The sequence below is a fragment of the Pseudarthrobacter sp. CCNWLW217 genome (assembly GCF_037203985.1).
In the GTDB taxonomy this organism is placed as follows: Bacteria; Actinomycetota; Actinomycetes; order Actinomycetales; family Micrococcaceae; genus Arthrobacter.
Map to the genome: position 1 here is coordinate 456,774 of NZ_JBBCBT010000001.1, position 56,889 is coordinate 513,662.

The 56,889-nt window shown below is 65.3% G+C and carries 52 protein-coding genes (2 of these 52 running past the window's edge); 26 read left to right on the forward strand and 26 right to left on the reverse strand.

Annotation, left to right across the window (positions count from 1 at the left end; all coding sequences use genetic code 11):
• Positions 1-209, reverse strand: the beginning of a protein-coding gene (locus V9L18_RS02140) for a transferase (protein ID WP_337345522.1). The gene continues 256 nt to the left of window position 1, outside the view; only the first 209 of its 465 coding nucleotides appear in the window; its start codon is at positions 207-209; its stop codon lies beyond the left edge, outside the window.
• Positions 193-735 (reverse strand): MepB family protein, encoded by a 543-nt coding sequence (locus V9L18_RS02145; protein ID WP_337345523.1) that lies wholly within the window; start codon positions 733-735, stop codon positions 193-195. Before V9L18_RS02145 ends, V9L18_RS02140 begins: the two co-directional genes overlap by 17 nt.
• A gap of 175 nt (positions 736-910) precedes the next feature.
• Here V9L18_RS02145 and V9L18_RS02150 point away from each other — a divergent pair, with 175 nt between their 5' ends.
• On the forward strand, positions 911-1,663 hold the full coding sequence (locus V9L18_RS02150) for a GAF and ANTAR domain-containing protein (RefSeq protein ID WP_337345524.1): 753 nt from the start codon (positions 911-913) through the stop codon (positions 1,661-1,663).
• A gap of 106 nt (positions 1,664-1,769) precedes the next feature.
• Positions 1,770-1,898, forward strand: a complete 129-nt coding sequence (locus tag V9L18_RS02155) for a hypothetical protein (protein ID WP_337345525.1) — start codon at positions 1,770-1,772, stop codon at positions 1,896-1,898.
• Between the two features lie 44 nt (positions 1,899-1,942).
• On the opposite strand, the gene V9L18_RS02160 is transcribed toward V9L18_RS02155, so the two are convergent.
• The 5 genes from V9L18_RS02160 to V9L18_RS02180 form a co-directional block, all read right to left on the reverse strand.
• Positions 1,943-2,158 carry a transcriptional regulator gene (locus V9L18_RS02160; RefSeq protein WP_104174334.1) on the reverse strand — a complete coding sequence of 72 codons (216 nt, stop codon included), beginning with the start codon at positions 2,156-2,158 and terminating at the stop codon, positions 1,943-1,945.
• A 60-nt stretch (positions 2,159-2,218) separates the two neighbouring features.
• Positions 2,219-3,217 (reverse strand): carbohydrate kinase family protein, encoded by a 999-nt coding sequence (locus V9L18_RS02165; RefSeq protein ID WP_337345526.1) that lies wholly within the window; start codon positions 3,215-3,217, stop codon positions 2,219-2,221.
• Positions 3,218-3,325: 108 nt separating this feature from the next.
• Positions 3,326-4,120: an ATP-binding cassette domain-containing protein gene (locus V9L18_RS02170; protein ID WP_337345527.1), complete on the reverse strand. Its 795-nt coding sequence runs from the start codon at positions 4,118-4,120 to the stop codon at positions 3,326-3,328.
• Positions 4,117-5,166 (reverse strand): ABC transporter permease, encoded by a 1,050-nt coding sequence (locus tag V9L18_RS02175; protein ID WP_337345528.1) that lies wholly within the window; start codon positions 5,164-5,166, stop codon positions 4,117-4,119. Before V9L18_RS02175 ends, V9L18_RS02170 begins: the two co-directional genes overlap by 4 nt.
• Before the next feature lie 27 nt (positions 5,167-5,193).
• Positions 5,194-6,306: a substrate-binding domain-containing protein gene (locus V9L18_RS02180; RefSeq protein WP_337345529.1), complete on the reverse strand. Its 1,113-nt coding sequence runs from the start codon at positions 6,304-6,306 to the stop codon at positions 5,194-5,196.
• Positions 6,307-6,470: 164 nt separating this feature from the next.
• Here V9L18_RS02180 and V9L18_RS02185 point away from each other — a divergent pair, with 164 nt between their 5' ends.
• Together V9L18_RS02185 and V9L18_RS02190 are read left to right on the forward strand one after the other, a co-directional pair.
• Positions 6,471-7,472, forward strand: a complete 1,002-nt coding sequence (locus V9L18_RS02185) for a LacI family DNA-binding transcriptional regulator (protein ID WP_337345621.1) — start codon at positions 6,471-6,473, stop codon at positions 7,470-7,472.
• A gap of 59 nt (positions 7,473-7,531) precedes the next feature.
• The gene (locus tag V9L18_RS02190) at positions 7,532-7,825 is read left to right on the forward strand and encodes a putative quinol monooxygenase (RefSeq protein ID WP_337345530.1); all 294 of its coding nucleotides are present in this window, start codon (positions 7,532-7,534) and stop codon (positions 7,823-7,825) included.
• 121 nt (positions 7,826-7,946) lie between these two features.
• Here V9L18_RS02190 and V9L18_RS02195 read toward each other — a convergent pair whose 3' ends face one another.
• A complete protein-coding gene (locus V9L18_RS02195) occupies positions 7,947-10,595 on the reverse strand; it encodes a GH32 C-terminal domain-containing protein (RefSeq protein WP_337345531.1) in 2,649 nt (882 codons plus the stop codon).
• 232 nt (positions 10,596-10,827) lie between these two features.
• On the opposite strand from V9L18_RS02195, the gene malQ reads away from it, so the two are divergent.
• Both malQ and V9L18_RS02205 read left to right on the forward strand, forming a co-directional pair.
• Positions 10,828-13,086: a 4-alpha-glucanotransferase gene (gene malQ, locus V9L18_RS02200; RefSeq protein WP_337345532.1), complete on the forward strand. Its 2,259-nt coding sequence runs from the start codon at positions 10,828-10,830 to the stop codon at positions 13,084-13,086.
• Positions 13,083-13,991, forward strand: coding sequence for an SDR family oxidoreductase (locus tag V9L18_RS02205; RefSeq protein WP_337345533.1), 909 nt, complete (start codon positions 13,083-13,085; stop codon positions 13,989-13,991). Before malQ ends, V9L18_RS02205 begins: the two co-directional genes overlap by 4 nt.
• Before the next feature lie 30 nt (positions 13,992-14,021).
• Here V9L18_RS02205 and V9L18_RS02210 read toward each other — a convergent pair whose 3' ends face one another.
• Together V9L18_RS02210 and V9L18_RS02215 are read right to left on the reverse strand one after the other, a co-directional pair.
• Positions 14,022-17,012 (reverse strand): alpha-amylase family glycosyl hydrolase, encoded by a 2,991-nt coding sequence (locus V9L18_RS02210; protein ID WP_337345622.1) that lies wholly within the window; start codon positions 17,010-17,012, stop codon positions 14,022-14,024.
• Positions 17,013-17,297: 285 nt separating this feature from the next.
• Positions 17,298-18,344 (reverse strand): lactonase family protein, encoded by a 1,047-nt coding sequence (locus tag V9L18_RS02215; protein ID WP_337345534.1) that lies wholly within the window; start codon positions 18,342-18,344, stop codon positions 17,298-17,300.
• 195 nt (positions 18,345-18,539) lie between these two features.
• Here V9L18_RS02215 and V9L18_RS02220 point away from each other — a divergent pair, with 195 nt between their 5' ends.
• The gene (locus tag V9L18_RS02220; RefSeq protein WP_337345535.1) at positions 18,540-19,388 is read left to right on the forward strand and encodes a putative protein N(5)-glutamine methyltransferase; all 849 of its coding nucleotides are present in this window, start codon (positions 18,540-18,542) and stop codon (positions 19,386-19,388) included.
• A 561-nt stretch (positions 19,389-19,949) separates the two neighbouring features.
• Positions 19,950-20,597 carry a DM13 domain-containing protein gene (locus V9L18_RS02225; RefSeq protein ID WP_337345536.1) on the forward strand — a complete coding sequence of 216 codons (648 nt, stop codon included), beginning with the start codon at positions 19,950-19,952 and terminating at the stop codon, positions 20,595-20,597.
• A gap of 152 nt (positions 20,598-20,749) precedes the next feature.
• Here V9L18_RS02225 and V9L18_RS02230 read toward each other — a convergent pair whose 3' ends face one another.
• From V9L18_RS02230 to V9L18_RS02255, 6 genes are all read right to left on the reverse strand, one after another.
• Entirely contained in the window at positions 20,750-21,229 is a 480-nt protein-coding gene (locus tag V9L18_RS02230; RefSeq protein ID WP_337345537.1) for a hypothetical protein, read from the reverse strand.
• 110 nt (positions 21,230-21,339) lie between these two features.
• A complete protein-coding gene (locus tag V9L18_RS02235; RefSeq protein WP_337345538.1) occupies positions 21,340-21,606 on the reverse strand; it encodes a GlsB/YeaQ/YmgE family stress response membrane protein in 267 nt (88 codons plus the stop codon).
• A 133-nt stretch (positions 21,607-21,739) separates the two neighbouring features.
• Positions 21,740-22,573 (reverse strand): aldo/keto reductase, encoded by an 834-nt coding sequence (locus V9L18_RS02240; protein WP_337345539.1) that lies wholly within the window; start codon positions 22,571-22,573, stop codon positions 21,740-21,742.
• 173 nt (positions 22,574-22,746) lie between these two features.
• Positions 22,747-23,778, reverse strand: coding sequence for an NAD-dependent epimerase/dehydratase family protein (locus tag V9L18_RS02245; RefSeq protein ID WP_337345540.1), 1,032 nt, complete (start codon positions 23,776-23,778; stop codon positions 22,747-22,749).
• The gene (locus V9L18_RS02250; RefSeq protein ID WP_337345541.1) at positions 23,772-24,743 is read right to left on the reverse strand and encodes an aldo/keto reductase; all 972 of its coding nucleotides are present in this window, start codon (positions 24,741-24,743) and stop codon (positions 23,772-23,774) included. The genes V9L18_RS02245 and V9L18_RS02250 overlap by 7 nt, the downstream gene beginning before the upstream one ends.
• 26 nt (positions 24,744-24,769) lie before the next feature.
• Positions 24,770-25,591 (reverse strand): aldo/keto reductase, encoded by an 822-nt coding sequence (locus V9L18_RS02255; protein WP_337345542.1) that lies wholly within the window; start codon positions 25,589-25,591, stop codon positions 24,770-24,772.
• Between the two features lie 183 nt (positions 25,592-25,774).
• Between V9L18_RS02255 and V9L18_RS02260 the strand changes: the two genes are divergently transcribed.
• Positions 25,775-26,704, forward strand: coding sequence for a helix-turn-helix domain-containing protein (locus V9L18_RS02260; RefSeq protein WP_337345543.1), 930 nt, complete (start codon positions 25,775-25,777; stop codon positions 26,702-26,704).
• A 139-nt stretch (positions 26,705-26,843) separates the two neighbouring features.
• Positions 26,844-27,062, forward strand: coding sequence for a hypothetical protein (locus V9L18_RS02265; RefSeq protein WP_337345544.1), 219 nt, complete (start codon positions 26,844-26,846; stop codon positions 27,060-27,062).
• Positions 27,063-27,147: 85 nt separating this feature from the next.
• Here the strand turns inward: V9L18_RS02265 and V9L18_RS02270 are convergent, their stop codons facing one another.
• From V9L18_RS02270 to V9L18_RS02295, 6 genes are all read right to left on the reverse strand, one after another.
• Positions 27,148-27,360, reverse strand: coding sequence for a dodecin (locus V9L18_RS02270; protein ID WP_066287620.1), 213 nt, complete (start codon positions 27,358-27,360; stop codon positions 27,148-27,150).
• Between the two features lie 83 nt (positions 27,361-27,443).
• Entirely contained in the window at positions 27,444-28,946 is a 1,503-nt protein-coding gene (locus tag V9L18_RS02275; RefSeq protein WP_337345545.1) for a pectate lyase family protein, read from the reverse strand.
• A complete protein-coding gene (locus V9L18_RS02280) occupies positions 28,918-30,939 on the reverse strand; it encodes a pectinesterase family protein (RefSeq protein ID WP_337345546.1) in 2,022 nt (673 codons plus the stop codon). Before V9L18_RS02280 ends, V9L18_RS02275 begins: the two co-directional genes overlap by 29 nt.
• Positions 30,940-31,034: 95 nt before the next feature.
• Positions 31,035-31,931 carry a carbohydrate ABC transporter permease gene (locus tag V9L18_RS02285; protein ID WP_337345547.1) on the reverse strand — a complete coding sequence of 299 codons (897 nt, stop codon included), beginning with the start codon at positions 31,929-31,931 and terminating at the stop codon, positions 31,035-31,037.
• Between the two features lie 10 nt (positions 31,932-31,941).
• Complete coding sequence (locus V9L18_RS02290; protein ID WP_337345548.1) at positions 31,942-32,895, reverse strand: carbohydrate ABC transporter permease; 954 nt, start codon at positions 32,893-32,895, stop codon at positions 31,942-31,944.
• 47 nt (positions 32,896-32,942) lie between these two features.
• On the reverse strand, positions 32,943-34,250 hold the full coding sequence (locus tag V9L18_RS02295; RefSeq protein ID WP_337345549.1) for an ABC transporter substrate-binding protein: 1,308 nt from the start codon (positions 34,248-34,250) through the stop codon (positions 32,943-32,945).
• A gap of 307 nt (positions 34,251-34,557) precedes the next feature.
• Between V9L18_RS02295 and V9L18_RS02300 the strand changes: the two genes are divergently transcribed.
• From V9L18_RS02300 to V9L18_RS02310, 3 genes are read left to right on the forward strand one after another with little or no spacing between them, the layout of a single operon-like run.
• On the forward strand, positions 34,558-35,475 hold the full coding sequence (locus V9L18_RS02300; protein ID WP_337345550.1) for a DUF6807 family protein: 918 nt from the start codon (positions 34,558-34,560) through the stop codon (positions 35,473-35,475).
• Positions 35,472-37,052 (forward strand): glycoside hydrolase family 43 protein, encoded by a 1,581-nt coding sequence (locus V9L18_RS02305; protein ID WP_337345551.1) that lies wholly within the window; start codon positions 35,472-35,474, stop codon positions 37,050-37,052. Before V9L18_RS02300 ends, V9L18_RS02305 begins: the two co-directional genes overlap by 4 nt.
• 17 nt (positions 37,053-37,069) lie before the next feature.
• Positions 37,070-38,089, forward strand: coding sequence for a LacI family DNA-binding transcriptional regulator (locus tag V9L18_RS02310; protein WP_337345552.1), 1,020 nt, complete (start codon positions 37,070-37,072; stop codon positions 38,087-38,089).
• Between the two features lie 24 nt (positions 38,090-38,113).
• Here V9L18_RS02310 and V9L18_RS02315 read toward each other — a convergent pair whose 3' ends face one another.
• The gene (locus V9L18_RS02315; RefSeq protein WP_337345553.1) at positions 38,114-38,824 is read right to left on the reverse strand and encodes a FadR/GntR family transcriptional regulator; all 711 of its coding nucleotides are present in this window, start codon (positions 38,822-38,824) and stop codon (positions 38,114-38,116) included.
• A gap of 149 nt (positions 38,825-38,973) precedes the next feature.
• Here V9L18_RS02315 and V9L18_RS02320 point away from each other — a divergent pair, with 149 nt between their 5' ends.
• The 7 genes from V9L18_RS02320 to V9L18_RS02350 all read left to right on the forward strand — a co-directional run bounded on the left by V9L18_RS02320 (position 38,974) and on the right by V9L18_RS02350 (position 46,192).
• Positions 38,974-40,458: a four-carbon acid sugar kinase family protein gene (locus V9L18_RS02320; RefSeq protein WP_337345554.1), complete on the forward strand. Its 1,485-nt coding sequence runs from the start codon at positions 38,974-38,976 to the stop codon at positions 40,456-40,458.
• Positions 40,459-40,514: 56 nt separating this feature from the next.
• Positions 40,515-41,414, forward strand: coding sequence for an NAD(P)-dependent oxidoreductase (locus V9L18_RS02325; protein WP_337345555.1), 900 nt, complete (start codon positions 40,515-40,517; stop codon positions 41,412-41,414).
• Between the two features lie 158 nt (positions 41,415-41,572).
• Complete coding sequence (locus tag V9L18_RS02330) at positions 41,573-43,039, forward strand: GntP family transporter (protein ID WP_337345556.1); 1,467 nt, start codon at positions 41,573-41,575, stop codon at positions 43,037-43,039.
• Positions 43,039-43,890 carry a class II fructose-bisphosphate aldolase gene (locus V9L18_RS02335; protein WP_337345557.1) on the forward strand — a complete coding sequence of 284 codons (852 nt, stop codon included), beginning with the start codon at positions 43,039-43,041 and terminating at the stop codon, positions 43,888-43,890. Before V9L18_RS02330 ends, V9L18_RS02335 begins: the two co-directional genes overlap by 1 nt.
• 58 nt (positions 43,891-43,948) lie before the next feature.
• Positions 43,949-44,353: a DUF1304 domain-containing protein gene (locus V9L18_RS02340; protein WP_337345558.1), complete on the forward strand. Its 405-nt coding sequence runs from the start codon at positions 43,949-43,951 to the stop codon at positions 44,351-44,353.
• An 88-nt stretch (positions 44,354-44,441) separates the two neighbouring features.
• Positions 44,442-45,863, forward strand: coding sequence for an acyltransferase family protein (locus V9L18_RS02345; RefSeq protein ID WP_443197914.1), 1,422 nt, complete (start codon positions 44,442-44,444; stop codon positions 45,861-45,863).
• Positions 45,860-46,192 carry a GNAT family N-acetyltransferase gene (locus tag V9L18_RS02350; RefSeq protein WP_337345559.1) on the forward strand — a complete coding sequence of 111 codons (333 nt, stop codon included), beginning with the start codon at positions 45,860-45,862 and terminating at the stop codon, positions 46,190-46,192. The genes V9L18_RS02345 and V9L18_RS02350 overlap by 4 nt, the downstream gene beginning before the upstream one ends.
• A 58-nt stretch (positions 46,193-46,250) precedes the next feature.
• Here the strand turns inward: V9L18_RS02350 and V9L18_RS02355 are convergent, their stop codons facing one another.
• Positions 46,251-47,003 carry a GAF and ANTAR domain-containing protein gene (locus V9L18_RS02355; protein ID WP_337345560.1) on the reverse strand — a complete coding sequence of 251 codons (753 nt, stop codon included), beginning with the start codon at positions 47,001-47,003 and terminating at the stop codon, positions 46,251-46,253.
• 175 nt (positions 47,004-47,178) lie between these two features.
• Between V9L18_RS02355 and V9L18_RS02360 the strand changes: the two genes are divergently transcribed.
• The 6 genes from V9L18_RS02360 to V9L18_RS02385 all read left to right on the forward strand — a co-directional run bounded on the left by V9L18_RS02360 (position 47,179) and on the right by V9L18_RS02385 (position 54,336).
• A complete protein-coding gene (locus V9L18_RS02360) occupies positions 47,179-47,718 on the forward strand; it encodes a hypothetical protein (RefSeq protein WP_337345561.1) in 540 nt (179 codons plus the stop codon).
• 227 nt (positions 47,719-47,945) lie between these two features.
• Entirely contained in the window at positions 47,946-49,571 is a 1,626-nt protein-coding gene (locus V9L18_RS02365) for a pyridoxal phosphate-dependent decarboxylase family protein (RefSeq protein WP_337345624.1), read from the forward strand.
• The gene (locus tag V9L18_RS02370) at positions 49,568-50,950 is read left to right on the forward strand and encodes a lysine N(6)-hydroxylase/L-ornithine N(5)-oxygenase family protein (protein ID WP_337345562.1); all 1,383 of its coding nucleotides are present in this window, start codon (positions 49,568-49,570) and stop codon (positions 50,948-50,950) included. Before V9L18_RS02365 ends, V9L18_RS02370 begins: the two co-directional genes overlap by 4 nt.
• On the forward strand, positions 50,947-51,525 hold the full coding sequence (locus V9L18_RS02375; protein WP_337345563.1) for a GNAT family N-acetyltransferase: 579 nt from the start codon (positions 50,947-50,949) through the stop codon (positions 51,523-51,525). Before V9L18_RS02370 ends, V9L18_RS02375 begins: the two co-directional genes overlap by 4 nt.
• 89 nt (positions 51,526-51,614) lie before the next feature.
• Positions 51,615-53,453: an IucA/IucC family protein gene (locus V9L18_RS02380; RefSeq protein ID WP_337345625.1), complete on the forward strand. Its 1,839-nt coding sequence runs from the start codon at positions 51,615-51,617 to the stop codon at positions 53,451-53,453.
• Between the two features lie 115 nt (positions 53,454-53,568).
• Positions 53,569-54,336 carry an SDR family NAD(P)-dependent oxidoreductase gene (locus tag V9L18_RS02385; RefSeq protein ID WP_337345564.1) on the forward strand — a complete coding sequence of 256 codons (768 nt, stop codon included), beginning with the start codon at positions 53,569-53,571 and terminating at the stop codon, positions 54,334-54,336.
• Here the strand turns inward: V9L18_RS02385 and V9L18_RS02390 are convergent.
• Together V9L18_RS02390 and V9L18_RS02395 are read right to left on the reverse strand one after the other, a co-directional pair.
• A complete protein-coding gene (locus tag V9L18_RS02390) occupies positions 54,304-55,392 on the reverse strand; it encodes an FUSC family protein (protein ID WP_337345565.1) in 1,089 nt (362 codons plus the stop codon). The genes V9L18_RS02385 and V9L18_RS02390 overlap by 33 nt on opposite strands.
• Positions 55,393-55,583: 191 nt before the next feature.
• Positions 55,584-56,889, reverse strand: the 3' portion of a protein-coding gene (locus V9L18_RS02395) for an MFS transporter (protein WP_337345566.1). The gene runs 290 nt beyond the window's last position; 1,306 of the gene's 1,596 nt are visible here — the last part of the coding sequence; its start codon lies beyond the right edge, outside the window; it ends in the stop codon at positions 55,584-55,586.

Below are 56,889 nucleotides of genomic sequence, written 5' to 3' on the forward strand. Positions count from 1 at the left end.
ACCTGTGCCTGGCGGTCGATCCAGCTGCCGTGGCCCACCCGGGAGCCTGACCCGATCCGGGCTCCTGGCTCGACGTAGGTCATGGACCCCAGGCGCGCACTTTCAGCGACGTACGCCCCTGGGCCAACAAAGCCCCCTCCGTTGGCGTGCCGCCGGTACCGGATGACCCTCCCGGCGTCGTCCTCAACTGATTCAATCTGCCTGCTCATGCCGTCCTTCTCCAAGGCTCGGGGACATTCTCCCGTGCATAGAGTTAACGGTGGGGAAACCCGGTGGATTCCCGCCGAAGTAGAACTCAAGCTGCCAGCGCTGGGTGGCCTGCGCCGTCCGGTTCGTGGGGGCCGACCCTGGCGGGTACACGCGCATGGCCCGCTTTCCGCCCACGAAGTCCGTGGACACCACGCCGCGGGCGAGCAGCGCGTCCAGGGGAAAGGCGAAATGCCCGAAACCGTCTTCGCCGCTGACGCCGACCACAAACAGGTCAACTCCGTCGGAGGCGTCGAAAGGCCGGATGGGACCGCCGCCGTCGGGGGCCGTCCGCTGCCAGAGCGTGACAAACTGGCCTGCCTTCTTCGGGGTTGTCCTGGCAGCACGGAAGGCTGCCAGGAGTCCGTCGACGTGGAACGTGTGCGCCTCATAGTCGCGGCCTTCGATGTCAGCCTGTGGCTCCGAGACGGCAAATCCAAGGGTTCGATAGTGGGAAATGATGGCCAGCAGATGCGGAGACAGAGGCATCCCCGGAGCATACCTTCAGTGCGTCGATGCAGGTGAAAGGCTTGTGGGGTCTGGCAGGACCATGCCGTCAGCTATTCCGCACTACAGGCGCCGGGAGTAAGCTTCAATGACCGGAGGCGGTAGCCGGCCTGCAGCGTTGAGGCTGGCTTGGCTTGCATTGTGTTCAGGGGGGACATTGGTAGCCGCAAAGGTCTCAAACAACGAAGTTTTCACTGATGTTGCTCTGCACCTCCAGGACCTGGTTCTGGGAAATCCGTGCGTGGAGCAGGTGCTGGGGGACTTGGCCGCGTATGCGGCCGGCCGGCTCAGCATTCGGGGCGAGGAAGTATCCTGCGGGATTTGGCTGGTGCGGAGCAGGAAATCCAGCACTGCTGCCGGCAGCGATCCGCCCGCGCGCCACATGGTGCGGGCGGAGGGCAGCTGCGGGCAGGGTCCGGGAGTCTCGGCCAGCGACCACAAGGAAGCAGTACACGTTCCGGACCTGCGGCTGGAGGAGCGCTGGCCCCAGTACACCCGGGCGGTGGCAGGGCAGGGCATCCTGTCGGCCCTGTCCGTGCCCCTGACGCTGGAGAGTCCCAGCCGGGGTGTGCTGAATCTCTACAGCCGCTTGCCCAAGGCATTCGACGGACCATGTATCGACAGGGCTGAAGCCTTCGCCGAACAGGCGTCGAAGGGCCTGAGACTGGTGCTGAGGCTTGCGCGGCTGCAGGACACCCGTGACGAGCTGAAGGCCGCGATGGAGTCCAGGACGGTCATCGATCTTGCCACTGGAGCCATCATGGCCAAGCACAAATGCAGCCAACACGCAGCATTCAAGGTCCTCCTGCGAGCCTCGAACACCCGCAACATCAAGCTCCACGATGTGGCATCCCAGGTGGTAGCGACGCTCTCAGGAAACCCCGGAGCCGTCACCCATTTCAACGAATAGCTGCGTTCCCTGCACCAGCCCAACGGGTGCGCGGGACATCGGTGCCCGTCGGAGACGGACAGGCGTCTCCGCGATGCTGTTCCTGCCGGTTGCTGCGGTGATTTTCGTGAGCCGCCCGCCGGATCCCTTCGCCGTGCTGGGGGCAGCACAGTGGTGCGGGATTGGGCTCATTGTCATAGCCAACGCCGGCGCGCTCCTGTTCCCCGGCCGCAGCTCATCCAGCCGCTTCGACTAGTTCCAGCCGGTGAAAACACAGAACCCTGAACAGATGGTCCGCGTCTACTGTTTCCCGTATTTCCGGTGGACCGCCTGCTTGCTCACGCCCAGGCACAGCGCGATTGCTTCCCAGGACAGTCCTGCCTGCCGAGCCTTGCGGACCAGGGATGCCTCGGTCCTTCCCACTTCCTTCTGCAGCTCGGCGACCGCATACAGCGCTTCCGCAGGACCTTTTCCGTCCATTGACGCAACGAGTGTCTTCATTCGCTCCACCTCCATTCGTCAACTTTAGTTGACGAATGGAGGTACGTCAACATATGTTGACGTGCCGTTTGGGGCTTATCGGCTCTGGGCTACGAGATTCTCCGGGCCGCCCGGCACGGGCGCGGCCAGGTCGGACTCCGGAAGGTCCGCGGCCAGCTCGGCGGCTGTGGGCGGATTTGCGCCCGGTCGGCGCACTGTGATGGCTGCCGCCTTCGAGGCCGTCTGCCCGATGGCGGTCAGGACGTCCCGTCCCAGGCCCTCGGTCCGGCGGAAGAGGAGCCCGTAGATCAGCGCCGCCATGTATGAGTCGCCGGCGCCGATGGTGTCAGCCACTTTAGACCGGATGGCGGGGATGAAGAGCTGGGTGGCAGGGGTCGCCAACAGGGAACCTTCCCCGCCGCGTGTCACCACTGCCAGCCCGGCACCCAACGTGAGGATCCGTCCGGCGGCGGCCTCGAGGCTGACTCCCGGGTAAAGCCAGGCGGCGTCCTCGTCGCTGAGCTTGACCACGTCTGTCAGGGGAACCAGGTCTTCGAAGATGTTCCGGGCTTCTGCCTGGCTGCCAAGCAGGGCGGGGCGGATGTTTGGATCGTAGGTGACCAGGCACTCGCGGTGTGACTGTTCCAGAAGTGCCCTCACCGCCGTCGCGCCCGGTGCCAGGAACGTGGCGATGGATCCGGTGTGGAGCACTTTGGGCAGGTGGGCGGGGGCAATGCGCGGCAGGTCCCAGCTGATGTCGAAGTCGTACTCGGCTGAGCCGTCCGCGGCAATGGTTGCCGTGGCGGACCCCGTGCGCGTGGCGTTGTATGAGCCCCGGAGGAGTTCGACGCCGGCGCGCTGCAGGTGTGCCGCGATCGCCTCGCCGCGGGCATCCTGGCCCAGTGACGTCAGCAAGGCCGTGGAAACTCCGAGGCGCCCCAGGCCATAGGCCACGTTCATCGGCGAGCCGCCCGGATGTTCGATGGGGCCAGTGGGGGAGGCGACTACGTCAACGAGTGCTTCGCCGATGACAATGACGTCAGGGGCCGCCGCGGGGTGAGTTGTTGACGTGGGGCTGGGGGAGGTGCTGTGCACGGGGAGCCTTTCATGGGGCCGTCCGCGGGCCTGGTGCAGGCCCGCGGACGGAGGTGGAGATCCATCGGGTTGGGGATGGGATGGGGTGATGAAGGGATTAGTGCTGGATCACGCGGTGGCCGCACCGGTCATGATGGCCACCGCATCGGTCATGGTGTGGGACTGCGGGGTGATGGTGGCCGCGCATTTGCCCAGCCGCTGGATGTGGATCCGGTCCGCCACGTCGAACACGTGCGGCATGTTGTGGCTGATCAGGATGACGGGCAGCCCCCGGTCCCGGAGGTCCCTGACCAGTTGCAGGACCTGGTTGGACTCCCGGACGCCGAGCGCCGCCGTCGGCTCGTCCAGCACAACCACCTTGGAACCGAACGCTGCGGCCCGTGCCACCGCCACGGCCTGGCGCTGGCCGCCGGAGAGGTTCTCCACGGGGACCGTGACGTCCTGCAGCGTGGAGATGCCCAGCCGGGTCAGCTCCTCCTTCGCCTTGCGGCGCATGCCCTTGGTGTCCAGGACGCGGAAGATGCTGCCGAGCGGACCAGCCACGCGTTCCTCCCGGCCCAGGAACAGGTTGGAGGCAACATCGAGCGCCGGTGAGACGGCGAGGTTCTGGTAGACGGTTTCGATCCCGTGGGCGCGGGCGTCCTGCGGGCGCTTAAAGTGGACCGGCTGGCCGGACACCATCAGCTCTCCCGAATCGGGAATCTCGGCCCCGGTGAGGCATTTGATCAGGGTGGACTTGCCGGCGCCGTTATCGCCGATGATCGCCAGGACCTCGCCCGGGTAGAGGTCCAGGCTGACGCCGTCGAGGCCTACCACCCGGCCGAAGGTCTTGACGAGGTTCCTGGCCTGCAGGATGGGCTGGCGGACCTCGGTGCCGGCGGATTCCAGCTGGGACGCGGTCATGACTTCACCTTTCGGATCCACTGGTCGATGGACACAGCGAGGATGATAAGAACGCCCACGGCGAGGGTCTGGTACAGCACGTCCAGGCCCGCAAGGGAGAGTCCATTGCGGAACACGCCGACGATCAGCGCGCCCAGGAGGGTTCCCCACACTGAACCGCGCCCGCCGAAGAGGCTGGTTCCACCGATCACGACGGCGGTGATGGAGTCGAGGTTCAGGTCGACGCCGGCGTTGGGGCTGGCTGCGTTGGTGCGGCCGATCTGGATCCAGGCGCCGATGGCCAGCACTGCCCCGGCGGCAAGGTAGACGCTCATGAGGACTTTGTTCACCGCGATGCCGGCCAGGCGGGCGGCTTCTTTGTCATCGCCGACGGCGTAGACGTGCCGGCCCCAGGCGGTTTTGCCCAGGATGAACGCGATGGCGATGTAGAGAAGCAACATCACGACGACGCCGGTGGAGATCCGCACAGGGCCCACCGGGAAGGTGCTTCCTGTCCAGGTCAGCAGGTCCGGCATTGCGGAGCCGCGAACCGTCGCTCCGTTGGAGTAGAGCAGCGTCAGCGCGATGAAGATGTTAAGCGTGCCCAGCGTGACGATGAACGGAGGGAGGCGGAACCTGGTGACCAGGAACCCGTTCAGGGCGCCGGCTGCGAGTCCGACGACCAGGCCTGTGAGCAGAGCAACGGGTGCCGGCAGTCCGTTGTTGACAGCGAGTTGGGCCACGACCATGGAAGAGAGGATCATGACGGCTCCGACGGACAGGTCGATGCCGGCAGTGAGGATGATGAGCGTCTGGGCGATGGCGAGGGTGCCAACGACGGAGACCTGCTGGGTAATCAGGGACAGGTTCTCAACCCGCAGGAACCTGTCATTGAGCAGTCCGAACACAACGACGGCGATGAGCAGGACGAGGGCGGGGCTGACGGCGGGGTAGCGGTGCAGGATGTTGCGTATCCGGCTGAGCGGCGTCCTCCGATCGAGGAATTCTTCTGCCAGGTCCGTCTGCTTCCCTGCGGCGGGCGGACCGGCGGTCTGTTGCTGGGTCACGGTTTCTCCTGAGATCGTTCTGCCCTCTTACTTGCCCCAGCAGATGTCGCTGGCCTCGGTCGTGGTGATGCTCTTGACGCCGTCTGCGGGCTTGTCCGTAACCAGCTCAACGCCGGTGTTGAAGAAGTCCAGGCCCTCGGAGTTGGCAGGCTTCTTGCCGGTCTTGGCCAGTTCGACGATGGCTTTGACGCCCATTTCGGCCATCTTGACCGGGTACTGCTGTGCGGTGGCGCCGATGACGCCGGACTTCACGTTGTCCACCCCGGCGCAGCCGCCGTCTACGGAGACAATCAGGACGTCCTTCTCCTTGCCGGCTGACTTCAGGGCTTCATATGCGCCCGCTGCTGCAGGCTCATTGATGGTGTAGACAACGTTGATGTTGGGGTTCTTGGACAGGAGGGTCTCCATGCCGGTACGGCCGCCGTCTTCGGCACCTTGGGATGCCTGGCTGCCAACGATCTCGTATTCGCCGCCCTTGCCGCCGGTGTACTTGCCGGTCTTGGCCTCGTCACCGTTCTTCTTGGCGTCCGCCGTGTCGATGCCGAGTCCGGTCAGGAAGCCCTGGTCGCGGTTGTAGTCAACGGAAACTACCTTGTCGTCGAACAGGTCCAGGAGGGCGATGGTGGCTTTCTTGCCGGCAAGCTGGGTTGCGGTCCACTTGCCGATCAGCTCTCCGGCAGCAAAGTTGTCGGTGGCAAAGGTGATGTCCGCGGCGTCGGCGGGGTCCGGCGGGGTATCCAGGGCGATGACAAAGAGTCCGGCGTCCTTGGCCTTCTTCAGGGCGTCCACCACGGACGGGCCGTTGGGGGTGATCAGGATTCCCTTGTCGCCTTTGGAGATAGCGTTTTCGATGGCCTGGATCTGGGTGTCTTCGTCGCCGTCGGCCTTGCCGGCGGCGAGCTTCAGGTCAACGCCGTCTGCCTCCGCTGCCTTCTTGGCGCCTTCCTGCATGGAAACGAAGAACGGGTTGGACGTGGTCTTGACGATCAGCGACACGCCCACCTTTTCGCCGGAGTCGGTGCCAGAGGTGGCTGGGGAATTTCCGCCGCAGGCGGTGAGGCTCAGGGTGCCGAGGGTCAGGACCGCTCCCGCGGCAACCAGGCGGCGGGCGATGGTGCGCGGTGTCTTGGAAGTCAACATTGAATCTCCTGGGTTCGTGGCACATCCCGTGCCTGACAACGATGTCAGGCATCATGTAATCAGCGTCACACGGTAGAGTCAAGGTAAATTCGATGATGAAGGACGAAATCATGACAACGATGTCGAATCGTTATTCGGCAGACCCAGCCAAGAACCGGCCCACGATGCGCCATGTGGCCGCGCTGGCCGGAGTGGGCATCAAGACCGTCTCGCGGGTGATGAACGATGAGCCTGGAGTCTCCGAGGCCACCCGGCAGCGCGTTCTTGGCGCTTCGCAGCAGCTGAACTACCAGTTGGACTTGGCGGCGGGCAGCCTGCGGCGCGCCGGACGCCAGACGCTCTCCATGGGGCTGCTGCTGCCCAGCGTGGCCAACCCGTTCAGCAGCGAGATCCACCGCGCCATGGAAGACACGCTGGCGGCTCGTGGCATCGCCGTGTTCGCGGCCAGCCTGGACGATGACCCTGAGCGGGAGAAGTCGCTAGTGGCGGCCTTCCTCGGCCGGCGCGTCGATGGCCTTGTACTGACCCCCATTGCCCGCAGCCAGGCCTATGCCATCCCGGAACACTCCAGGGACCTGCCCTTGGTCTTCATTGACCGCGAGCCCGTAGGCATCGAGGCTGACGCCGTGGTGACGGACAACGCCGTCGGCGCGGCGCGGGCGGCTGCGCACCTTATGGCCCACGGCCACACGAAGCTGGCCTACCTGGGCGACCGTCCGGACATTCAGACCGCCCGGGAACGCCGGCGTGGCTTCATCGAGGAACTGGGCCGGGCGGGGTTGCCCACCGCCGCTATGCCAGTCCGGGAAGGACTCCACAACGAGGAAACAGCCAGGCAGGCGGCCTTGGAGATCCTCACCGCCCAGAACCCTCCCACGGCGATCTTCTCCAGCCAGAACCTCGTGACGTTCGGCGTCATGCGCGCCCTGAAGGAACTTGGCGCCAGCCGCCGCGTGGCATTGGTGGGCTTTGACGACTTCGCCCTAGCGGACATGATGGAGCCAGGCATCACCGTCATTGCGCAGCACCCGGAGCGGATCGGCAAGCTTGCCGCCCAGCGGTTGCTGGCACGCATCGACGGCGACGAGCAGCCGCCCCAGACCTATGTTGTACCGTCCGAACTCATCCAGCGCGGCTCCGGCGAACTCCCGCCGCCCGCCGGCTGAACCGACCAGGCCCAAGCATCAGCAGATCCAGATAATCCAGAAATCCAGAGGGGACAACCATGACAAAGACGCTCTACGCCGAATTCACCGTCAAGCCCGGCAGCGAAGACCGGGTGGCGGAGATGATGCGCCAGCTGACTGCGGAAGTACGGCGGGAACCGGGGAACCAGCTGTTCCTGCCGTATACCCGGGAAACAAATCCGCGTGAGTACTTCGTGTTCGAGGTCTACGAGGACGACGCCGCCTTCCAGGAACACATCAGCGCAGATTACGGTGCTCGGTTCAATGGCGAGCTCGCGGACCTGATCGAAGAGGACGGCTCCGTACTGACTTGGCTCCAGCCGGTCCACTGACCACCCGCGCCACTTAATTCCCGCGCTATAGACGCCAAAACCCGGGCTTGTCCGCAACTCCGAACCGTTATGGCAAGGAACTGCGAACAAGCCCGGGACTGGAGAGCCGGGCGGGCGCAGGCTACTGCTGGCGGTCCTTAACCGGCTTCGCCACAGTGCTGAACATCGACTGCGCCAGCGGCGTCACGGTGACCGATTTCAATTGCGCCGTGCCGCCGTCGGCAAAGAGCGCCACTTGGTTGGCGCCCGCCACAGGGAACACCTGGTCCGTGATGGTCCGCTGCCCGCCCTGGGTGAAGACCTCCACCGAAGACCTGTCGAGGTACACCCGGAGTGTCACGGTGCCGTCAGCGTCCAGGGTTACGGGCGCAGAGTCCACCGACGTGAACAGTGGGTGGAAGCCGGTGTCTCCCGAATTCTGCCGGTCCACGTACACCTCGCCGGTGGTCCGGTCGTAGCCGATCACCGTAGCGGCGTTGCCGTTCCCCAGCACGGTGATTCCGGCACGGGACGCTGTGCCCGGTGCGAGGGTAACGTCGATCCTCTGGACCTGGCCCCAGGCGGCCGCGGGAAGCGTGGTGGTGCCAGGCGTGATGTCCCGGGCCCGCTTCTCGGCGTAGCTTGGCTTGGTGGCAAGGTCATCCACCTGCTTGACGGCCTTCTGGGTGAGGCGTGGCCCGTCCGCAGTCTGGGTCAGCGCCACTTCCCTGGGCAGTGACATGGCGCTGCGCCATGGTGACGTAGGGATGGCCTGCGCGTAATCCCAGTTGTTCATCCAGCCCAGCATGATGCGCTTGTCCTGGGGCATGTTGGCGAAGGAAACCGACGCGTAATAGTCCCGGCCGTAGTCCAGCCAGTCGTACGTCTGGATCCGAGGGGTGGCTGCCTGCTCCGACGCCACGAACTCATCTGCCAGGATGTGGCCCCAGCCAAACCGGTTGTTGTCCACCACCCTGATGCTGGCCTGCCGGCCCTTGAATTCGGCGACGTTCCACGAGGCCCAATCCAGGACCTCGCTGTTCGCGCCTGTGGCTGTCCGGACCACCTGGCCGTCCACCACCAGGTTTACGGTGGTCTCGTCGGACCGCGGCACTGCGGCCTGGTCCGTGAGCATCACGTGGTCCAACGTCAGGTGGCCCCAGCCGCCCGTGGCCTGGTCCACGACCCGCAGTTGGGCCTCCTGTCCGGCGAACTCCGCAACATCCCAGCCCTTCCAGTTCAGGGCGCCGGAATCATCCCCGGCCAGGCTGCGCACCACGTTGCCGCCCACCAGCAGCTGGACCTCCAGTTGCTGGCCAGAGCCCGCGGCTCGGTGCCCGCCGCCCACCAGCATGCTCATGAAGTTCCGGGAGAGCGTGAACGACGGCGACGTCATGGTTCCCTGCCTGTCGTCACCGGGTGCGCCGCCAGTCTCAAACGTGTTGATCCGCTTGGCGCCTATAAAGAAGTCGCCGCCGGACGTGGCGGGTTGGAAAGTCGGTGCCAGGTCGCCCGTACCGGACCACCCGGCGTCGGCCATTGATGTTCCGTCCGGAACCTCGAAGCCGTCGAACAGCAGGTCGCCGGCCGGCGGGGTGTTGTCCAGCTTGTCCGAGACGCGGGGGTGCTGGCCGCCGCCCACGAGGAAATTCAGGTAATCGCTGGCGACGGTGAACTGAGGCGATTCGGCGGTGCCGAGGGGCCAGTCGCCGTCGTTGAAGGAGTTGATCAGCCCCGCCCCGGCAAAGCCGCTCACCGTGTTTTGTCCCGGCAGCGAGCCGGCCGCGGGAGCATCTCCGAACGGGCCGTTCTTCCAGTTGCCGGGCTCATTGGCTACCGTCCAGCCATCGTAGGTGCCGTTGTTGAACCCTGCCAGCGGAGTCCCGGCGGGCAGCGTGTCGCTGCCCTTGGTGGTCTCGGAAGTGAAGGTGGTGCCGTCGAAATTACCCACAAAGTACTGCCCGGCCGATCCGCCAGCCACGCCTCCGGGATTGATGTTGACCACCATGACCCATTTGATGTTGGAGGGGTCGCCGTCCACGGCCAGGGGGAAGAGGTCCGGGCATTCCCAGAGCCCGCCCGTGGCGTTCGCAGGCCCGAACTCGCTCAGGAGTGTCCAGTCCTTGAGGTTGCCGGATTTGTACAGCAGGACCTTGTGCTCCATGGCTTCGACGGCGGCCATTACCCAGTAGCCGCCGCCATCTGGCGTGCTGTACCAAAAGACTTTGGGATCGCGGAAGTTTGCCGAGTTGCGGTTCAGCACCGGGTTGGCGTCGTACTTGGTCCACGTCTGCCCGTCGTCAACGCTGTAGGCCAGCGACTGCGCCTGTAGGCCTGCATGGGGCGAGCCCGGCTTGTAGGCGCTGGTATACACGGCCACCAGCGGCGGGTTCTCCGCGGTTCCGAACCCCGAGGTGTTGTCCTTATCCACCACGACGCTCCCGGAGAAGATGTCCTGCTGGTCATCGGTGGCGATGGCCAGCGGCTGTTCCTTCCAGTGCGTCAGGTCGGTGGAGGTGGCATGCCCCCAGGACATGTTGCCCCACGTATTTCCCGACGGGTTGTGCTGGTAGTACAGGTGGTAGACGCCCTTGTGGAAGACCATTCCGTTGGGATCGTTCATCCAGTTCTGTTGCGGTGTGTAGTGGTAAGCGGGCCTGTGCTGCTCGCCGCCGAGGGGCGTTTCTGAGCCCCAGGCCGGAACCGATCCGGCGAGTGCTGCGGCGAGGCTGAGGCCTGCCAGGGTAAGTGTCGAACAGGTACGAACCGTCCGGGATTTATTGATCTGCATGGATAGGGGCTGCCCTTCATCGCGCGTGCCTAGTTGATAGACAACGTTGTCAGTGTCAGGAACGGTAGGGGATGTCCACCAGACAAGTCAACGGTTCGAAGCGGCGTTGGAGCACTCGGCGGCAGCCCCTGCAATAATCGGAACCAACAGTTTTGCGCGGGGGCTGTTCGGCTCCCGTGTGGCAGGAATCAATGTAAGTTCGGGCCCATTACACCAGGCGAGGCGGACATCCATGAAGGCTCCAGACCAGCAGTACGCGCAATTCTCCGGAACGCCGGGTCCCCCCGGCGGCGGTGAGGCGGCTGGTCCCGGGCCGGTGGATCAGCACCTCTTGCAGCGGCTCGCGGACGCACACGGCGTAGGGACGTCGTTCCACGGCTGGGACGGACTGCCGCACAGCGTCGCGCCCGAGACCCTGATCAAGGTCCTGGCGGCGCTGGGGGTGCCGGCGCATTCAGACGAACTGATTGAGGCAGCACTGGCCGAGGCGGAACTGGCGCCATGGCGCCGGATGCTGCCGCCCGCCGTCGTGGTTCAACAGGGTGAAGCCGCGCAGGTTGCCGTCCACGTCCGGGACGGAGCCACTGCCCGCCTGCACGTGGAGTTGGAGACTGGAACGGGCGAGCCAGTGGACGCCGTCCAACTGGACATCTGGGTGCCTCCGCGGGAGGTGGACGGTGTGCCCACGGGGCGCGCAACGTTCGCAGTGCCGGAAGGGCTGCCGCTGGGCTGGCACACGCTGCATGCAGAGTCCGACGGCGTTACGGCCCAGGGTGCGCTGGTGGTGGTTCCGGCGCGGCTCACCACAGCCGAGCCCTTGCTTGAGCGGCGTGGCTGGGGCCTGGCGACTCAGCTGTATTCAGTGCGCTCCAAACGATCTTGGGGGATCGGCGACTTCGCGGATTTGGCCGATCTGGCGACGCTCAGCGGTGCTCGCGGAGCGGACTATGTGCTGGTCAATCCGTTGCATGCCGCAGAGCCGGTCCCGCCGGTCCAGCCTTCGCCGTACTCTCCGTCCACGCGCCGGTTCTTCAATCCGCTCTACATCCGGGTGGAGGATATCCCCGAGCTTGCCTACCTGAAACCGCGAAAGCGCGCCACGGTGGACCGGCTTCAGGAGCAGGTCCACGGCCTGAACAGGGACGCTGAGCGCCTTGATCGAAACGCCGTGTACGCTGCCAAGCTCCAAGCGCTGGAGCTGCTTTACCATGCCCGGCGCGCACCAGCGCGGCAGGCGGCGTTCGAGGAATTCTGCCGGATCTCTGGCCAGGGCCTGGACGACTTCGCGCTCTGGTCCGCCATCCGGGAGGACCTGGCACCGGACGACCCCCTCTGGACCGACCCGGACTGCGCGCTGGGATCCCCGGAAGCCGAGGCGCTGAGGGAAAAGCTGGCCGACCGGATCGGCTTCCATCGCTGGCTGCAATGGATCTGCGATGAACAGCTGGAGAACGCGCAACAGGCGGCTCGCCGGGCCGGGATGCGGCTGGGCGTGGTCCACGACCTTGCCGTCGGCGTCGACCTGAGCAGCGCAGACGCCTGGACGCTGCGCGGTGTCCTGGCGCCCGGGATCAGCGTGGGTGCGCCGCCGGACATGTACAACCAGCTGGGGCAGGACTGGAACCAGCCGCCGTGGCATCCCGGACGGCTGGCGGAGGCCGGCTACGCACCCTTCCGGGACATGCTTACTACGGTGCTCCGGCACGCGGGCGGCATCCGTGTGGACCACGTGCTGGGCCTTTTCCGGCTGTGGTGGGTCCCGGCCGGCAACTCGCCGCGTGACGGCGCCTACGTCACGTACGACCACAACGCACTGATCGGCATCCTCGCCCTGGAAGCCCAGCGCGCCGGGGCCGTGGTGATCGGCGAGGACCTCGGGACGTTTGAGCCGTGGGTGCGTGACTACCTTGCAGCCCGCGGCATCCTTGGCACGTCCATCCTGTGGTTTGAGAACGACGGCGACTCCCCCCTGCCGCCCGAAAGGTACCGCACGCAGGCCCTCGCCAGCGTCAACACCCACGACCTGCCGCCCACTGCCGGCTACCTGGCCGGCCACCATGTGGCGCTGCGGAGCAGGCTGGGCCTGCTCGAACGCTCCGAGGCTGAGGAACTGGCCGACCACACGGCCACGCTGGAAAAGATGATGGGCCTGCTGCGTGAACGCGGACTGCTGCCGGAAGGTACTGAAAGCGCAGGGGGCGGCACCGGCGAAGCGGGCAGCGGAGTGGGCGGCCACGGCTCCGAGGAGCGCACCATCGAGGCGCTGCACCGCCTGCTGGCCCAGTCGCCGTCGGTCCTGCTCGGCGTTGCCCTCGTGGACGCAGTAGGGGAGCGGCGGGTGCAGAACCAGCCCGGAACCACCGAAGCCCTGTACCCGAACTGGCAGGTCCCGCTGGGCGGTCCGGACGGAAAACCGGTGTTCATCGACGACCTTCCCGCCAACCCGCGGTTCAACGCCTTGCTGGCTGCTGTCTCGGAGGCCCTCTCATGACTGGTGGACCAGTCCTTGTAGTGGGTGGTACCGGCATGCTGGGGAGCCAGGTTGTCTCGGAGTTGCTCAAACGCGGCAAGCCGGTGCGGGCGCTGGTGCGTCCCGGATCGGACGCCTCCCGGCTCGAAGCCGCCGGAGTGAAGATCGCCCGGGGCGACATGCTGGACGCGTGGTCGCTGCTGCGGGCGATGGAGGGCGCCCACGCTGTGATCACCTCGGCCGCGGGCTACACCCGGCACCGCAAGGGCGACACCCCCAAAACCGACACCGTGGGCAACACCAACCTGGTGGAGGCCGCCAGCCGCACGGGCGTCCGGCGCTTCGTGCTCACCAGCATCCTCACTTGCGACCAGACCCCGCAGGTTCCACACTTCTGGCACAAGAAGCTGACGGAAGACCGGCTGGAGGCACTGGGTGTGCCGTTTGTGGCGCTCCGTCCCGGCGCTTTCCTGGACCAGGTCACGCGGTTCGGCGGCGACCCCTTCAGCAAGGGCCGGCTGAGGTGGATGGGTTCTCCCCAGGTCCCGCTGACCTTTGTGCTCACGTCCGATCTCGCCGGCTATCTTGCGGAGGCGGTTGACCTTCCGGGCCTGGATGGCCGGCGTATCGACATCGGCTGGGACAGGCCGGTGGGGATGCAGGACGTTGCCGACATCGCCGGGCGGCTCACCGGCAAAGCCCTCACAGTCCGCTCCGTCCCCGCGGGGGTAGTCCGGGCGGCGGGGACCCTGCTGGGGCCGGTCAGCCCCATGGTCAAGGACCTGTCGGCCATGATCTCGTGGTTCCAGACCGGCCGTTACGTCGCGGACACCACCCTTCAGCGGCAGTTCTTCGGCGAGCCGCCCACTGCCGAACTCGCCATCCGGCGGTTTGTCACGGGCCTGGGGCAAAAAGTACGCCCCTAGGCCCGTGACAAAGCCAGGCCCGTGACCCGCCTAGCTCGCGGTGAGCAGGTGGGTGAAGTGGTCGTACCGGAAGGTGACCGGGCCGCCGTCGTGCGTGTAGGAGATATTGCCGCCGTTGGGCACCCCGCCGGCCCCGTAATTCACGCCCCAGTCACGGTCCAGCGCCGCCTTGAACTCATATGTACCGGCCGGCAGGGCCGGCACGGACAGCTTCCACACCAGCGTTGCCGGGTCCAGCGTCAACTGGGCCTGGTCGCAGGCAGGATCCCAGTCGGCGGCGCACCCGAGTTCGGTGTCCAGGCTGCCCGCGATGGCCACCGCGCCCGGCTGTTGTGCGGCGTAGACGGCGGTGAGGATGTGGGTGCTGTTGTCGTAGCGGAACGTTACCGGCCCACCGGGGTGGTCCAGCACAATGTTGGCCCCGTTGAGGACGCCGCCAGCGCCGTAGTTCACGTCCCAGTTACCATTGAGCGCGGCCTTGTACTCGTACTTGCCAGCTGGCAGGTCAACCGTCAGCCGCCAGATTTTGTCCGCCGGGTCCAAGGTCATCATGGCCTGCGGGCAGGCAGGATCCCACTCGCCGCAGCCCATCTGCAGGTTCAGGTTCCCGGCAACAGTCACCGAGTCAGGCTGCGGGGCCTCACCGACCACCACGGAACGCGGTTCGCTGACCACACTGAAACCAGGCCCGGTCATGCTGGCGCGGTACTGCACCTGGGTGCCGTCTTCCAGCTTCGAAACATCGTCCGTCACTGAATAGACAGGTGATGAGTCATCTGAGCCCACAGCTGTCCAGTCGCCGCCGGACACGCTGCGCTCGAAGGACACCACGTGGCTGGCTTTCTCCGGATCGGCTGTGGCGCTGAGTTCCACGGAACCCTCCACGCTGCTGCCTTCAACGGGCTTCTGCATAGCCAGGATCGGAGCAGGAACCGCGGCCGTGCGGGACTGGCTGGTGGCCGTGTGGCCGCCGTTGTCCAGCACAGTGGCACGGTACTCAAGCGGGGTCCCGGCATCCAGGGCAGCTACGTCATGGAACACCTGGTAGGGAGCCGTGTCATCCGTGCCGATCGGGGCCCAGTCGCCGCCCGCCGTTTTCGCCTCGAAGGTGACCTCATAGAACGAAGTACCGCCGACGTCGGCCGTTACCTTGATCCGGCCGTTGTCAGCGGGTGCCGCGGCAGGTTCCTGGAGTTCGACGGCGGGGGCTGCCTTGGAGTGCGGAAGGCGGCCCGAGGACTGGTAGACCACGGCGGAGAGTGGCGGGACAGTGACCGTCAGCTTCCCGTCCGCGGAGGTTTTCACCTCGGCGGTGCCGTCACCGTAGATCTTCGTGTAGTTGCGCTTGCCGATGTAGGTGGGGACGTCCGCCGTCTGCGGCTGCTCGCTGTTGTTCAGGGCCACCACGTATTCGCGCTGGTCTTCCGCATCCGTCCGGGAGAAGGCGTAGATTCCGGGCCCGTCCGAGGCCAACCGGTGCTGGTGGGCGCCGTCGCGCAGGGCCGGGTGTTCCTTGGTCAGGGCCGCGAGCTGGCCGATCTTGGAATAGAGCGGGTGGCCGGTGTTGAAGTTGTCGGTCGCATGGGTGGCGTTGGTGCCCAACAGGTCATCGTCGAGGTACTCCGGAACCTGGCTGGCAAAGAGCGTCTGCCGGGCGTCCTGGTCCCCGCCCGGGCCGGTGAAGCCCTGCTCGTCGCCGTAGTAGATGACCGGGTTGCCGCGGGAGAAGTACATCAGCTCGTGGGCCAGTTGGTCGCGTGCTACCTGCTCCGTGTCGGTTGCCCCGGGGTTGTCCGCGGCGATGAAGCTGCCAATGCGGCCCATGTCGTGGTTGCCCAGGAAGGTGGGCAGTTGGTAGACGTTGGAATCGGCGTCCGTGTACCAGTCATCGCCTGCGAAGAAGGTCTCCAGGGCGCGCGTGTCCTGGCTCTTGGACGCGAAGTTCCTGGCGGCGTCCTGGAAGGGAAAGTCCAGCACGGCCTGCATCTCGTTGCGGGTGGTGAACTGGGAAGTAAAGCTCTTGGTGGTGTCAAAGACTTCGCCGAACATAAAGAACTCGTCCTTGCCCTGTGCCTTGGCGTAGTTGAGGACTTCCGGGCCGAATTCCTGCCAGAATTCGTTGTTGACGTGCTTCATGGTGTCGATCCGGAAGCCGTCCACCCCGAAGTCGCCGATCCAGGTCTTGTAGATCTCTTCCATGCCGTCCACCACAGCCGGATGCTCCGTGAAGAGGTCGTCCAGGCCGAAGAAGTCGCCGTAGTAGGAGTCTTCGCCCACGAAGGTGGTGTCTCCGCGGTTGTGGTACAGCGTGGGATCGTTCAGCCAGTTGGGGACTTTCAGGTTTTCTTCCGCGGGGTCCAGCACGGGAACATAGGGAAAGGACGTGCCTGCACTGAGTTCCGGGAAGTCGTCCGAGCCCGCGAAGTCGCGGTCGTCGAATTCAGTGCCCGCCGCCGTCTTGTACGGTTCAGTGTCTTTGGAGATGTAGGGGCGCCGGGCGCCGTCCTCGTAGCCGATGACATCCGCCGTGTGGTTGGTGATGATGTCGAAGTACACTTTCATGCCCCGGGAGTGCGCCTCGTCGATCAGCGCCTGCAGTTCTTCATTGGTGCCCAGGTGGGGATCGATCTGGGTGAAGTCGGTGACCCAGTAGCCGTGGTAGCCGGCTGATTTGTCCTCGGGCTGGACTGCTTTGTTCTTGAAGCTGGGGGTCAGCCAGATGGAAGTGGTGCCCAGGCCCTGGATGTAGTCGATCTTGTCCAGCAGGCCGGCCAGGTCCCCGCCGTTGTAGAAGCCCTTCTTGGTGGGGTCGAAACCGGACACCATGGGGTCGGTGCCCAGGCCGCCGTCGTCATTGGCCGTATCCCCGTTACTGAAACGGTCGGCCATCACGAAGTAGAAGTTTTCGTCCGTCACCGGTGTGCGGAGTGAGTGACGGGCCGACGACGACTCCGGATTTTTGGGACCGGGCGCGGCGTTGGCAGGGAGCACCGCACTTGCGACGGCGACGGCCGCGGCCAGAAGGCCGGCTGCAGCACGGAAAGGTGTGGTGCGCGGGGGCGTTTTGCCGTGGGGAGTATTGCGGTTTCGGCTGGCTGGTTTGAGGCGTGGGGTGGAGCCTCTGGGGGTGCGGGAATTCACGTCAGGAGACCTTCCTGGTAGCGGCGTTGCTGTGCAGGGCCCTGCTCGCGCGGGGCGCAATAACAGGGTGGTGGTCCGACAGCCAGGAGTCGGGCTGTGAACCAAGTCACAACTGTAAGCGCTTGCACTGAATAAATCCAGTGTTTAGCGAATGCCCTTTTTGGTCTAGTTTGAAGGCACCAACGCGGTGGGCGACGGGGTCTGCAGGTTGTGGATCAGGGGGCCGGGAAGCCCTGTGGCAGGGTCCAGGGCGAACGTGGCGATGTTGTCTGACCGCTCGTGGGCCACATGCAGCCAGCGTCCCCGGACCAGGTGGTGCCGCGGCCAGTTTCCGCCGCTGGCCACGTCCTTGACCGGCGACAGATCGGTGCCGTCCGCCCCGACCCGCAGGACGCCGATCACGTTGGAGCCGCGTACGCCCACATAAGCGTGATTTCCGTCCTGGTCGAGGCAGATTTCTGCCGCAGAGTCCTCCGCCCTGCTTCCGCCGGCGGTTGCCGGACCGCGGTTGATCAGCTCAAACGTCCCGGCATCTGCCTTGACCACAAAGACTTCGATGGAGTACTCAGACACCACAAAGACGCTTCCACTGCGGTGCTGCACCAAGTGGCGGGGGCCGCTGCCGAAGGGGAGGGCCACCTCGTGGTCCGCGATCAGCCCGGCGCCGGGCTCGTACCGCCAGATGCGCAGGCTGTCATGTCCCAGGTCCGTGGTCATGACGCGTCCATCGGCCAAGATCAGGCTGGCATGGGCGCGGCTCTGACGGGGTTGCCCCGGCGTGAGGCTGCCATGGGGATCGACCGAAGGCGCGGCCGGAAACCGCCCGGTCATCCCGCCGTCGTGATCCAGTTCGTAGAGCAGCACCTGGCCGTCGCCCCAGCATGCGGCGATGAGGAAGCGGCCCAGTGGGTCCACTGCGACGTGGCACGTGGATTCCCCGGCAGGCTGCGGATCACCGAAGGGTTCCAGGCCGAACTCTCCGCTACGGCGGAAGGCCTGCACCATCTGGCGCTGCTCGGCAACGGCGTAGACCACCGGCAACGTGGGGTGCACGGCAATGAACGACGGCGAATCGGCCTTGACCGCCATCCCCTTCCATTCGAGCGTCCCGTCCTGGTGGGCAGCGAGGGCGCCGATGCCCTCTGCCCGGCCGCCGCCGTCGGCGGTGTAGGTGCCGGTCCAGATCAGGGTCTGCTGCTTCGAGGAAGTCATGGGTTCCATCCTGCCAAGATTTTGGCTCGTGCAGCGGGATTGGGACGTCGGTTAGCATGGAATTTCCAGTCCAGGCAGAAGGAGGTGAGTCCGATTCCCGCTTCGTCAGTTTCGGGTACTCCCTCACCCTGCCGTCCGGACCGCCAGGTTTAGATGACGCGCGGAGTGCCCATCGGCTCACCGAAAGGCGTTCCCATGCCAGCTCCTGAACTACATTCTGACCTTCTGACCTTCGCCAATATTGTGCCCCGGCTGCGCGCCGCCGGCTGTGTTTTCGCTGAAGATGAGGCGCTTCTGCTCCTGTCCGAAGCGTCCGGGCCCGCTGAACTATCCGAGTGGGTGGATCGGCGCGTTACCGGATCGCCGTTGGAATACATCTTGGGCTGGGCCGAGTTTTGCGGACTTCGGATAGCCGTTGAGCCGGGCGTTTTTGTGCCACGCCGGCGCACTGAGCTGCTTGTTTCGGAGGCGGCGGCCATCCTGCGGGAAAGCCCCACGCCACCGGCAGCCTCCTGGCCCGGAGTTGTGGTGGATCTGTGCTGCGGGTCCGGGGCTGTGGGCGTCGGGATTGCCTCCCAGGTCCCCGGTGTGGAACTGCACGCTGCGGACATTGATCCGGTCGCCGTGCGGTGCGGCCGCCGGAACGTCGCGAGGGTAGGCGGGCTGATCCACCAGGGCGACCTGTACGCAGCGCTCCCTTCCACGCTCCATGGACGCGTGCAGCTCCTGGCCGTAAACGCTCCGTATGTTCCCACGGGCGCGCTCCGGACTATGCCACCCGAAGCCCGGGAGTACGAGCCGCGCGTCTCACTCGACGGCGGCGCCGACGGATTGGACCTCCACCGACGGGTGATATTGGAGGCTGCGCAGTGGCTGGCGCCGGAGGGCCGCCTCCTGATTGAAACGAGCGAGCCCCAGGCAGCGGGGACTGCCGGGATCATGGCTGCTGCGGGGTTTGCAGCGCGGACTGTCCATGCGGAGGAACTCGACGGCACGGTAGTCATCGGCACCGCCCTCGCCGCTTGTGCCAGGCAGCCGCTCTAGGTATTGGGCGTGCTGAGCCGTTCCGTCCTCACGGATAAGGCGGGATGGCTCACAATTTTGTGGCGGCCCCACTCATATCTGGCAAACGGGCCACCTAATGGTCCTATTCGCTCTTAGCGTCGTTGTGGGGAGTGCAGCCCCGGATGGCACGCCCGCAATATCAGCCCCCCTGAGGTGCCGGGTGTGTGTCTGCGTCGGGACCGGCCCGGCAAAGTCGGTGGCCGGCCAGGCCCCTTGGCCGGCCGCCGTATCCGTGAGTCGCTAACTAATTTTCACTGCCGGGCCTGGCTCGGGTACCACCGTCCCGACGGACAAGGATGCCAGAAGGATCCCAACGTTCATCACCAGTGCGGCCAGGCCGACAAGGATGGCTATTTGGTAGCCGCGCTGACCGGTACCGCGCAGACCAGCCAAGGCCCACACCAGCACGTCGCGGAAGCCGTCCGTGCATAGATCTTCACAGCACTCATTCAGCCCTTTGGCGAGTCTTCACTAAATGTTCCCCGGCGGTCGCGCAGCCACTCCGTTGCACGGGGCTGCGGATGCGCGGACGATGAATGCATGAGCGGAAAAATCGAGCCTGGTAAGCCCGGGACCCGGGAGCCAATGAGCGGTACCGGGAGCCCATCCCGACGCCGCACGTGGACCATCGCAGCGGTCGTTGCCGCAGTAGGACTGGTGATTGGGCTTGTGGTGTTCAAGCCCTGGCTGCTCTTTGTGGATGTGAGGGTGGACGAACAGCTCCCGATCGTGGCCAGCGCTCCAGCCCAAGCTGAACCAACCCCGCCTACGCCGCTAACGTCCACGCCAGGCACCGCTTCAACAGCCACCCCGACGCCGACACCCACTTCGGCAGGCCCCGTGCAGCTTGCCATGGGTACTCTGATCAGCCACGAGCACACGACCACGGGAACTGTCCGGATCATCCAGCAGGCGGATGGTGCACGGGTGCTGACGCTGGAAAACCTGGATACGTCCAACGGTCCGGATGTGCACGTCTGGCTTAGCGCAGCGCACGTGGTGGAGGGGACCGCAGGGTGGTTTACTGCCGGCTCGGCCGACTATTACGACCTCGGCCTTATTAAAGGAAACCAAGGCAATCAGGTGTACCAGATTCCCGCTGAAGTGGACCTGTCGAAGTACCCGGCAGTTGACCTGTGGTGTGTCCAGTTCAGCGTCTCATTCGGGGCTGCGGAGCTGGTCACCTGAACCCGATGGCGCCAGGCCGCTAAACGCCGCCGGCCGCCGCGTCCCCCAAGGATCGCGACGGCCAGCAAGGTCAATCAGTTTTAGCACAGGTCCTGCCTGCGCATGCTGCCAGGAGCAGGCGCGGGCGTAACCTTTCGTTCGGAAGCCCGGGATCAGTCCCGCTTGGGATCCACGTTGGTGGCCGCACCCGCGGGGGTTGCGCCGCCTTCGTCAGACCAGTCCTGGCCCGTGGAGTCGTTCAGGGCAGGGTCCGAATCAACATCGGACGTGCCTAAGTTCACGGTTTCCGGGTGCGTGCTGTGAGCCGGGACGTGGTCGGCGGCGCCTGAGGCAGCTGGGGAGGTGCCGGCGTCGGACGCCTTTTCCTTGCCGTTACCGGACGCTGTGTCGTGATGCATGGCTGACCCGATGACCGTGCCCGCGCGGCGGGCGGCTTCACCCAGTTGGTCTGCCACTTCCGGAGCCTTTTCCTTGATGGCTTCCGTGGCAGCCGCGACCTTGTCCTGGACGGGCTTGCTGTCCCAAAGTGCCGCAGCGCGGGCCTTCAGCTTGTCATAGGCCGCCCGGCCGGACCGCGATCCCAGGACGTAGCCTGCGGCGATTCCAACACCCAAAAGAAGTTTGTTTTTCATGATGAACTCCTGCTCCGTGAGAAGGTTTTCAATCCGGTCCAGTGGCCGGGGGAAAGAAAACCGGCCCGGGGAGGTTCTCCCCAGGCCGGTTTCCTGGCTGGTGCCCGCAGTTAGCTACGGACGCTGCGCTTGGTGATCATGCCGTAGACGAGCAGCACGATGACCGCTCCGCCGATGGCCAGCAGCCAAGTCTGCAGCGAGAAGAACTCCTGCAGGCCGGTGCCGAAAATCATGCCGCCCAGCCAGCCGCCGAGGAATGCTCCTACGACGCCCAGGAGCAAGGTGATGAAAATGCCGCCACCCTGCTTGCCCGGGAGGATCGCCTTAGCGATCGCACCAGCAATAAGGCCGAGAATCAGAAATGCCAAAAAACCCATTTTGTCGTTCCTCTTCCTTCATAAAGGAGGTACCCGGATCCCGGGGACGCTTAACCCTTCTGCCCCAATAGTAATCATGCTTACTATCGATTTGCCAACCCCGCTGCTCGGGAAAGGGCTGCTCAGGTGGCCTTTAGTGTCCCGATACGTCCGAATCATTTCCCGCGCCAGGACCCTCGTCCAAGATGCTCATTTCCGCTAGATCCTGCGGATCCAAGGCGAAATCGAACACGTCCAGGTTCTCCCTCATCCGCCCCGGATCGCCCGATTTTGGAATGACCACAAGTCCGTTCTGAATATGCCATCGCAACACCAGCTGCCCGGGTGTTTTGTCGTACTTTTCGCCCAGTTGGGAGAGTAACGGGGCGTCCAGGAGGCTAGCCCCGGAACCGCCCAGCGGGCTGTAGGATTCCGTGACAATCCCGTGCCTGGCGTGGAATTCCCGCTCGGCCACGCGGGTGATTGCAGGGCTGAGCTGGATCTGGTTCACCGCAGGTACAACGTCCGTCTCGGCGAACAGCCGTTCCAAGTGGGCGGGCTTGAAGTTCGAGACTCCGATGGACCGGGCTTTTCCCTCAGCCTGCAGCCGTTCGAAGGTCTTCCAGGTGGAAATGTACTCATCACGTGCAGGAAGTGGCCAGTGGATCAGCAGCAGATCCACGTAGTCCAGCTTCATCCGCCGCAGGGAGCCCTCCAGTCCTTCAACGGCCCTGTCCTGCCCTTGGAACTGGCCGTCCAGCTTGGTGGTGACGAAGATTTCGCTTCGATCCACCCCGCTGGCCCGGATACCATTGCCCACGCCTTCCTCGTTGCCGTATTTCACGGCGGTGTCGATGTGCCGGTACCCGGCTTCCACGGCGCTGACGACGGCGGCAGCCACCTGGTCGTCGTCCAGCGGCCAGGTGCCGAGCCCCAGCTGCGGGATGCTGTAACCGTCATTGAGCTTGATGAGCGGTGAAAGTGTCATTTCAACAGTCTCTCTTGCTTTGGCCTTCCTAGCCCTTGAATGCCCGGAGAATATTTCCGGCGCCAGGACGTGCCCAGTGACTTCTCCCCGCCCCGCGGTCTAATCCCCCACGCGATTCGAGGGGAAATGACCGCGGGGCGGGGAGAAGTTGCGCGCGACGCACCCACTCACGCTCACCCCGAGGCGCGGGCCCAGCCGGTTAGCCGGTCACTCAGGTCCATGAACTGCTGGTCCACTGCCTGCAGCTCAGGGTGCGCGTCATACCAGGCCACAATCTCCCGAGCTCCATCCGCGAACGGAATCGTGGCGGCGTAGTCCGGGACCAAGGACTTGATCTTCGTGTTGTCGAAAACCACGGAATGGGACCGGTCGCCCAGCAGGTTCGCCCCCAGCTCGGCGCTGTGGGCGGCGATGGTTTCCGAGGCCACGTGGACGAGCTCAGGCTCGGCCACGCCGGCCGCCCGGGCGAACAACCCATAGATCTGGTTCCACGGCAGGTATTCGTCAGAAGTGATGGTGTAGCTCTCGCCCACGGCCTGGGGCCGGCCCAGCAGCCCCACGAAGGCCTTGGCGAAGTCGCGGCTGTGGGTGAGGGTCCACAGTGACGTACCGTCTCCGTGCACCATCACCGGCAGCCCGGCGCGCATCCGGTGCACGTCCGTCCAGCCGCCTACCATGGCGATCTTGGTGCGGTCGTACGTGTGGGATGGCCGCACCACCGTCAGCGGGAAGTCCTCTGAGCGGTAAGCCTCGTACAAGAGGTCCTCGCACGCGATCTTGTCGCGCGAATACTGCCAGAACGGGTTTTTCAGCGGAGTGGACTCCAGGATGGGCAGCCGGGTGGGCGGCTTCTGGTAAGCCGACGCGGAGCTGATAAACACGTACTGTCCGGTCCGGCCGCGGAACAGTTCCATGCTGGCCCGCGCCTGGTCCGGGGTGAAGGCAATAAAGTCCGCGACGGCGTCGAACTCCCGTCCGCCCAGCACGTCCCGAACGGCTGACGCGTCACGCACGTCCGCGTGCAGGACCTCGGCGCCGTCCGGCACCGGCCGGCCCGTCTGGCGGCCGCGGTTGAGGATGGTCAGCCGGTGCCCCAGCGCGACGGCGCGTTCTGCTGCCGCCGCGCTGATGACTCCTGTACCGCCGATGAAGAGGATACTCCTCGGCGCCACAGTGTCGGCTTCCCGTACGAGTGGGGTCACCACGCGTAGTCTTCCGGGGCGGTGCGGTGCCCCGGGAAGATGTCATCGAGCCGTTTGAGGGCGTCGGAGTCGAGCGTGACCTCCAAAGCCCGGATGGCGGCGTCGAGCTGTTCCTGCGTGCGCGGCCCAACGATCGGGGCGGTGACGGCAGACTGGTGCAGCAGCCAGGCAAGGGCAATGTCGCCGGGGGCGTGGCCCAGGTCATCGGCAAAGTCCTCGTACTGCTGGATCTGGTCCTGGTGCTTCTTCAGGGTTTCCAGTGCCCGGCCCTCGGCGCGGCGGACCCCCTGTTCCTGCTTCTTCAGGACACCGCCCAGGAGGCCGCCCTGCAACGGTGACCATGGGATAAGGCCCAGGCCGTACTGCTGCGCGGCCGGAATGACCTCGAGCTCCACCTCGCGGCGGAAGAGGTTGTAGATGGACTGCTCGCTCACCAGGCCTGTGTAGTTTCGGCGGCGGGCAGCTTCCTGTGCCTGGGCGATGTGCCAGCCGGCGAAGTTGCTGCTGCCGGAGTACAGGATCTTGCCCTGCTGGACGGCAACCTCAATGGCCTGCCAGATCTCGTCCCACGGCGTGTCCCGGTCGATGTGGTGGAACTGGTAAACGTCGATGTAGTCCGTCTGCAGGCGCTTCAGGCTCGCATCCAGCGCCCGCCGGATGTTCAGCGCCGAGAGCTTGGACTCGTTGGGGCGGTCCGTCATGGTGCCGTAGAGCTTGGTGGCCAGGACGGTCCGTTCACGGCGCTCGCCGCCCTGCGCGAACCAGCGGCCGATGATCTCTTCGGTCCAGCCGCGGTGCCCTGTGCCGCCGTAGACATTGGCGGTGTCGAAGAAGTTGATGCCGGAGTCCAGCGCCGAGTCCATGATGGAGTGAGCGTCGGTTTCCTCGGTCTGGGGTCCGAAGTTCATGGTGCCCAGGCAGAGGCGGGAAACCTTCAGGCCGGAGCGGCCAAGGTGGGTGTACTGCATTGTGGGGTCCTTTGGGGTGTGGTGGGTTAGAGCTGGGTGAAGGCGGCGACGGCGGGATCGGAACCGATGCGCGCACCGGACTCCAGTGCCGTGATGGAGGCGAGTTCGTCGTTGCTGAGTTTGAGGGACGTGGCCGCGAAGTTTTCGCGGAGCCGCGTCGGATCAGCGGACTTGGGGATGACGATGGTGCCGGCGGCGAGGTGCCAGGCCAGGATCACTTGTGCGGGACTGGCGTTGTGGGCCTGCGCGACGGCGGTGACGGCGTTCCCGTTCAGGTCACCGCCTTGCCCCAGCGGGCTGTAGGCCTCCACGGCGATTCCCAGCGAGCGGCACTTGGCGGCCAGTTCGGCCTGCTGGTAGCTGGGGTGCACCTCGATCTGGTTGACGGCAGGAACGGTTTCCGCGGCTTCCAGCAGGGTGTCCAGATGCTCGGAGAGGAAGTTGGAAACCCCGATGGCGCGGATCTGCTTGTTCTCGTACAGCCGCTCCATCTCCTTCCATGCCTGGACGTAAAGCCCCTGCGACGGGACCGGCCAGTGGATGAGGTACAGGTCAACATAGTCCAGCCCCAGTGCCTTGCGGCTGAGCTGGAAGGCTTCCTGGGCGCGGCCCTGTTCGCCGTTGCGCAGTTTGGTGGTGATGAACAGTTCCTCGCGGGGGATGCCGGAGGCCGCGATGGCCGCGCCGACTCCAGCCTCGTTCCGGTAGCCCGCTGCTGTGTCGATGTGCCGGTAGCCTGCCGCCAGCGCGTCCTCGACGATCCGCTGGGTGTCTTCCGGGGGAACCTGGAAGACCCCGAAGCCCAGCTGGGGGATGGTGACGCCGTTGTTAAGTTTCAGCTCTGACATGGTGGTTCCTTTGCTGATGAACACGAACTGGAAATGAGAAAACGCTTTCGGAAAGGCTCTCCCCTGAGCCTATGCACTTTTCCCCTGATAGTCAGCCCTTGACCCTGTCCCTGTTTTTCCTAGGACTGGCAGTCCTACCTTCGTTGTAGAAAGTGCCTGCCGGGGCCGTGCAGAATAGGGTGCATGGGTCAGAGCGCCGAGTTCGGAAAATTCCTGAAAGCCATGCGGTCCCGGTTGAGCCCGGAAGATGCAGGGGCAGAAGGTTCCACCGGCGCGCGCCGCGTTCCTGGCCTCCGCCGCGAGGAGGTGGCGAGGCTTGCCGGCGTCAGTACGGACTACTACATCCGCCTGGAGCAGGGGAGGAACATCCACCCGTCACGGACCGTGCTTGATTCCGTGGCCCGCGCCCTCCGGCTGGACGCTGGCGAACACGCGCACATGATGGACCTCCTGGAAAACTGCGCCGCCAGCACGCGTTCCCCAGGACCGGCACAGGCAGTACGACCGGCACTCCGCCAGCTCCTCGAGGCGGTGGGCGATGTCCCGGCGATGGTGCTGGGCCGCCGGACCGACGTCCTTGCCGGTAACCGGATGGCCTTCCTGCTCTTCACGGATTTCCCGGCCCTTCCGGCGCACGAGCGAAACCTCACGCGCTGGCTGATCCTCGATCCGGGTGCCCGGGAGCTCTTTCGTGACTGGAAATCGGTGGCGGCTGAAGCAGCCGGTGCGCTCCGCGTGGACGTGGGGCGGCACCCCAACGATGCCCAGGCCAACCAGCTGGTGGGCGAGCTTGCCGTCCACAGCGAGCATTTCCGCCAATGGTGGGCAGGGCACCGTGTCGCCACACGGTCCGCGGGCACCGTCCGGCTCCATCATCCCGGCGTCGGAGACCTGGAACTGAACTTTGAAAACCTGACCCTCCCGGACGATCCCGACCAGATGCTGCGGGTCTATTCCGCCAAGCCCGGGACGCCGTCGTCGGACGCCCTGGCGCTGCTGAGCCTGAGCGCGGATGCCGGTGCGGATTCACCCGCGGGCGCCGCCGCAGCGCCAGCGCCTCAGCGGACGGTTGCTGCCGAAGAGCCGCCCGCGGTCCACGACAACCGGGAGTAACAGTCAGTGTGCTGCCGCTGGCGGCTGTACTTTTGGCCAGCCCCGGCACTGGATTCTGGCCAGGAGCCCATTGGGAACAGATTGCCGCGTTCCTAGGCTGGAGTAGCAAGCTTTTTCTCCACCAAGGATGGTCTCAACGATGAAACGCATCGCACTGCTCAAGGAACGCCAAGCCACTGCCGCCAGCAACGGCCGGACAGCCAGTACAGGCTCACACTGCCCGGCTTCCGGACTATGGAGCCCCGAAGCTGACCCGCACACGGTCCTTTCCTTCTTTGAAGGCCATGTATTCCCCGCGTTCGACGGCGTGCCCACCGTATGGCGGCGGCGCTCCATGGGCGTGGTCTCGTCGAATTAGCTCCCGTTAAAGCCCAACTGACTCGCAGTTAACGTCTTCAAAGTGAATTCCAGCGACGTTAACTGCGAGCCAGTGTGGGCCGAACTTAGTGTTCTTCCAGCCGGAAACCGAGCTTGATGGTGACCTGCCAGTCAGCGATCTTGCCCTCTTCGAGGTGACCGCGGATTTCCTTCACCTCGAACCAGTCGAGGTTGCGGAGGGTCTGGGACGCCTTGGCGATACCGTTCCGGACGGCGTCGTCCACGCCTTGGGTTGACGTGCCGACAATTTCAGAAATGCTGTACGTGTGGTTGGACAACTTCGCTCCTCGTGATCGCCTTCGACTCCCGGTTGCGGGCCGTTCTCGAAGCCTAGTAGGACTTCAAGAACGTTGACCAGACCCTAGCCGGATGTTCCGTTGAGGACAGCCACGTTGGCGAGGGTGACATTCCTTCCGGTCGCCTGGAGGACGTTGCCATCCTGCGGGGTGTCGGAGGTTACGGTCAGGTCCCGCACTGTGGAACCATCCGCTGCCACCACCAGGGTGACACCTTCGCTGTGAGTCAGGACCACATCTGCGGCATTTCCCGTGGCCCCGGCCAGCGTGACGTTGCGCCGGTCACCCCAGATCACCGCGGGCTCATGGTACGTGCCGGGCTGGAGCAGCACCGTGACGGGACCCGGGTTGTTGGGTGGGATCGCCCCCACGGCAGCCCGGATGCTGGCAAAGTCTCCAGTGCCGTCGAGGGCCACCGTGATGACCTTCGTTGCTGCGGGTTCCGTCCCGCCCAAGGGTCCGCCAAAGGCGCGCACCAACGCGGGAACCGCCGTGGTGGGCGTGAGCTCGTAGGCGTATGCTGCAGCCGGATCGAACGCAACGCCGCGCTGGCTGCCAGTGTTACCGGTGCACCCGTCAAAGATATTGTCCCGGGCCACCAGCTCACCGCCCGGGCCCTGGTGGTGAAGCGGATTCCGGACATCCCGGAAGTAGTTGCCCTCCACCACCAGCAGGGCCGCGTTCCGTCCCAGCATTCCGTAGCTGGAGATGTCTTCCAGGTAATTGTTGTAAACGTGGGACGCCGCGGTGTTGTCCAAGCTGGCGTTGCGTTGGTGGGTGTTGCGGATCCAGTTGTGGTGCAGGGTCAGCCGGGTGACCACGTTCTGCGTCCAGCCTTCCCCCAAGGCCTTGTTGTGGTCCGCGAAGACGTTCCAGGACAGCGTGATGTTGTCGCAGTCCTTGCGGATATCCACCAGGCCGTCGCCCAGGCGGGCGAAATACATGTGGTCAACCCAGACGTGGGTACAGGTGTCCATTTGGATCCCGTCCCTGTCGTTGTCCGGGCGTTTCCCTACAAAATCGCCCGGAATATAGGAGTCCCGGACAGTGAAGTTCCGGAACACCACATTGGAGACGCTGATGAGCTTGAAGCCGGCGTTCACCACGGCCGCTCCTTCACCGGCTCCGAGGAAGGACTTGTTGGCCGTGACCGTCAGCTTCTCGTATTGCGGGAACACCAGCTCGCCGTGCAGGATCACCACCAGCGGTTCAGTGCTCTTGGCGAAGGCCCGGAGCTGGTCCGGGGTGTTGGCGCGGACCAGCCTGCCACCCGCCCCGCCGGTGGTGCCGGCACGGCCGTGCGCTGCGATTCCGGCGAAGCCCTGCGGTGCATCGGACCAGGCCCCGCCGCCGAGCGCGTGGTTGACCGGCAGGCCGGCTTCGGCGAAACCGTCAGGGCCGACGGCGGGACCCACCCCGCCGGTGTCCGCCGCCGTCGCTGCCGGGCTGAGCAGTCCGGACGCCATCAGGGTGCCTGCCGTCAGTCCCGCCGCGAGGAGGGTACGTCGTCGGATATTCAGCTCTTGTGCTTCAGCCATCTCAGCCACGTCCAGCCGGGGTCCAGTCACCAAGGAAGGCTTCTTTGGTGAACTTGAGGGCATCCTCCGGCGTGAGCTGGGGATGGAACTCGTTGACGTAGGCGCCTGGTCCGCTGTTGTTGAATTCGGCGAACCGTCCCTCGGTCCAGGAATGGCCGCTCATGTCGGACCAGCCCTGGACGGCGATGTGGCTGCCGAGGACCGAATCGCGGATCACGGCCATCGGGTGGGCGTTCGGATCGCTGCTGGCAAACCAGGGACGGCCCAGGCTGACGGTTCCGGGAGCAGCGTCGGAGGTGAGCGTACTGTCCACGATCAGGATGCCGTAGGGGTTGGAGTCCTTGGTGCTGGGGGCAACGATGTAGCCGTTGTTGGTGGCGCTGCCGCGGTCAAGGGAGTGGATGGTGCAGCCGTCCAGGACGGCAGTGCCCCGTCCATAGATGAAGTCGACGTCGCCTTCGATGTAGCAGTTCTTCAGGTACGTACGGGCGGTGGCGTCGCGGCCGGTGGTGTCCGCGAGGTAGGTGTCCTGGTTACCCAGGAAGCGGGTGCCGTCAAAGGTGACGCGGTCCGCCACGCTGCGGACGGCAAGCGCCTGGCTTCCTCCGTTGGTGGCCTCGTCGTAGGCGTTCTCAACGGTGAGGTTCCGGACCGTTGTGCCCTCGGCGAGGACGTTGAGCGTGGCGCTGCCGCCGGCGCCCCACGTGCCACCGAAGAACTTCACGCCGTTGGCCGGGAGATCGTAGGTGACGACGACGTCGGCCGGGTTGGCGGTGGCGCCCTGGATGGTGAGGTTCGGACGGTCTGCCCAGACATTCACCGATTCCCGGTAAGTGCCGGGTTTCACTGTGATGGTGCGGGGCAGGGTGCTGCCGCTGGGGACGGACCCGATCGCCGCCTGCAGGCTGCCGAAGTCACCGGTTCCGTCCAGCGCAACCGTGATCTCCGTAGTGCTGTTCGGGGTGCTTTCCTCCAGCGGCCCTGCCCCGGCCGCAACGATCTCCGGGACGCGCGCGGCGTCGTCCTTCTGGTAGGCGTAGAACTGGGTGGGATCAAAGGCTGCACCCACGTTGTCCTTGCGGCCGCGCGTGCCGTTGAAGACGTTGTCGCGGTTCACCACTTCGGTGGCGGGATCCTTGGCGACTACCGGATCCTGCACCGCCGTGAAGCTGTTGCCTTCGAGGACCACCTTGGCTGCGTTGCGGCCCATCATGCCGTACTGGCCGATGTCCTGGAGGAAGTTGTTGTAGACGTGGGCCGCCGCGGTGTTGTCAAGGCTGAAGTTGCGTTGGGTGGTGTTGCGGATCCAGTTGTGGTGGATGGTCATCCGGGTCACGGCGTTGGCGGTCCAGCCCACGCCCAGGGCCTTGTTGTTGTCCGCGAAGACATTCCAGGAGTACGTGATGAGGTCGGAGTCCTTGCGCGTGTCGATCAGGCCGTCGCCCATGCGCTCGAACTTCATGTGGTCAACCCAGACGTGGTGCGTGGTGTCCAATTGGATTCCGTCGCGGTCGTTCTCCGGGCTCTTGCCGTCCCAGTCGCCCGGAATGTAGGCGTCCCGGACCGTGAAGTTCCGGAAGATCACGTTGGAGACGTTGATGAGCTTGAAGCCGGCGTTCACCACTTCGGCTCCGGCGCCCACCCCAATGAAGCTTTTGTTGGCGGCGACGGGAATCTTGAGGTAGTCCGTGGCCCTGAGGGTGCCGCGGATGAAGATCACCAGCGGTTCGCTGGCGGCCGCGTAGTCCTTGAGTTCCTGGACGGTGGAGGCGGTGACGATACGGCCGGACTGGCCACCGGTGGTTCCCGCCAGCCCATAGCCCGGGAGCGAAGCAAAGCCGTCAGGGGTCTGCTTCCACATCGCTTCCGGGGTTCCTTCGGCCGGAGAAATCGGGCTGGCCGTGGTTCCGGCCTGGGGCCCCGGCCGCGCCTCGGCCGGTCCGGCGTGGGCGGCCGGAAGTGCCGTGAGGCTCCCCAGCATAACGACGGCGGTGGCCGCGCCTAAGAGACGTCGCAAACTCATGCAAAACTCCTTTGTTTTGTTTCCGGGCAGCCTCCAGCCCGGACGTCGGTAAGGGTTGTTCAGTCAGTGATGCGCGCGGAGAAGCGTTGTGGGCGTTACTTCAGCCCGGTGGTGGCGATGCCGTTGATGAGGTACTTCTGGCCGGCGATGAAGAAGCCGATGATGGGGGCGATGGACACCACGGACATGGCGAACATGGGGCCCCACATGCTCTGGCCTTCCGAGTCCATGAAGGCCCTCAGCGCCAGCGGCACCGTGTAGAGGTCCTGGTTCTGGATGTAGAGCAGCGGCCCGAAGAACTCGTTCCACGTGGAAATGAAGGTGAAGATCGCGGTGGTGGCCATGGCCGGCACGCACAGCGGCATGATGACCCGCAGGAAAGTGCGGAAGGGGCCGCAGCCGTCGATCTGGGCGGCGTCGTCGAGCTCTTTGGGCAGTGCCTTCATAAACTGGACCATCAGGAAGATGAAGAACGCGTTGGTGGCCATGAAGTTCGGCACGATCAGCGGCAAGTACGTATCCAGCCAGCCGAGCTGGGAGAAGATGATGTACTGCGGCACCAGGAGGACGTGGCCGGGCAGCATCAGGGTTCCCAGCATCAGGGCAAAGAAGAGCTTGCGTCCGGTGAACTCCATCCGTGCGAAGGCGTAGGCAGCCAGGGCGCAGGAGAAGATATTTCCAATGATGGAGAACACCACCACGATCAGGGAGTTGACCAGGTAGACGTGGAAGGGCTGGTTCAATGCCGTCCAGCCCTGTTCATAGTTGCTGAAGTCCCAGTTTTCGGGCCACAGTCCGAGCTGCCGGAAGATGTCGTTGCTGGGCTTGAACGAACTGGAGATCAGCCACAGCAGCGGGTACAGCATCACCAGGCCAACCAAGCACAGGATCAGGTGGCGGGAGAAGCGGGTACCGGGAGTGCCCGTCAGGGCATCTTCCGGGGCCGCGTCCTTCTTTTGCTTGTTTTTGGTGGGTAATTCGAGGAGAGCCATTGCGGTTGCCTTAATTGTCGTAGAAGACCCAGAACTTGGACGCGATGAAGTTGATGGCGGTGAAAATCGCAATGATCATCAACAGCAGCCACGCCATGGCGGAGGCATACCCCATCTCGAATTCGGTGAAGCCCTTTTGGTACAGGTACAGGTTGTAGAACAGCGTTGAATCCGCCGGACCTCCCGTCCCGCCACTCATCACGTAGCCCTGGGTGAAGGTCTGGAAGGACCCGATGAGCTGCATGATGAGGTTGAAGAAGATGATGGGGCTGATCAGCGGCAGGGTAATGCTGCGGAATTGCTTCCAACGGGAGGCTCCGTCGATGGAAGCCGCCTCGTAATACATGGACGGGACCTGCCGCAGGCCGGCCAGGAAGATCACCATCGGTGAACCGAACGTCCACACGTTCAGCACGATCAGGGTGCTCAGGGCGAACTCAGGGTCGGTGACCCACGCCGGCCCCTGGATCCCGAACAGTCCCAGGAAGCTGTTGACGATGCCGTCGTTGCCGAAGATGTAGCGCCACAGCATCACGATGGCCACGCTGCCGCCCAGCAGGGACGGCAGGTAATACACGGAACGGTAGATCGGCAGGGCGCTGAGTCCGCGGTTCAGCACCAGGGCGATCAGCAGGGCAACGGCAAGTGAGATCGGCACGGAAACGAAGGTGTAGATGAACGTCACCTTCAGCGATTGAAGGAGCCGCGGATCCTCGAACATGGCCTGGAAATTGGCCAACCCCACGAAGTTTGGCTCCGTGAACAGGTTGTAGTCCGTAAAAGCCAGATACAGCGAGGCGAAGAACGGGATGATCGTGAACAGCATGCCGATGAACCACGGCAGCAGGAAGAGGTAGCCCGAGCGCTGGTTGGTGCGCCGGGAGGGGCCGCGCTTTGTCTTGCCGCGCCCCGGTGCGGCGAGTGAAGCGGCCGCACCGGGGGCTTGCTTTGTCAGCACTGACATGGCGTCAGGTTCCTATCTGCTTAGCTGGGTATCTGAGCGTTGGACGGCTACTTGTTGATGGCGGCATTGCTCTTCTCAAGGAACGTCTTGGCTGCATCCGCCGGGGTGACGCGGCCGAACTCAACTTCGGTGGCGAGTTGCTTGAGGGTGTCGGCCACTACGCTCGCGCCCTTGGGGTAGACATAGGCCGGTGCCAGTTCATCCTTCTGGATGTCGGCCACCATCTGCACGAACTTCGTGTCATCCGCACCGAGCTTGGGCATGATGGCTTCTGTTACCTCGGGGTTAATGGGCACCCCGCGCTGGGTCAGCGTCTCGGCGGCGCCGTCCACGTCATTGATCAGGAAGTTCAGCAGTTTGGCAGCTTCCTTCGGGTGCTTTGACTTTGCGGCCACAGACCAGAGCATGCTGGGATCGGCGGAGTAGCCGCGCCGCTTCTCAGTGGTTTCGCCGGGCATCCGCAGCAGGACAAGGTTCCCGCCCGAGGCTTCGTTGTATCCACGGAAGTTGTTGATGGGGATGATCTGCGAAGCCACCGTTCCCTTGGCCAGGTAGGACTGCGCCGGGGACCCGCCGATTTGTTCGAAGAATCCGGCAGGCGGGTAGCCGCCGGCCTTGCGCAGGTCCACGCTGTACTGGAACCACTCGCGGATGGTGTCTTCGCTGACGCCGAGCTTGTTGTCCTTGGTGTAGAAGTCCTCGCCGCGCTGACGGGCGAAGAGGATGGGGCCGGTCTCGGTGGCCACATCGTAACCGGCTCCGTAAATCTTCCCGCCGGTCTTCTGGGTCACCTCGGTAGCGAACTCGGCGTAGTCCTCCCAGCTCCAGGTCTTGTCATCAGGGATGGTCACGCCAGCCTGGTCGGTGATGGTCTTGTTGACCACCATGCCGATGAGGTTGACGCCGGTTGCCAACCCGTACAGTTTGCCGTCCACCTCACCCCGGCTTTGGATGGTCTGGGGAATCTTCTCGAGGTTGATCTCGGGCAGCGACTTCAGGTCTGCCAGGGTGCCGCGTTGCGCGTATTCCAACAGGGTCCGGTTCGCCATGTTCAGAACGTCAGGCGGATTGCCGCCGGCGAAGCGGGTGGCCAGCTTGTCCGCGTAGGGGCCGCTGTCCTGGTATTCGCTCTTGACCGTGATGCCGGGGTTCTTCTCTTCGAAGATCTTGATTGCCGCGTCTGTCATCTTGGCCCGGTTGGAATCACCCCAGTACACGAAATTCAGCTCGACGTTGCCGCCACCGGCGGACGGGGAGGTTGCCCCTCCGCAGCCGCTGAGGGCCAGGCCGGCAGCAGTCAGTGCTGCACCCAGGATGATCCTGCGCGGGATAGGGGTGCTCGTGGTCTTCTTCATCGAATGACGCCTCTCTAGCGGGGTATGTCGGGCTTGTTCCGGCCACTGGCCAATATGCAGGTAGCAGGGAAACTTTCTGGGGCAGATTTGCGCTCAAGGCATCCGTCTGCCGATGAATATCGGTTGAAACTCCTAAAAAACTTTCGAGTAAACGATTTCTAGCAAGAAAGCGCTGTGACTGTCAACACAATTTGGAAAGTCGTTGGTTTCGTTTGTACAGAAACTTTCTGTACTATTTGCCGAATATTTCCGCCATAGCTATGCTGATCCACACATCCCGGACACGCCACCCAACCAGGAGGTCTGCTTGGCTATCCACATCAGGCCGTCAGCTGCGGCCCCCGGTTTTTCGGACCAGGTCCCACCGCTCGTCACCCACTGCACCGGACTGCAGCTGCCCGCCGGCAGTGCGCCCAGGCCCTACCTCCACCCGGTGCTGTCCCTTGGCGGTGCCACCGTCACGGAAGCCGGACCGGCCGATCACCCACACCACCTGGGCCTGTCCGTCGCCTTCTCCGACGTCAACGGAACCAATTTCTGGGGCGGCTCCACCTTCACGGCCGCCAGCGGGCCGGTGCTTCTGTCCAACCACGGAACGCAGTTCCCGCACGACTGGCGCTCATCCACAGGAACGGACGAGGCAGGGGAGTCCGGCGCCGTGTTGTGGAAGTCCGCGTCAGGCGACGAGCTCGCCGCCGAGGAGCGGCACATCCAGCAGTTTGCCCATCCGGAGCCCGGGAGCTGGAGCTTGTCACTATCCTCGGTGATCCGTCCGGCGGCACGCGTCGAGCGGCTGGCGGTGTCGTCGTCGGCCGTCAAGGGCAGGGCAGGCGCCGGATATGGCGGCATCTTCTGGCGGTTTCCCCGCGGCAGCGATGACCCGGTTGTGCTTTCCGACGCCGGCACCGGCGCCGACGCCGCGCACGGCTCACGCTCACCCTGGCTGTCGGTCACCATACGGCTCGAGGGCGGACCCGTCAGCGTTGTGCTCGGGCAAGACCCCGGTCGCCAGCTTCCGTGGTTCATCCGGACGGAGGGCTACTTGGGGGCGGGACCAGCCGCAGCTTGGTCTGAACCCGCACACGTGGACGCGGAAACTCCCCTCAGGCTTGGCCTGCACGCCGTCATCCACGACGGAGCGGTGACAACTCCCGCCCGCGCCCTGGAACTCCTCCACCAGCACCCCCGACTCAGCCGCCCCGGCGCAACCGACAGGACATCATGACTACCCCGCGTCCCACCCCGCTCTACAGCAACCCCGTCCTCAACGGCGACTGGCCTGACCCCGACGCCATTCAGGTGGATGGCGTCTACTACCTGATTGCGTCGAGCTTCAACAGGGTGCCGGGGCTCCCCGTGCTGAAGTCCCGGAACCTTGTGGACTGGGAGCATGCCGGCCATGCCCTCCCCGAACTGCCCCAGGGGAGCCACTACTCCCTGGTGCGCCACGGCAGCGGCGTATGGGCCCCGGCCCTCCGGTACCACGATGGGCGCTTCTGGATCTTCTATCCGGACCCGGACCACGGCATTTTTGTCCTCAGCGCGGAAAAGGCAGAAGGGCCGTGGAGTGCCCCGCACCTGCTCTACGCTGGCCGCGGCATCATTGATCCCTGCCCGCTGTGGGACGAGGACGGTGAGGCCTACCTGGTCCACGGTTGGGCGCACAGCCGCGTCGGGGTGAAGAACCGGCTCACCGTCCACCGGATGGCCGCGGATGCGAGCCGCCTCCTGGACCATGGAACCCACGTGATCAACGGCGCCGACCTCCCGGGTTACACCACCCTGGAAGGACCCAAGTTCTACAAGCGCGGCGACTGGTACTGGATCTTCGCGCCGGCCGGCGGCGTAGCCACGGGCTGGCAATCGGTCTTCCGCTCACGGTCCCCGTTCGGCCCGTACGAGGAGCGCAAGGTGCTCGAGCAGGGCGAGACGAACGTCAACGGTCCCCACCAGGGCGCCTGGGTCACCACCCCCGAGGGCCAGGACTGGTTCCTGCACTTCCAGGACCGTGGCCCCTACGGCCGGGTGGTCCACCTCCAGCCCATGGGGTGGGGCGCGGACGGCTGGCCCTGGATGGGAACTCCCGGGGACGACGGCGGACCGGGAACCCCGGTGGCCAGCCACCCCTATCCAGCGGGAACCTCGCAGGAAGACGTGGCACCTCCGGCCAGCGACGGCTTCGACTCGCCGTGGCTCGGGCCGCAGTGGCACTGGCAAGCGAACCCGCGCGAGTCGTGGTCGTTCCAAGGCGGGGGAGGGCAGTTGGTCCTCCGCCCGCAGGCCAACGACCCCGTGAACCTGCGCGAACTGCCCAACGTACTCGGCCAAATCCTGCCGGGCACCCCGTCCACCTTCACCACAACGCTGGAACTGGACGGCGTCCCGGCCGGCACCCGGGCCGGCGTCGTGGTCCTGGGCCAGAAGTATGCCTGGCTGGGAATCATACGGACCGCGGACGGTTACGTCCTGGGTAGCGGCACCGGCGGGGAAGGGCCGCGTGAGGAGCGGCCAAGCCGGCAGATACCGCTGGACGGCCCGCGGATCGAGCTCCAGATCCGCACTGATGCCACCCCTCGCTCCACTTTTGCCTGGCGGACCGGGCCGGGAAAGCCGTGGGAAGTCCAAGGCTGGAACTTCGACGTGGTGGAGGGCAAGTGGATCGGCGCCGAACTGGGCATTTTCGCCGCGTCACCGCTGGGCTCGCAGGAAAGGGGCAGTGTTATCGTTGGACCCGTGCGGGTGGAGGCTGCGCCGGCACGCCGGAGAGTCGCCCCGCATTATGCCGCCGCCGCTTCCCGATGATCGCAAGGACCGCACCGTTGACAGCCACTCCGCGCCCCAAGATCGCAGATGTGGCTGCAGCAGCAGGCGTTTCGGTGCCCACCGTGTCGAAAGTACTCAACGGCCGGTCGCACGTTTCCGAGGCAACGCGGGCAAAGGTGCGCCAGGCCCTGGAGGACCTCGACTACACCAAACGCAACGTCCCGGCGGACCAGCCGGGGCTGCTGCAGTTGGTGGTTAACAACTTCGACTCGCCCTGGGTACTGGAAATCATGGAGGGCGCCGAGGCCGCTGCCTCGCGGCTCGGCTACTCCATTGTCTATACGCGGGCAGAGCACGCCACGGCCGAGAACTGGCGGAAGCTGCGGGAATCTTCGGCCAACCGGCTCGCCGGCGTGGTGCTGCTCGCTCCACGGCGCGGCTCTCGGCTGGTGACCACACTGCGGAGCCTGAACATTCCCGCGGTGGCGGTGGATCCCGAAGGCGCCGAGGGCCTCACCATACCCAGCGTCAGCCCGGCGTCGTTCTCCGGAGCGCTCGCCGCGGTGGGACACCTGCTGGAGCTGGGCCACCGCCGCATCGGGATTATCACCGGACGCGGGCACGGATCCGGACACAGCCGCGCACGGTATGCGGCGTACGCTGCCGCACTCCACGAGGCGGGGCTGCCCGTCCTGCCCGAGCTGGTGCGCGATGGCGACTTCAGTATTGAGTCCGGTGTCCGCCACGGCGGGGACCTCCTGGACCTGCCGGAGCCTCCCACAGCGATCTTCGCCGCAAACGACCTCCAGGCGCTCGGGGTCATGAACGCCGCCGCTGGCCGTTCCCTGAAGATTCCAGGGGATATCAGCATTGTCGGCTTCGATGACATCGCTCAGGCCGCACTGATGTCGCCGCCGCTGACTACCGTCCGCCAGCCGCTCGCCCAGCTGGCGTCCATGGCTGTGGGCATCGTTGCCGAACAGCTCGAGCAGCAGGGGCCGGCGGCTCCGGTTGCGCTGGAAGTTGCCACAGAACTGGTGGTTCGTGGCACCACTGCCGCGCCACGGGCGAAATAGCCAAGCGTCAAAACTCCCTAATCTCTAAGCCCTGGGCGCGCCCAGCACGAGGTTCTTGAGGTCATCGAGGGTCTGCTGCATGTGGTCGTCCATGGCTTGGCGGGCACGGGAGGCGTCCCGGGACTCCAAGGCTTCTGCAATGTTCTGGTGGTGGGCTATCGCGTGGACCTGGATCTCCGGCACTGCAGACGTTTCGGCCCGACGCTTCGCCAGGACCCGGTGCAACGGTTCGAAGAGCACTGCCACGAAAACGTTCTCGGAGGCGTGCAGTATCAGGTCATGGAACGCCAGGTCCGCCTCGACAAACGCGGGGAGGTCGTTGGACTGGTTCGCTGCCCGCATGGCGGCCACGCATCCGTAAAGCGCCTGGATATCGGCATCGCCGATCCTGCCTGCAGCGAGCTCGCAGGCCCCCGTCTCCAGCATCCTGCGGAGCTCGATGAGCTGGACCGACGCGTCGGCCTCGTTCTTGCCCTCCGACGCCGCCCGTAACACTGCCTCCAGGGAAGCCCATCGGTTCAGCGGGTTCACAAACGTCCCACGGCCCCGCTCAACGCTAAGGATCCGCTGGGCCTCGAGGGTCTTCATGGCCTCGCGGACGGTCATCCGGCTGACTTCGTGTTTGGCGCTAAGTTCAAGCTCCCCGGGCACGCTGGATCCAGGTGGGAACTCGCCTGCAATGATGCGGTCCAGAAGCTCGTCGGCTACGACGTCCACCAGTGATTTCCGTGCCATGTTTTCCCCTGCTCGGCCGTGGCAAATATGTCTGACAAGTCTACTTGCGCGTCCCCAATGTGCTGTGTCACACTATTCCTAAATGTTAGATGTCAGACATCTTACAAATATCTATCTCACCACCGATTTCACCCACAATGGAGTGCAGCATGACGCTTGAAGCAGAAGTCCTGGCCGCCTATCCGGCCGAAGTCCGGATCCCTGCAGCACTGGTGGCTGACGCCGTCGCTGCGTCCAGCGCCGAATCTCCCCGCATGCTGGTGGTGCTCGACGACGACCCCACCGGGACCCAGTCGGTTGCGGATCTGCCCGTCCTGACCCGCTGGGAAATCGAAGACTTCGTATGGGCCTTTGGACAGGCCAAGCCCGCTGTCTACGTCCTCACCAATACCCGCAGCCTGGACCCAGCCGAAGCGGCAGCCCGGAACGAGCAAGTGGTCCGCAATGCCCTCGCCGCCGCCGGGTCGGACGATTCCGGCCTGCGCCTAGGGTTCGTGAGCCGCAGTGACTCCACCCTCCGCGGCCACTACCCGCTGGAACCCGATGTCATCGCCGCCACCGTGGCCAAGGTCAGCGGAGAAGCCACCGACGGCGTGGTGCTCGTCCCGGCCTTCCCCGACGCCGGACGCGTGACCATCGGCGGCGTGCATTACATGCGCGGCACCGGGGAGGACGCCGGCAAGCTCACGCCGGTAGCCGAGACCGAATTCGCCAGGGACGCCACCTTCGGCTTCGCCAACTCGGACATGTCCAAGTATGTGGAGGAGAAGTCGCAGGGACGCTTTGCGGCAGATTCCGTCATTGTCCTGGACCTGAACATCATCCGCGCCTCCACCGATCCGCGGGCCACTGCGAACGCCATCGCGGATGCCATTGAACCCGCCACCAACTCCACCCCGATCGTGGCGGACATTGTTACCGAAAACGACCTCCGCGCCCTGTCCCTGGGCCTGGACGAAGCCGAACGGCGGGGCAAGAAGCTGCTTTACCGCGTAGGCCCGCCGTTTGGCCGTGCCCGGATCGGCCAGGAAATCCGCGCCGAGCTCAGCGGCGCCGAAGCCTACGCCGGCAACACCCCGTCCCTCGCCGGCGGACTGATCGTTGTAGGCTCCCACGTGGGGGTCACCACCCGGCAGCTGAAGGCCCTCACCGAGCAGCACAGCGCCGCGCACATCGTCGAGATAAACGTCGAGAAACTGCTGGCCGCCGAAACCGAAACAGCCGCGGACGCCTACCTGGACCAGACGGTGGACACAGTCGTGGACGCACTCCGCACCCGCGACGTCATCGTCCACACCAGCCGGCTGCTGATCAAAACCGACAGCCCGGCCGAAAGCCTCCGGATCGCACGCACGGTGTCTTCCGCCGTCGTCGCCGTGGTGAACCGGACCCTGAAGACCTTCCCGCCGCGGTTCGTCATCGCCAAGGGCGGCATCACGTCCTCCGACGTTGCCGCGCACGGCCTGGAAATCCGCCACGCCATTGTCCGCGGACCCATGCTGCCGGGCATCGTCTCCCTCTGGGAGCCGGTGGATGGGCCCGCCAAGGGCATCCCGTACATCGTCTTCGCCGGCAACGTGGGCGATGACCAGTCCCTCGCCGACGTCACCCGCAAACTCAGCAACACCTTCTAGTCCCCACTTACGCCCGCCGGCTCCACCGATACCGCACACATTCAACGGAGAACACCATGACCAGCAACTACACCGTCACCGTCCTGGGCCTCGGAGCCATGGGACTGCCCATGGCCACGCGCCTCGCGTCCCAGCTGACCGTCCACGGCTTCGACATCGCCGAACCCCGCCTGAAGCTCGCCGAAGAAGCAGGCATCGCTACATTCGCCACCGCCCGCGAAGCTGCCAAGGGCGCCGACGCCGTGCTCCTGGCCGTCCGCAACGGGGAACAACTCAATGACGTCCTCTTCGGCGAGAACGGCGTGGCCTCGGTGTTGGAGCCGGGCGCCGTCGTGATCCTGGGCAGCACCGTCGGCACCGAAGCCATCCCGGCCACCGTCGCGCAGCTGGCCGAATACGGTGTGGAACTGGTGGACGCACCGCTGTCCGGCGGCCCCAAGCGTGCCGGCGAAGGCGACCTGCTGATCGTTGTTGGCGCCTCCCCGGAAGCCCGCGAAAAAGCCGCCCCGGCCTTGGGACTCCTGGCCTCAACCCTGACCGTGGTGGGCGACAAGCCCGGCGATGGACAGGCCCTTAAGACCGTCAACCAACTCCTGTGCGGCGTCCACATCGCTGCCGCCGCAGAGGCCATGGCCCTCGCCGATGCCCTCGGCCTGGACCAGGCCAAGACCCTCGCCGCCCTTGAAGCCGGCGCCGCAGGTTCCTTTATGCTCTCCAACCGCGGCCCCCGGATCCTGGAGGCCTACACCGAGGAAGGCGCCGAGGTCCTGTCCCGCCTGGACATCTTCGTCAAGGACATGGGCATCGTGGGCAAGGCCACCCGCGCCGCCGGCCTGGCTGCGCCGGTCGCCGCCGCTGCCGAACAGCTCTACCTTCTCGGCCAGGCCCAGGGCCTCGCCGCTTCCGACGACTCCGCCGTCATCAAGGTTGTTGCGCCCACCAAGCGCACCGCCTAGGCACCCAACTTCACAACCGCCAAAGTACCTCCCCTCAAGCCCGACGACGGCGGTCCCCCCTCCGCCGTCGTCGAACCTCCCAGCGTTCCCCCGACAGAAATAATTAGCGCCTGATCGCCCGTCTTCTGGAAGACTGGCTCGTCAAAGGAGACACCGTCATGAACCACCTGATGAACCCCCTGATACTGCGGGCGGCTGACGCCCCAGCTATCAAACCGGCAGTAGAGCTTGGCACTCCGCTGCTCCTCACCATCGCCGCCGTTGGCATCGCCATCCTGCTCGTGATGATCATCCGCTTCAAAATCCAGGCCTTCGTGGCGCTGCTGACCGTGAGCATCCTGGTGGCCGTGGCCGCACAGATCCCGCTCAAGGACGTCTTCACCGTTGTGGCCAATGGCGTGGGCGGCACCATGGGCAAGGTGGCCCTGCTGATCGCCCTCGGTGCGGTCCTGGGCCGGATGATCGAGGTCTCCGGCGGTGTCCAGTCCCTGGCTTCGCACTTCACCGAGAAGCTGGGTGCCAAGCGCGTGGCGGTGGCCCTCACCGCCGTCGGCTTCCTGGTGGCCATTCCCGTGTTCTTCGAGGTGGGCATCATCGTGCTGGTCCCCATCGTCTACGCCTTCGCCAAGATCGCCAACGTCCACCCCGTCAAGTTCGGCCTGCCGATGGCCGGCATCATGCTGGCCATCCATGTGGCCGTACCTCCGCACCCGGGCATCGTCGCCGGTGCCGGTGTGTTCGGGGCCGACATCGGGCTCATTACCCTCATCTCGCTTCTGATCTGCATCCCGCTCGGCTTCCTGTCCTACTGGGTTGCCAGCATCATGAACCGCAAGGACTACGAGCTGCTGCCTTCGGTCAAAGCCCAGGTGGACGAGTTCGGTTCCGATTCCCTTGTGAAGGTTGGCCACGATGGCCCCGGCGCCGCGGCCATCGCCCCGCCGCGCCCGGCCCTGATCATCTTCCTCATCGCCGCGCCGATCGTGCAGATCCTGATCGGCACCATGGGTACCCTCACCATCCCCAAGGACAACTCCTGGTACGGCCTCGCGGCCTTCATCGGCAACCCGTTCTTCGCCCTCCTGGTGGCTGTCGCGCTGTCCTTCTTCCTGCTGGCTGTCCGCCGCAACTGGTCGCTGAAGGAGACCGGCGAAATCTTCGAAGGCGCGCTGCCTCCCATCGCCTCCATCCTGATGGTTGTCGCCGCCGGCGGCGTCTTCGGCGAAGTCCTCCGCACTTCCGGAATCGGCGCCGCGCTGTCCCAGACGCTTGACCACCTGGGCCTTCCGGTCATCGTGCTCGGCTTTGTCATCTCCCTCGCCCTGCGCGCAGCCCAGGGTTCGGCGACCGTCGCCATCGTCACCACCACCGGCCTGCTGACCTCCGCCGTGATGGAAGGCGGCTACTCCCCGGCGCAGATCGCCGTCATCGTGATCGCCATCGGCTTCGGCTCGCTCGGCCTGTCCCACGTGACCGACGCCGGCTTCTGGACCGTAGTGCGTTACTACGGACTCACCGTTTCCGACGGCCTGCGGACCTGGACCGTGCTCACCACCATCCTGGGCCTGGCAGGCTTCCTCCTGACCTTCGTGGCTTGGATCCTGGTGGGAGGCCTGGGCGTCTAATGCGCACCCGACTCGACCATCTGGTCACCTCCGCCCTGCAGCGGCGATCGGCTGTCCCCGCGTTCACCTGCTACGACTTCACCACCGCCCTGGCTGTTGTGGGCGCGGCCGAAGACGCGGGCCACGGGGTCATCCTGCTGGTGGCCCCCAAGACCGCGGGCACGTCCAACGGCCTGCGCCTGATCACCGCGCTCCGCGGCTTGGCTGATGGTGCGTCCGTTCCGGTGGCGGTCCAACTGGACCACGCCTCGGACCTGTCGGTGATGGCCGACGCCGTCGCCGCGGGGGCGGATTCGGTCCTCGCGGACGGCTCCTCCCTTCCGTACGAGGACAACATTGCGCTGGTCCGGGCGGCACGCGCATTGGTGGGTGCCGACGTCGTGCTCGAAGCCGAACTCGGTGGCCTGGCCGGCGACGAGGACCGGGCCTTCGGCGCGGACGAAGCGGGCACGGCTGTGGCTGGCCTGACGGACTCCGCCCAGGTGGAGGACTTTGTGGCCCGGACCGGCGCGCAACTGCTGGCCGTCGCCGTGGGCAACGTCCATGGCAAGTACAAGGGCGAGCCGCAGCTGCGCTGGGACGTCCTCCAGGACATCGCCGTGCGGACACACATCCCGCTGGTGCTCCACGGCGCCTCCGGCATTCCGGCGGGGGAGCTGGTGAAGGCCGCCGCCATGAACGTCGGCAAGGTGAACTTCAACACCGAACTCCGTACCGGCGTGCTGGCCACGCTCCAGGAGCAGCTGCCGGTGCACCGGGCCGACGGCGAGAACCTGCAGGGCCTGCTGGGCCACTGGAACTCCTCCGCCAGGGAGTTCGCGACGTCGGCGCTGGGCATGCTCAGCCGCTGAGAGTTCCTGCGGGGCGCTCCAGCCGTCTTTTGAGGGAACGGGAGGCTAGGATCATGCCATGATCCTGGCCTCCCTCCTTTTTGCGTTCATCGCCGCAGCCCTGCACGTCTACATCTTCACCATGGAATCCTTCACCTGGACCAAACCGGCCACCTGGAAGCGCTTCGGGCTTGCGTCCCAGGCCGACGCCGAGACCACTAGGCCGCTCGCGTACAACCAGGGTTTCTATAACCTGTTCCTCGCCATCGGCGCGTTCATCGGCATCGGCTGCGCAGCCTTCGCTGCCGAGGGGTCGGCGCAGTCCATAGTGGGGTGGACCCTGGTCTTCAGCTGCTGCGGATCCATGCTGCTGGCCGCCGTGGTGCTCGCCTTGAGCGGGAAAAAGTACCTCCGTGCCGCCGCCATCCAGGGCGCCACTCCGCTGCTCGCCGTCGTACTGGGACTGCTGGCCGTGGTTTCCTGACGCGCCGCCAGGCGCCGATCGGCCGCCAAGCTACTCATACAGGCGCAGAATGTAGGTAGTAGCAACTTCGGGAGTTTCAGGACCGGACGTGAGTGGTGTGAAGGAGCAGGGGGCATCCCCGCAACACGAGCCCGCGAACACGCGCGACCTCGGCATCGACCTCGTCCGCTTCTTCTGCCTGGCCCTGGTGGTGGTGGGCCACTGCATGATGGTCAGCCCGGTCCTGCACCGCGACGGCACCGTCACCACCGAGAACACCCTCGGGGAGCAGACCTGGTTCGTGCCCGTCATCTGGATCTTCATGGTGATGCCGCTGTTCTTCGTCACGGGCGGGACCACCGGCCTGCAGTCCTGGCGGCGGCTCAAGGCCCGGGGCGGCACCGGCTTCGAGTTCGCCCAGTCCCGCCTGCTCCGCCTGGTCCGGCCGGCGACCGCGTTGTTGGCCTGCATGTTCCTGGGGCTTTGGGCGGCACTGCTCCTGGGTGTGGACCCCCAGGTGATCCAGTTGATGACCGCCGGCGCGGGCATGCCGCTGTGGTTCCTGGCTGCCTATCTGGCTGCACAGCTGAACATTCCCCTGCTGGCCCGCTTCCATGACCGGGCGCCGTGGCTGACGCTGGTTGGCCTGACGGCCCTGGTGGTGGCGGTTGATTGCTTCCGCGGCGTCCTGCCTTCGCTGGCATATGCCAACTTGGTGTTCCTGTGGTGCGCCGTGCAGCAGTTGGGCTTCCTGATGGCGGACGGCCACTTCGCCAGGCTGTCCCGCTCCTCCCTGGTGGGACTGATCGTTGCGGCCAACCTGGTGCTGGGGGTCCTCACTGGACTGGGCCTTTATTCGGGAAACATGCTGGTGAACCTCAATCCACCCAACCTTTGCCTGCTCCTGTTGGGCGTAGCCCAGGCTGCCTTCCTTGAGATGGTCCGTCCCGGGCTCCACTGGGTGGCAGGGGTTCGCTGGGTGCGCGCCCTGGTGTCTGTTGCCGGGCGCCGGTCCATGACCGTCTACCTCTGGCACCTGCCCCTTCTCGTGGCCATGTCGGGCCTGCTCCTGCTTACCGACTTCCCCAAGCCGGCTGCGGGGACCGCCGCGTGGTGGTGGGCGCGGCCGCTGGTACTCCTGGGCGTCGTTACCCTGCTGCTTCCGGTCATGGGCGCCTTCGGCCGCCTTGAGGAACGTCCGACGGCGTCTGTCCACACCCGCGGCCGGCCCGCCGCAGCGGTGGTGACGGCCGCCGTCGTGGTCTTCATTCCGGTGGGCGACGCCGCGTTCAACGGCCTCACGCTGGGCCTCCTCGGCGGGGGAGCGGCGTGCTTCGCGCTCGCCGTGCTGCTGCTCGGCAGGATGCCGGAACGGGTGCCCGCCGGTGCGGCGGAGCGCGGCGGATTAACCGGCGGATTGTCCGGAGGGTTGTCGGACGGATTGTCCGATGGGTCGTCCGGAGGGTTGTCCGGCGGGCAGCCGGGCGGGCCATTGCCAGCAGGGCCAAGTAGTGCCAGTGTCGAACCATGACGGAGAACATGATTTCCACCGAGGACGAATTCAGCCCCGACGTTTCGCTTGCACGGAACGACGCCCACCACTGCTATGAGCTGCGGGTCGGCGGGAAGGTAGCTGTGCAGTCCTTTTTCCGGGACCGGCCAGGGCACATTGACTTCACGCACACGGGGACCGCAGAGGAGTTCAAGGGCCAGGGGCTTGGCAAAGTGCTGGCGCATTTCGCATTGGATGACGTGGTGGCGTCCGGTAAACGGATCATCCCGCATTGCCCGTTCATCGCCGGCTATCTCCGCCAGCATGAGGGTTACGAACAATACATCGACTGGCCCGAGGACGCTTAGCCACGGGACGTCAGGTGGCACGGCGCTTACTTGATTCTGCGCCCGATCGATCCGGCGCTTAGTGGAAATGCGTGACCGGAGCCTCATGGGCGACTGCCGCCACCAGCTGCTCGGCTATGGTGCGGAGCTTCTGGTTGCGGCTGCTGGAAGCCCTGACCAGAATGGCCATCGCCTCCTCCTGGGAACAGCGGTTCTGTCCCATGATGATTCCGGCCGCCAGGTCGATCGCCGTCCGGGACTCCATGGCCGCCCTGAGATCCGCCGCCAGCTGTTGGCTGGCGGCAACCCGGACAGCAAGCCGGAGCGAGCTCTGGGCATGGGCGGCAAAGAGCTCGGCATCTTCGATGGCGGCTGAGCCGAACACGTTCACGTCCGGGGCGAAAATATTCAGGGCAGCCTTGGAATCACCGTCCAGAGTCAACGGAACGGCGAGCACACTGAGCTGGCCAAGCTGCGCGATGGCCTGGCCATACTCCGGCCAGCGCTTGTCATGCCGGGTGTCAGGGACAAGGACAGTGATGCCGGCGTTCATGGCATGGAGGCATGGTCCGGCGCCATGGTTGTGCTGGATTTCGTCCATCACCTTGGCCCGAGGGTCGCTCCAGGCAGCCGTGGTGGTCCGGTGCCGCCTGCTCAGCGTCACAGCGCAGACCACCGGAAGCTCCATGGACTCCGAAATGGCGCGGGCCGCGTAGTCGCACAGTTCATGCAGGAATTCGTTCACGTCCGTGCTGTCGATGACGATGTTCTGGAGCTGTTCCACCACGGCGTCGTCGCCGTGACGGAGCGCCTTCAGCGCTGATGGGTCCATAGTCCAGTTTAGGCCCCGTCCGGCACTAAAGAACCGACACTATTGGGGCGTTGGCTACGGCTTGTCCACTCGACGCACGTTAATGGGGAGGCGCAATATTGTGACCTGCGCGACATCTTTGTAGAGTCGATGGTGGGCCATGCAGCCGGCCCCCGGCACCTATGCGGAGACCGCCATGAGCCACAAACTGTCCCATCACAAGCTTCGAATTGTTGTCCACGTTGATGTGGACCCGGGAAACATCAGCGTAGATGTTGGCGGCTGCCTGACACAGAGTAACTTTCCGGCACTGCTTCACCTGCTCCTCCGGGCGCAGCGACTGGCTTCCGCCCCCGAGATAGCCCTGGATCTGCGGCATGCCATCCACCTGGATGCCAGTGTCCTGGCGCACCTTCGCCATATCGCCAGTCCGGGCTCGCATAAGTCAGGGCAGCATGCGGCCATTCATCACGCGATGGGGCTCGCCGCGGCAGCGGCCCTCGAGGAGGCCGATGACTTCCGCCTGACACTCCTGGAACCGGTCTACCTGCCGGTGTGCCCCATCCACTCCGCAGCCGACAGTGTTGCGGCCCGGCGTGACGCCGCGAAGGCGGCCATGGTGGAGCATCCCAACCAGCCCACGGACCCCGCCCATCCGGTGCGCCCCTCCCGCGCCGCCTCGGCCAAGCGTTCCACGCGCGAACGTGCAGGCAAGGCCCTTCACGTCCACCTCTGAGCAAGGTGCCCGCCAGTTCGAGCGGGAGTATTTTGCCCCTGTTGTCCAAGGTCCGCCAGTCAATGACGCACTCCGGTCCCTGAAAGTCCCTGGATTGGCGCGGTTTCGATAAATAGGTCACAAAAGTTTGACGAAAAGGCATGCCTAAGTAAGGCTTACCTTGCTAAAGACCCCCCAACGTCGACTTAAGGATGACCACCGTGCCGCTGCTGCCCCGTGTTGATGAGATGTACGTGGACGAGAACCAGGTGAGCCACGCCCTGCCCGGACAGGATTTCGGCTCCCGCGTGGAGCTTGCCCTCGCTGCCACCAACCATCTGTTCAACAAGCGGAACTCGACGCGCTACGTGGCGCAGGTGCTGCAGGGTGTCAATGCCGTGGCCACCAAACTGGACCGCACCACACGGCCGTTCACCGGCGTCGGACCTGCCGAAATGGAAGCGCGCATCGGCGCCGTCGACCTGGACCGGCCGCTCCCGGACACTGCCGCCGCCCTGGAGGAGCTGGAGTCCGTTTACCTCCGGGACGCCATCTACTTCCACGATGCCAAGTACGCTGCCCACCTGAACTGTCCCGTGGTGATCCCGGCGCTGGTAGGCGAAGCCATCCTTTCCGCGGTGAACTCCTCGATGGACACCTGGGACCAGAGCGCTGGCGCCACGATGATCGAGCGCAGGCTCATCGACTGGACGGCCGAGCGGCTGCAGTTGGGGGCTGCTGCCGACGGCGTGTTCACCTCCGGCGGCAGCCAGTCCAACCTGCAGGCCCTGCTGATCGCCCGCAACCACGCCGTTGCCGGCCTGCGCCAGGAGCCGGCCAACACCGGGCTCCGGCTGCCCGCGCTACTGGAAAAGCTGCGTATTTTCACGTCTGCCGACAGCCATTTCAGCATCCAGAAGTCAGCGTCGATGCTGGGCCTGGGGTTCGACGCCGTCACTTCCGTCGCATGCGCCGCGGACCACAAGATGGACCCCGCCGCCCTCGCCGAGGCCATGGCGGAAGCGCACGACGCCGGGCTGGTGCCGATGGCGGTGGTGGCCACCGCCGGGACCACTGATTTCGGTGCCGTGGATCCGCTCGCAGAACTCGCCGCGCTGGCCCGCGCCTACGGGGCCTGGTGCCACGTTGATGCTGCCTATGGCGGCGGGCTGATGGTCTCGAACCGCTACCGCCACCTGCTGGACGGGACGCGCCTGGCCGATTCCGTCACCGTGGACTTCCACAAGACGTTCTTCCAGCCGGTCAGCTCCAGCGCCCTGTTGGTCCGGGACCGCACCATGCTGCAGCACGTCACCTACTACGCGGACTACCTGAATCCGGAAAGCGCGGCCCTGGCCGAGATCCCCAACCAGGTGGACAAGAGCATCCAGACCACGCGCCGCTTTGACGCGCTCAAGCTCTGGCTGACCCTGCGCATCATGGGCGCGGACGCGATCGGCGCCCTGTTTGACGAAGCGATCGACCTCGCCACCCGGGTTGGCTCCGTCTTGGCGGCCGACGACGACTTTGAGCTCGCCGCCAACCCGCAGCTCAGCACGCTGGTCTTCCGGTACCGGCCGCTGGTGCCGGGCGCTGCCGCTGGTGCTGGTGCTGGTGCTGTCGGAGGGGAGCGGCTCTCCGAGGATGCTGCTGATGCCCTCAATCCGGCCATTCGCGCGGCAGTCTTCGCCTCAGGGCAGGCCGTAGTGGCCGGCACCAAGGTGGGCGGCAGGCACTACCTGAAGTTCACGCTCCTCAACGCGGAGGCCACCCTGGGGGACATCTGCGAGATCGTCGAACTGCTTCGCGGCACGGGCGCGCAGCTGTTGGCCAACGCTGCCACCAACACCAGCACTGCGGGAGCTTCCGCATGAGCGCCATTGACAACCCGCGTGCTGACCCGCGCATCTACGACTTCGCCGGCATCGGCGTCGGACCTTTCAACCTTGGCCTCGCCGCCCTCAGCGAACCGGTGGACGGGCTGGATGGTGTCTTCCTGGAACAGCGCGAGTCCTTCGACTGGCACCCGGGGATGATGCTGGAGCCGGCCCACCTGCAGGTGCCGTTCATGGCGGACCTGGTAACGCTGGCCGATCCCACTTCGCCGTATTCTTTCCTGAACTTTCTCAAGCAGACCGGGCGGCTGTACCGGTTCTACATTCGCGAGAACTTCTATCCTCTGCGCGCCGAGTACAACCAGTACTGCCAGTGGGTGGCCGGCCAGCTGCGGTCCGTGCGTTTTAGCACGACTGTGCTGGATATAACGTACGACGGCGGCGTGTACAGGCTTTCGGTGCAAGGTCCGGACGGGCCTGAGGTGCTGCTGGCGCGGCGGCTGGTGCTCGGCACGGGCACCTCGCCGTACGTACCGGCGTCCTGTGACGGAATAGTTTCAGCCGCGGCCAGGGAAGGCGGGGGACTTGTCCTCCACAACGCCGACTACCTGTTGAGGAAGAGTGAATTGCAGGCCAGGCGCAGCATCACCATCGTGGGCAGTGGCCAGAGCGCCGCGGAAATCTACTACGAGCTCCTGCAGGAGATCGATGTCCACGGCTACCAGCTGAACTGGGTCACCCGGTCCGGACGGTTTTTCCCGCTGGAGTACACCAAGCTCACGCTGGAGATGACTTCGCCGGAATATGTGGATTATTTTCACGGGTTGCCGCAGGGCCAGCGCGACGGCCTCATCAAGAGCCAGAAGAACCTGTACAAGGGCATCAACTCCGAGCTGATCGACGCCATCTACGACCTCCTCTACACCAAGAGCCTTTCCGGCATGGTGGACACGCAGCTACTGACCCATTCATCGCTGACGGGTGCGGCCTGGGATCCGGCTGCCGGCTCCCACACCTTGCACCTCAGGCACGAGGAACAGGGCGCCGAGTACGTGCTGGACAGCGAGGCCGTGGTCCTGGCCACCGGTTACACCTACAGGGAGCCGGGCTTCCTTTCCGGCATCCAGGACCGGATCGCCCGTGACTCCGCCGGCCGGTTCGCCGTGGCACGCAACTACAGCACCGGCGTCGAACCCGGCGAAATCTTTGTCCAGAATGCCGAGCTGCACACGCACGGCTTTGTCACCCCGGACCTGGGCATGGCCGCCTACCGGAACTCGTGCATCCTGCGCGAAATTACGGGCCGCGAGGTCTACCCGGTGGAGCGCAGCATCGCATTCCAGCAGTTCGGCGCCCCGGTTGGCCTGCCCGAACCTGCCGACGTGCCCGCAACAGGCAAAGCAGGCGTGTCCGCATGAGATTCACGTTCCGCTGCGTTGACGCAGTCGCCGATGCACCCCTCCTGCACAGCTGGGTTACCCAGCCCTACGCATCGTTCTGGGGGATGCTGTCCTCCACAGTCGAGGGCGTTGTGGAGGAGTACTCGAAGATTCAGTCCAGCGGGCACCACCACGCCTTGCTGGGGCTCGACGGCGGTGTTCCCGCGTTCCTGATGGAGGAGTACCGTCCGTCCTCCTCGCCCCTGGCCGCCGCCTATGCCGTCCAGGAGGGCGACATCGGCATGCACCTACTGGTGGCGCCGCCGTCGGGAGGTCCCACACCGGGGTATACCGCCTCCGTGATGGACGCCGTCCTGGACCGGCTGTTCCAGAAGCCCGGCGTGGAACGCGTGGTGGTGGAGCCCGATGCCCGGAACACCAAAATCCACGTCCTCAATGAGCGGTTGGGCTTCCAACCGGCTGGCGTGGTGACGCTGCCGGACAAGGAAGCTCTCCTGAGCTTCTGCACCCGCCAGGACTACTATGCTGCCCGCGCAGCGCTCCACAACCCCCAAAACCTTTCCGCCCCGATCCGCCAGGGAGCCACACTGTGACCACCATCGAGCTGGACAACGCCGCTGCCAGCGGCCCAACCGCTGATATCGGCCTCGCCGCACGAGAGGACGCCTTTGGGCCCGAGGCAGTGAACACCGCCAACACCGTGCCGCACCTCGCTCCGCAGCGCTGGGCTGTGGCCAACCGACACCTTGTCCGCAAGGCACTCGCCGAATTCCTGCACGAACGCATCCTGGAGCCGCAGCGGCTGGGCGCCGGCTCCGGCGCCCGCCCTGCAGATCCGGCTGAGCCCGCGGCCTACGTGGTCCGCAGCGACGACGGTTCAACCTCCTACTCTTTCACCGCACGCGTGCTGGAGCTGGAGCACTGGTCGGTGGACGCCGCCTCCATTCGCTGCACCCGCAGTGGCGCGGACGCTGCCCCGGATGCGCTGCGCTTCATCACCGAGTTCAAGGACACCCTGGGGATCCGCGAGGAGATGCTCCCGGTCTATCTGGAAGAGATCAGCAGCACCCTCGCCGGCCACTCCTACAAGCAGTGGCTGGGACAGCCCTCGGCGCGGGAGCTGGTTGCCGGAGTCACTGGCGGAACCGATCCAGCAGCCGATTTCCAGGCTATCGAGCGCAGCATGACCGAGGGCCATCCGTGCTTCGTGGCCAACAATGGCCGGCTGGGCTTTGGCATCAGCGACTACCGGGCCTTTGCCCCTGAGACAGGGGCGCCCGTCCGGCTGGAATGGATCGGGGTCCACCGCAGCCAGGCGGTCTTCACGTCCAGCGCCGGGCTGGACTACCGCGTGCACCTGGAGGCCGAACTTGGCACAGGTGCCTTTCAGTCCTTCGACGCCGAATTCCGTGCCCAAGGCGTTGACCCCGCCGAGTATCTCCTCATGCCCGTGCATCCGTGGCAGTGGGAGAACAAGCTCACCGTCACGTTCGCTGCCGAGATCGCCCAGCAGCACATCATCCACCTGGGGACGGGAACTGACAGCTACCAGGCCCAGCAGTCCATCCGCACGTTTTTCAACACGAGCGCCCCGGAAAAGAGTTACGTCAAGACCGCGATGTCCGTCCTGAATATGGGCTTCATGCGCGGGCTCTCACCGCAGTACATGAAGGCCACCCCCGCCATCAACGACTGGTTGCAGGACCTTATCCGTTCAGACAAGGCCCTGCAAAAGCGGGGCCTGGCCATGATCAGCGAGATCGCTGCCATTGGTTACCACAACAGCTACTACGAGGCCGCGTCCGCCAAGGGTTCGCCTTACCGGAAGATGCTGTCCGCGCTGTGGAGGGAAAGTCCGCTCCCGCTGCTCGACGACGGCCAGCAGCTCGCCACCATGGCCTCGCTCCTGCACGTCGACTCCGGCGGCCGGCCCATGGTGTCTGCCCTGATCGAACGCTCAGGCCTGGAACCCGTCGAATGGCTGCGCCGTTACTTCGAGGCCTACCTCGTCCCGCTGGTCCACTGCCTCTATCAGTACGAACTCGCCTTCATGCCGCATGGCGAGAATGTGATCCTGGTGCTTGAGGACGGTGTGCCCATCCGGGCGGTCATGAAGGACATCGCCGAGGAAATCGTGGTGATGGGCGACCGGCTGGACCTCCCCGAGGAAGTGTCGCGGATCCGCGCGGACATCCCCGACGGCGAAAAAGTCCTGGCCATCTTCACCGACGTCTTCGACTGCATCTTCCGGTTCCTCAGTGCACTGCTGGTGGAGGATGGGAAGCTCAGCGAGGAGGAGTTCTGGGGCACGGCCGCCCGCGTCATTCAGGACTACCAGGCCGAACACCCCGAACTCGCGGACCAATTCGCCCGCCACAACCTGTTCGCCGCCGACTTTGAACTGTCCTGCCTGAACCGGCTGCAGCTGCGGAACAACCAGCAGATGCTTGACCTGGCAGACCCGTCCGGCGGGCTCCAGATGGCAGGCCGGCTCGCCAACCCGCTGGCTCGGTTCGCATAGCGTCGGATTCTGCACCATCATTCGAGGGCTTCGGCCGGCCCGCCCAGCATTTCCGGGCGCTGTCCGGGGCCAGACGGGAATGATGGTGCAAAATCCGTCGGGATAGTCTCAAAGGATGGCGACGAAAACCACCACGGCCCTGATCACCGGAGCCAGCGCAGGCCTGGGCGCCGAATTCGCCCGGCAGTTGGCGGCCCAAGGCCACAACCTCGTGCTGGTGGCCCGGGATAGGGCCCGGCTCCGGGAAACAGCGGCAGACCTGGAACGGCGGTACGGGATCAGGGCTGAGGTGTTGCCCGCGGACCTGACGGACGACGCCGGTGTGGCCGCCGTCGTCGGACGCCTCACCGCCGTGGAAAGCCCGGTGGGCGTCCTGGTTAACAACGCGGGAACCGGCCTGCTGCACAAGTTCGAGGACAACCACATCTCGGCGGAGAAGCAGCACCTGAAACTGCATGTGGAGTCCGCCATGGAACTGACCCACGCCGCGCTTCAGGGCATGCTCGAATGCGGTTCCGGCCGGATCATCAACGTATCCAGTATTGCCGCATTCCTCCCGCGCGGAACCTACGCGGCGGCGAAGGCGTGGCTGCTCAGCTTCAGCCGCTCGGCAAACGTGGCCTACGGACCGCGCGGTGTGAAGGTCACGGCGGTGTGCCCGGGCTTCACGCACACCGAGTTCCACGACCGGATGGGGGCGGACAAATCGGTGACGCCGGCCTGGACCTGGCTGACAGCCGAGCGGGTAGTGCGTGAAGGATTGGCGGACAACCTCCGCGGCAAGGCTGTGTCCATCCCGTCGAAACGCTATAAGGCTGTGGCCGTGGCGGCGCGGGTGCTGCCGGACAGGCTACTCACGGGCCCGGCGCGCAAGGCTAAATAGCGGAGCAACTCCGGCTGGTCGGGTCCTCACCGCCACCACCACCAGAATGCCTACAAGCGCGCCCACGAACGTTTCCACTCCGCGCTCCCGGATGAGCAGGGAGGGGTCGATAGGCGCTGCCAGCTGCGTCATCAGGAGGATCACCGGCGTGAAGGAGACCATGGCCAGGCCGTAGTGCCGCGCCATAAAAAGCTCAGTACTGAACTGGAATACGATCACCAGGATGGCCAGGACAGCCACTTGGTGGGCAACGAAAAGCGGTGCGAAGGACCAAGGCGCCGGAACAAGGACGACGGCGGTGACGGCCAGCCCGAGGAATGTCCCCACAATGCGGTGGATGCCGCGCCGGACCCGGCTCGGGAGGTCGGCACCGGCCAATGGGACGGCAGCAGCCGCCATGGCCCAATGCGGGTGCCCGCTGCCACTCATCACCCCGAGGGTTCCGGCCAGCCCGACTGCCAGCGTGTACCTGGCCGCATGGACGGCAGCCGCACGGCCGGCAGCACCGCGGAGGGAGACGACGTCCCGTGCGGCGCCCGCCTGCCAGGCCCGGCCGCGGACCCACCCGGCGAAGCCCACCATCATGGAGAAAGCTGCTGCTCCTGCCGCAATCAGCAGGGGGGCATACCAGGGGACCGCCAGGGGGACCGACGCGCAGGCGCCCAGGGCCAGGATGCCGAAGAATGGGCCGTTGGGTTTGAGCTTCACGCGGTCCGAATACACTGATCCGACTCCCGCGAGCACCGCCTCGACAGCCACCAACCACCAGGACTGGAGCTGGTTGACGGACAGGAAAACGCCCACGGCTACGCCGCTGAGGAGTACCAGGGCCGCTTGGGACTGGTGCCGAAGGCGCAGTTGGTGCGATTCGGACCGTCCATACATTCCCGTCAAGGCGCCGAAAACCGCGTAGATGATCAGGTCCGCACGGCCCAGGGCCAGGAGGAAGAGGGACGGGACGGCGACGCTCAGGGCAACGCGGAGCGCGGCCAGGTGGTAGTTGTTCGCGGGTTCCAGCCGGTGGAGGGCGCGAACCTGCCGGACTACGGACTTCACGGCACCCTCCTTTTGTTGTTTGCCTTGGACCGGCGGCATCTCAGAATTATCTCCCGGGGCACGGCTAAGGCCCGCCCCGCGTGCTTCCCCCAAGGAAAGCGCGCGGGACGGGCCTTTGAGCGGGCTGCAAAGACGGCGGCTACAAGACGGCCAGGAAAGGCCGGTTAGTGTTGCTGTGCTGAGATTGTTGCCTAGACTCCGGCCGTAACCTTGTCCGCCGAGGCATCGGTAATGTCCTGGGTTTCGAACGGCATGTCGTCCAGGTCGATCAGCGGGTTATCGTCCTGGGTGGCCACCAGTTCCCTGGCCTCAGCCTGGGTGTCCACGCTGGGCATGGAGCCGGGCAGCGGACGCTGGGCTGATTCCTTCAGGAAGTAAATCGCGACGGCGCCAATCAGGGAGGTGCCCATCAGGTAGTAGGCGGGCATCATGTCGTCACCGGTCGCGGTGATCAGCGCTGCCACAATGAACGGGGTGGTGCCCCCGAAGATGGCCACGGCGAAGTTGTAGGCAATGCCCATCGCGCCGTACCTGTTGGCTGTTGGGAACTGCGCCGGCAGCGCCGAGGCAAGGTTCGCAACATAGAACGTCACCGGGAAGGCGATCAGGGAAAGGCCGGCCAGTGTGGACCAGACCTCGCCGATGCCGATCAGCAGGAACGCCGGGGTTGCCAGCACCACGGTGCTGATGGCACCGATCCACAGCACAGGGCGGCGGCCGATCCGGTCAGACAGCTTTCCCGTCAGGGGAATGCAGAGGCTCATGATGACCAGCACGGGGATGGTCAGCAGCGTTCCGTGGACGGGGTCGTAGCCCTTGGATTCAGTGAGGTACGTCGGCATGTAGGACGTCAGGGCGTAGCCGGCGGTGTTGGCGGCGGCCACAAGGATCATGGCCACGATAAGCGAACGCCAGTAGGCCTTCACGATCCCAACAGGACCCTTAGCGGCGTCGACGTCAGCTGCGGCCGCATGCTGGCCGAGGGATTCCTGGGCGTCCAGGGTTGCCTGGAACTGGGGGGATTCCTCGATCTTGTTCCGGAAGTAGATAGCGATCAGGCCCAGCGGACCAGCGATCAGGAACGGAATGCGCCAGCCCCATTCCTCCATGGCGGTCTGGCCAAGGGTCAGCTGCAGGACAGACACCAGGGCGGCACCCAGGGCGAAGCCAAGGTAGCTGCCCATGTCCAGGAAGCTTGCAAAGAACCCGCGGCGCTTATCCGGGGCGTATTCGCTCACAAACGTGGTGGCACCGGCGTATTCACCTCCGGTGGAGAAGCCCTGCACGAGCTTGAGGATCACCAGCAGCGCAGCGGCCCAGATGCCGATCTGCGCATAGCCGGGAAGCAGGCCGACGGCGAAGGTGCTCGCCGCCATGAGCATCAGTGTTGCGGCGAGTACTTTTTGCCGCCCCACCTTGTCGCCGAGCCAGCCGAAGACCACACCGCCGAGTGGACGGGCGATGAAGGTGGCGGCGAACGTTCCCAGCAGGAACAGC

Excerpts from the sequence above, each read along its gene's own strand:
- V9L18_RS02145 (WP_337345523.1), bottom strand. The coding sequence starts at position 735 with ATGCCTCTGTCTCCGCATCTGCTGGCCATCATTTCCCACTATCGAACC.
- V9L18_RS02160 (WP_104174334.1), bottom strand. The coding sequence starts at position 2,158 with ATGGAGGTGGAGCGAATGAAGACACTCGTTGCGTCAATGGACGGAAAA.
- V9L18_RS02170 (WP_337345527.1), bottom strand. The coding sequence starts at position 4,120 with ATGACCGCGTCCCAGCTGGAATCCGCCGGCACCGAGGTCCGCCAGCCC.
- V9L18_RS02180 (WP_337345529.1), bottom strand. The coding sequence starts at position 6,306 with ATGTTGACTTCCAAGACACCGCGCACCATCGCCCGCCGCCTGGTTGCC.
- V9L18_RS02185 (WP_337345621.1), top strand. The coding sequence starts at position 6,471 with ATGCGCCATGTGGCCGCGCTGGCCGGAGTGGGCATCAAGACCGTCTCG.
- V9L18_RS02190 (WP_337345530.1), top strand. The coding sequence starts at position 7,532 with ATGACAAAGACGCTCTACGCCGAATTCACCGTCAAGCCCGGCAGCGAA.
- V9L18_RS02195 (WP_337345531.1), bottom strand. The coding sequence starts at position 10,595 with ATGCAGATCAATAAATCCCGGACGGTTCGTACCTGTTCGACACTTACC.
- malQ (WP_337345532.1), top strand. The coding sequence starts at position 10,828 with ATGAAGGCTCCAGACCAGCAGTACGCGCAATTCTCCGGAACGCCGGGT.
- V9L18_RS02205 (WP_337345533.1), top strand. The coding sequence starts at position 13,083 with ATGACTGGTGGACCAGTCCTTGTAGTGGGTGGTACCGGCATGCTGGGG.
- V9L18_RS02215 (WP_337345534.1), bottom strand. The coding sequence starts at position 18,344 with ATGACTTCCTCGAAGCAGCAGACCCTGATCTGGACCGGCACCTACACC.
- V9L18_RS02220 (WP_337345535.1), top strand. The coding sequence starts at position 18,540 with ATGCCAGCTCCTGAACTACATTCTGACCTTCTGACCTTCGCCAATATT.
- V9L18_RS02225 (WP_337345536.1), top strand. The coding sequence starts at position 19,950 with ATGAGCGGAAAAATCGAGCCTGGTAAGCCCGGGACCCGGGAGCCAATG.
- V9L18_RS02230 (WP_337345537.1), bottom strand. The coding sequence starts at position 21,229 with ATGAAAAACAAACTTCTTTTGGGTGTTGGAATCGCCGCAGGCTACGTC.
- V9L18_RS02235 (WP_337345538.1), bottom strand. The coding sequence starts at position 21,606 with ATGGGTTTTTTGGCATTTCTGATTCTCGGCCTTATTGCTGGTGCGATC.
- V9L18_RS02240 (WP_337345539.1), bottom strand. The coding sequence starts at position 22,573 with ATGACACTTTCACCGCTCATCAAGCTCAATGACGGTTACAGCATCCCG.
- V9L18_RS02250 (WP_337345541.1), bottom strand. The coding sequence starts at position 24,743 with ATGCAGTACACCCACCTTGGCCGCTCCGGCCTGAAGGTTTCCCGCCTC.
- V9L18_RS02255 (WP_337345542.1), bottom strand. The coding sequence starts at position 25,591 with ATGTCAGAGCTGAAACTTAACAACGGCGTCACCATCCCCCAGCTGGGC.
- V9L18_RS02260 (WP_337345543.1), top strand. The coding sequence starts at position 25,775 with ATGGGTCAGAGCGCCGAGTTCGGAAAATTCCTGAAAGCCATGCGGTCC.
- V9L18_RS02265 (WP_337345544.1), top strand. The coding sequence starts at position 26,844 with ATGAAACGCATCGCACTGCTCAAGGAACGCCAAGCCACTGCCGCCAGC.
- V9L18_RS02280 (WP_337345546.1), bottom strand. The coding sequence starts at position 30,939 with ATGAGTTTGCGACGTCTCTTAGGCGCGGCCACCGCCGTCGTTATGCTG.
- V9L18_RS02285 (WP_337345547.1), bottom strand. The coding sequence starts at position 31,931 with ATGGCTCTCCTCGAATTACCCACCAAAAACAAGCAAAAGAAGGACGCG.
- V9L18_RS02290 (WP_337345548.1), bottom strand. The coding sequence starts at position 32,895 with ATGTCAGTGCTGACAAAGCAAGCCCCCGGTGCGGCCGCTTCACTCGCC.
- V9L18_RS02295 (WP_337345549.1), bottom strand. The coding sequence starts at position 34,250 with ATGAAGAAGACCACGAGCACCCCTATCCCGCGCAGGATCATCCTGGGT.
- V9L18_RS02305 (WP_337345551.1), top strand. The coding sequence starts at position 35,472 with ATGACTACCCCGCGTCCCACCCCGCTCTACAGCAACCCCGTCCTCAAC.
- V9L18_RS02315 (WP_337345553.1), bottom strand. The coding sequence starts at position 38,824 with ATGGCACGGAAATCACTGGTGGACGTCGTAGCCGACGAGCTTCTGGAC.
- V9L18_RS02320 (WP_337345554.1), top strand. The coding sequence starts at position 38,974 with ATGACGCTTGAAGCAGAAGTCCTGGCCGCCTATCCGGCCGAAGTCCGG.
- V9L18_RS02325 (WP_337345555.1), top strand. The coding sequence starts at position 40,515 with ATGACCAGCAACTACACCGTCACCGTCCTGGGCCTCGGAGCCATGGGA.
- V9L18_RS02330 (WP_337345556.1), top strand. The coding sequence starts at position 41,573 with ATGAACCACCTGATGAACCCCCTGATACTGCGGGCGGCTGACGCCCCA.
- V9L18_RS02335 (WP_337345557.1), top strand. The coding sequence starts at position 43,039 with ATGCGCACCCGACTCGACCATCTGGTCACCTCCGCCCTGCAGCGGCGA.
- V9L18_RS02340 (WP_337345558.1), top strand. The coding sequence starts at position 43,949 with ATGATCCTGGCCTCCCTCCTTTTTGCGTTCATCGCCGCAGCCCTGCAC.
- V9L18_RS02350 (WP_337345559.1), top strand. The coding sequence starts at position 45,860 with ATGACGGAGAACATGATTTCCACCGAGGACGAATTCAGCCCCGACGTT.
- V9L18_RS02355 (WP_337345560.1), bottom strand. The coding sequence starts at position 47,003 with ATGGACCCATCAGCGCTGAAGGCGCTCCGTCACGGCGACGACGCCGTG.
- V9L18_RS02360 (WP_337345561.1), top strand. The coding sequence starts at position 47,179 with ATGAGCCACAAACTGTCCCATCACAAGCTTCGAATTGTTGTCCACGTT.
- V9L18_RS02365 (WP_337345624.1), top strand. The coding sequence starts at position 47,946 with ATGTACGTGGACGAGAACCAGGTGAGCCACGCCCTGCCCGGACAGGAT.
- V9L18_RS02370 (WP_337345562.1), top strand. The coding sequence starts at position 49,568 with ATGAGCGCCATTGACAACCCGCGTGCTGACCCGCGCATCTACGACTTC.
- V9L18_RS02375 (WP_337345563.1), top strand. The coding sequence starts at position 50,947 with ATGAGATTCACGTTCCGCTGCGTTGACGCAGTCGCCGATGCACCCCTC.
- V9L18_RS02385 (WP_337345564.1), top strand. The coding sequence starts at position 53,569 with ATGGCGACGAAAACCACCACGGCCCTGATCACCGGAGCCAGCGCAGGC.